The 56916-nt window shown below is 67.9% G+C and carries 54 protein-coding genes (2 of these 54 only partly in view); 23 read left to right on the forward strand and 31 right to left on the reverse strand.

Annotation, left to right across the window (positions count from 1 at the left end):
* The 4 genes from G6N46_RS11725 to G6N46_RS11740 form a co-directional block, all read right to left on the reverse strand.
* A protein-coding gene (locus G6N46_RS11725) for a sensor histidine kinase (protein ID WP_163692726.1) crosses the window boundary here: on the reverse strand, positions 1-770 show its start. 835 nt of this gene lie to the left of the window's left edge; the window shows 770 of its 1605 coding nt (coding positions 1-770); it begins with the start codon at positions 768-770; the stop codon falls past the left edge of the window.
* A complete protein-coding gene (locus G6N46_RS11730; RefSeq protein WP_138249587.1) occupies positions 748-1452 on the reverse strand; it encodes a response regulator transcription factor in 705 nt (234 codons plus the stop codon). The genes G6N46_RS11725 and G6N46_RS11730 overlap by 23 nt, the downstream gene beginning before the upstream one ends.
* Before the next feature lie 118 nt (positions 1453-1570).
* On the reverse strand, positions 1571-1819 hold the full coding sequence (locus tag G6N46_RS11735) for a hypothetical protein (RefSeq protein ID WP_138249536.1): 249 nt from the start codon (positions 1817-1819) through the stop codon (positions 1571-1573).
* Positions 1820-2087: 268 nt separating this feature from the next.
* Positions 2088-2333, reverse strand: a complete 246-nt coding sequence (locus tag G6N46_RS11740; protein ID WP_061002612.1) for a hypothetical protein — start codon at positions 2331-2333, stop codon at positions 2088-2090.
* A gap of 224 nt (positions 2334-2557) precedes the next feature.
* Between G6N46_RS11740 and G6N46_RS11745 the strand changes: the two genes are divergently transcribed.
* Genes G6N46_RS11745 through G6N46_RS11760 form a run of 4 tightly spaced genes read left to right on the forward strand, consistent with a single transcriptional unit; the run spans position 2558 to position 7942 of the window.
* Positions 2558-3532 (forward strand): oligopeptide ABC transporter permease OppB, encoded by a 975-nt coding sequence (locus tag G6N46_RS11745; protein ID WP_138249537.1) that lies wholly within the window; start codon positions 2558-2560, stop codon positions 3530-3532.
* Positions 3529-4434 (forward strand): oligopeptide ABC transporter permease OppC, encoded by a 906-nt coding sequence (locus G6N46_RS11750; protein WP_061002607.1) that lies wholly within the window; start codon positions 3529-3531, stop codon positions 4432-4434. The genes G6N46_RS11745 and G6N46_RS11750 overlap by 4 nt, the downstream gene beginning before the upstream one ends.
* Positions 4431-6266, forward strand: coding sequence for an oligopeptide ABC transporter ATP-binding protein OppD (locus G6N46_RS11755; RefSeq protein ID WP_061002605.1), 1836 nt, complete (start codon positions 4431-4433; stop codon positions 6264-6266). The genes G6N46_RS11750 and G6N46_RS11755 overlap by 4 nt, the downstream gene beginning before the upstream one ends.
* Complete coding sequence (locus G6N46_RS11760; protein WP_061009689.1) at positions 6266-7942, forward strand: oligopeptide ABC transporter substrate-binding protein OppA; 1677 nt, start codon at positions 6266-6268, stop codon at positions 7940-7942. Before G6N46_RS11755 ends, G6N46_RS11760 begins: the two co-directional genes overlap by 1 nt.
* Positions 7943-7960: 18 nt before the next feature.
* Here G6N46_RS11760 and G6N46_RS11765 read toward each other — a convergent pair whose 3' ends face one another.
* Entirely contained in the window at positions 7961-9217 is a 1257-nt protein-coding gene (locus G6N46_RS11765; protein WP_138249538.1) for an alpha/beta fold hydrolase, read from the reverse strand.
* A 78-nt stretch (positions 9218-9295) separates the two neighbouring features.
* On the opposite strand from G6N46_RS11765, the gene G6N46_RS11770 reads away from it, so the two are divergent.
* A complete protein-coding gene (locus tag G6N46_RS11770; RefSeq protein ID WP_138249539.1) occupies positions 9296-10498 on the forward strand; it encodes an acyl-CoA dehydrogenase family protein in 1203 nt (400 codons plus the stop codon).
* Between the two features lie 2 nt (positions 10499-10500).
* Here G6N46_RS11770 and G6N46_RS11775 read toward each other — a convergent pair whose 3' ends face one another.
* Genes G6N46_RS11775 through G6N46_RS11785 form a run of 3 tightly spaced genes read right to left on the reverse strand, consistent with a single transcriptional unit; the run spans position 10501 to position 15804 of the window.
* Positions 10501-12006, reverse strand: a complete 1506-nt coding sequence (locus G6N46_RS11775) for a GMC family oxidoreductase (protein WP_138249540.1) — start codon at positions 12004-12006, stop codon at positions 10501-10503.
* A gap of 37 nt (positions 12007-12043) precedes the next feature.
* Positions 12044-14668, reverse strand: coding sequence for an AAA family ATPase (locus G6N46_RS11780; protein WP_138249541.1), 2625 nt, complete (start codon positions 14666-14668; stop codon positions 12044-12046).
* The gene (locus tag G6N46_RS11785) at positions 14665-15804 is read right to left on the reverse strand and encodes a metallophosphoesterase family protein (RefSeq protein ID WP_138249542.1); all 1140 of its coding nucleotides are present in this window, start codon (positions 15802-15804) and stop codon (positions 14665-14667) included. The genes G6N46_RS11780 and G6N46_RS11785 overlap by 4 nt, the downstream gene beginning before the upstream one ends.
* A 52-nt stretch (positions 15805-15856) precedes the next feature.
* Between G6N46_RS11785 and G6N46_RS11790 the strand changes: the two genes are divergently transcribed.
* A complete protein-coding gene (locus tag G6N46_RS11790; RefSeq protein WP_138249543.1) occupies positions 15857-16360 on the forward strand; it encodes a SixA phosphatase family protein in 504 nt (167 codons plus the stop codon).
* On the opposite strand, the gene G6N46_RS11795 is transcribed toward G6N46_RS11790, so the two are convergent.
* Together G6N46_RS11795 and G6N46_RS11800 are read right to left on the reverse strand one after the other, a co-directional pair.
* On the reverse strand, positions 16357-16896 hold the full coding sequence (locus G6N46_RS11795) for a DUF3558 domain-containing protein (RefSeq protein WP_061002649.1): 540 nt from the start codon (positions 16894-16896) through the stop codon (positions 16357-16359). The genes G6N46_RS11790 and G6N46_RS11795 overlap by 4 nt on opposite strands.
* A complete protein-coding gene (locus G6N46_RS11800; protein WP_061002656.1) occupies positions 16893-17405 on the reverse strand; it encodes a DUF3558 domain-containing protein in 513 nt (170 codons plus the stop codon). Before G6N46_RS11800 ends, G6N46_RS11795 begins: the two co-directional genes overlap by 4 nt.
* 147 nt (positions 17406-17552) lie before the next feature.
* On the opposite strand from G6N46_RS11800, the gene G6N46_RS11805 reads away from it, so the two are divergent.
* Together G6N46_RS11805 and G6N46_RS11810 are read left to right on the forward strand one after the other, a co-directional pair.
* The gene (locus G6N46_RS11805) at positions 17553-19286 is read left to right on the forward strand and encodes an ABC transporter ATP-binding protein (RefSeq protein ID WP_061002655.1); all 1734 of its coding nucleotides are present in this window, start codon (positions 17553-17555) and stop codon (positions 19284-19286) included.
* 20 nt (positions 19287-19306) lie between these two features.
* Positions 19307-21178, forward strand: a complete 1872-nt coding sequence (locus G6N46_RS11810) for an ABC transporter ATP-binding protein (protein WP_138249589.1) — start codon at positions 19307-19309, stop codon at positions 21176-21178.
* A 156-nt stretch (positions 21179-21334) separates the two neighbouring features.
* Here the strand turns inward: G6N46_RS11810 and G6N46_RS11815 are convergent, their stop codons facing one another.
* The 5 genes from G6N46_RS11815 to G6N46_RS11835 all read right to left on the reverse strand — a co-directional run bounded on the left by G6N46_RS11815 (position 21335) and on the right by G6N46_RS11835 (position 24817).
* Positions 21335-22573, reverse strand: coding sequence for an HNH endonuclease (locus tag G6N46_RS11815; protein WP_138249544.1), 1239 nt, complete (start codon positions 22571-22573; stop codon positions 21335-21337).
* 342 nt (positions 22574-22915) lie between these two features.
* A complete protein-coding gene (locus G6N46_RS11820) occupies positions 22916-23368 on the reverse strand; it encodes a methyltransferase family protein (protein ID WP_197746722.1) in 453 nt (150 codons plus the stop codon).
* A 66-nt stretch (positions 23369-23434) separates the two neighbouring features.
* Positions 23435-23908: a glucose-6-phosphate dehydrogenase gene (locus G6N46_RS11825; RefSeq protein ID WP_138249545.1), complete on the reverse strand. Its 474-nt coding sequence runs from the start codon at positions 23906-23908 to the stop codon at positions 23435-23437.
* A 65-nt stretch (positions 23909-23973) separates the two neighbouring features.
* Positions 23974-24525, reverse strand: a complete 552-nt coding sequence (locus G6N46_RS11830; protein ID WP_064858939.1) for an ATP-binding transcription factor AbmR — start codon at positions 24523-24525, stop codon at positions 23974-23976.
* 79 nt (positions 24526-24604) lie between these two features.
* Positions 24605-24817, reverse strand: a complete 213-nt coding sequence (locus G6N46_RS11835; RefSeq protein ID WP_138249546.1) for a hypothetical protein — start codon at positions 24815-24817, stop codon at positions 24605-24607.
* Between the two features lie 98 nt (positions 24818-24915).
* Here G6N46_RS11835 and G6N46_RS11840 point away from each other — a divergent pair, with 98 nt between their 5' ends.
* Together G6N46_RS11840 and G6N46_RS11845 are read left to right on the forward strand one after the other, a co-directional pair.
* Positions 24916-25119, forward strand: a complete 204-nt coding sequence (locus G6N46_RS11840) for a cation transporter (RefSeq protein ID WP_061002753.1) — start codon at positions 24916-24918, stop codon at positions 25117-25119.
* A gap of 31 nt (positions 25120-25150) precedes the next feature.
* Positions 25151-27262: a heavy metal translocating P-type ATPase gene (locus tag G6N46_RS11845; RefSeq protein WP_138249547.1), complete on the forward strand. Its 2112-nt coding sequence runs from the start codon at positions 25151-25153 to the stop codon at positions 27260-27262.
* Here G6N46_RS11845 and G6N46_RS11850 read toward each other — a convergent pair whose 3' ends face one another.
* Positions 27263-28063: a glycoside hydrolase family 16 protein gene (locus G6N46_RS11850; protein ID WP_064858941.1), complete on the reverse strand. Its 801-nt coding sequence runs from the start codon at positions 28061-28063 to the stop codon at positions 27263-27265. It abuts the gene before it with no gap.
* Positions 28064-28130: 67 nt separating this feature from the next.
* The gene (locus G6N46_RS11855) at positions 28131-29210 is read right to left on the reverse strand and encodes an adenylate/guanylate cyclase domain-containing protein (RefSeq protein ID WP_138249548.1); all 1080 of its coding nucleotides are present in this window, start codon (positions 29208-29210) and stop codon (positions 28131-28133) included.
* A 42-nt stretch (positions 29211-29252) separates the two neighbouring features.
* On the opposite strand from G6N46_RS11855, the gene G6N46_RS11860 reads away from it, so the two are divergent.
* Entirely contained in the window at positions 29253-29741 is a 489-nt protein-coding gene (locus tag G6N46_RS11860) for a DNA-deoxyinosine glycosylase (protein WP_138249549.1), read from the forward strand.
* Between the two features lie 20 nt (positions 29742-29761).
* Here G6N46_RS11860 and G6N46_RS11865 read toward each other — a convergent pair whose 3' ends face one another.
* Together G6N46_RS11865 and G6N46_RS11870 are read right to left on the reverse strand one after the other, a co-directional pair.
* Complete coding sequence (locus G6N46_RS11865) at positions 29762-31138, reverse strand: amidase (RefSeq protein WP_138249550.1); 1377 nt, start codon at positions 31136-31138, stop codon at positions 29762-29764.
* Positions 31139-31155: 17 nt separating this feature from the next.
* The gene (locus G6N46_RS11870; RefSeq protein ID WP_138249551.1) at positions 31156-31983 is read right to left on the reverse strand and encodes an AraC family transcriptional regulator; all 828 of its coding nucleotides are present in this window, start codon (positions 31981-31983) and stop codon (positions 31156-31158) included.
* A gap of 27 nt (positions 31984-32010) precedes the next feature.
* Here G6N46_RS11870 and G6N46_RS11875 point away from each other — a divergent pair, with 27 nt between their 5' ends.
* Genes G6N46_RS11875 through G6N46_RS11885 form a run of 3 tightly spaced genes read left to right on the forward strand, consistent with a single transcriptional unit; the run spans position 32011 to position 33392 of the window.
* On the forward strand, positions 32011-32478 hold the full coding sequence (locus G6N46_RS11875) for a VOC family protein (protein ID WP_138249552.1): 468 nt from the start codon (positions 32011-32013) through the stop codon (positions 32476-32478).
* A gap of 24 nt (positions 32479-32502) precedes the next feature.
* Positions 32503-32949 (forward strand): HIT family protein, encoded by a 447-nt coding sequence (locus G6N46_RS11880; protein ID WP_138249553.1) that lies wholly within the window; start codon positions 32503-32505, stop codon positions 32947-32949.
* Entirely contained in the window at positions 32946-33392 is a 447-nt protein-coding gene (locus tag G6N46_RS11885; protein ID WP_135357945.1) for a nitroreductase family deazaflavin-dependent oxidoreductase, read from the forward strand. Before G6N46_RS11880 ends, G6N46_RS11885 begins: the two co-directional genes overlap by 4 nt.
* Here G6N46_RS11885 and G6N46_RS11890 read toward each other — a convergent pair.
* The 3 genes from G6N46_RS11890 to G6N46_RS11900 are packed head-to-tail and all read right to left on the reverse strand — an operon-like array spanning position 33389 to position 36250.
* Positions 33389-34441: an LLM class flavin-dependent oxidoreductase gene (locus G6N46_RS11890; RefSeq protein ID WP_138249554.1), complete on the reverse strand. Its 1053-nt coding sequence runs from the start codon at positions 34439-34441 to the stop codon at positions 33389-33391. The genes G6N46_RS11885 and G6N46_RS11890 overlap by 4 nt on opposite strands.
* A gap of 3 nt (positions 34442-34444) precedes the next feature.
* Positions 34445-35275: a uracil-DNA glycosylase gene (locus tag G6N46_RS11895; protein WP_138249555.1), complete on the reverse strand. Its 831-nt coding sequence runs from the start codon at positions 35273-35275 to the stop codon at positions 34445-34447.
* 27 nt (positions 35276-35302) lie between these two features.
* Positions 35303-36250 carry an oxygenase MpaB family protein gene (locus G6N46_RS11900; protein WP_167526409.1) on the reverse strand — a complete coding sequence of 316 codons (948 nt, stop codon included), beginning with the start codon at positions 36248-36250 and terminating at the stop codon, positions 35303-35305.
* Positions 36251-36330: 80 nt separating this feature from the next.
* Between G6N46_RS11900 and G6N46_RS11905 the strand changes: the two genes are divergently transcribed.
* Positions 36331-36969 carry a TetR/AcrR family transcriptional regulator gene (locus G6N46_RS11905; RefSeq protein ID WP_226520992.1) on the forward strand — a complete coding sequence of 213 codons (639 nt, stop codon included), beginning with the start codon at positions 36331-36333 and terminating at the stop codon, positions 36967-36969.
* Here the strand turns inward: G6N46_RS11905 and G6N46_RS11910 are convergent.
* Positions 36956-37381, reverse strand: coding sequence for a hypothetical protein (locus tag G6N46_RS11910; protein ID WP_226520991.1), 426 nt, complete (start codon positions 37379-37381; stop codon positions 36956-36958). The genes G6N46_RS11905 and G6N46_RS11910 overlap by 14 nt on opposite strands.
* A 23-nt stretch (positions 37382-37404) precedes the next feature.
* Between G6N46_RS11910 and G6N46_RS11915 the strand changes: the two genes are divergently transcribed.
* Genes G6N46_RS11915 through G6N46_RS11925 form a run of 3 tightly spaced genes read left to right on the forward strand, consistent with a single transcriptional unit; the run spans position 37405 to position 40658 of the window.
* Positions 37405-38769, forward strand: coding sequence for an FAD-binding oxidoreductase (locus G6N46_RS11915; protein WP_138249556.1), 1365 nt, complete (start codon positions 37405-37407; stop codon positions 38767-38769).
* A gap of 54 nt (positions 38770-38823) precedes the next feature.
* Complete coding sequence (locus G6N46_RS11920; protein WP_138249557.1) at positions 38824-40071, forward strand: cytochrome P450; 1248 nt, start codon at positions 38824-38826, stop codon at positions 40069-40071.
* Positions 40071-40658: a TetR/AcrR family transcriptional regulator gene (locus G6N46_RS11925; protein ID WP_138249558.1), complete on the forward strand. Its 588-nt coding sequence runs from the start codon at positions 40071-40073 to the stop codon at positions 40656-40658. The genes G6N46_RS11920 and G6N46_RS11925 overlap by 1 nt, the downstream gene beginning before the upstream one ends.
* On the opposite strand, the gene G6N46_RS11930 is transcribed toward G6N46_RS11925, so the two are convergent.
* Positions 40643-41368, reverse strand: coding sequence for a siderophore-interacting protein (locus G6N46_RS11930; RefSeq protein ID WP_138249559.1), 726 nt, complete (start codon positions 41366-41368; stop codon positions 40643-40645). The genes G6N46_RS11925 and G6N46_RS11930 overlap by 16 nt on opposite strands.
* A gap of 97 nt (positions 41369-41465) precedes the next feature.
* Between G6N46_RS11930 and G6N46_RS11935 the strand changes: the two genes are divergently transcribed.
* Positions 41466-42569: a DUF5685 family protein gene (locus G6N46_RS11935; protein WP_138249560.1), complete on the forward strand. Its 1104-nt coding sequence runs from the start codon at positions 41466-41468 to the stop codon at positions 42567-42569.
* On the opposite strand, the gene G6N46_RS11940 is transcribed toward G6N46_RS11935, so the two are convergent.
* Positions 42566-43666: an acyltransferase family protein gene (locus G6N46_RS11940; RefSeq protein WP_138249561.1), complete on the reverse strand. Its 1101-nt coding sequence runs from the start codon at positions 43664-43666 to the stop codon at positions 42566-42568. The genes G6N46_RS11935 and G6N46_RS11940 overlap by 4 nt on opposite strands.
* Positions 43663-45597 carry a DEAD/DEAH box helicase gene (locus G6N46_RS11945; protein ID WP_138249562.1) on the reverse strand — a complete coding sequence of 645 codons (1935 nt, stop codon included), beginning with the start codon at positions 45595-45597 and terminating at the stop codon, positions 43663-43665. The genes G6N46_RS11940 and G6N46_RS11945 overlap by 4 nt, the downstream gene beginning before the upstream one ends.
* Before the next feature lie 110 nt (positions 45598-45707).
* On the opposite strand from G6N46_RS11945, the gene G6N46_RS11950 reads away from it, so the two are divergent.
* The gene (locus tag G6N46_RS11950; protein WP_174814125.1) at positions 45708-46247 is read left to right on the forward strand and encodes an LppP/LprE family lipoprotein; all 540 of its coding nucleotides are present in this window, start codon (positions 45708-45710) and stop codon (positions 46245-46247) included.
* Here the strand turns inward: G6N46_RS11950 and G6N46_RS11955 are convergent.
* On the reverse strand, positions 46244-46585 hold the full coding sequence (locus G6N46_RS11955) for a DUF2200 domain-containing protein (protein ID WP_138249563.1): 342 nt from the start codon (positions 46583-46585) through the stop codon (positions 46244-46246). The genes G6N46_RS11950 and G6N46_RS11955 overlap by 4 nt on opposite strands.
* Before the next feature lie 48 nt (positions 46586-46633).
* Here G6N46_RS11955 and G6N46_RS11960 point away from each other — a divergent pair, with 48 nt between their 5' ends.
* On the forward strand, positions 46634-50059 hold the full coding sequence (locus G6N46_RS11960) for a TM0106 family RecB-like putative nuclease (protein WP_138249564.1): 3426 nt from the start codon (positions 46634-46636) through the stop codon (positions 50057-50059).
* Positions 50056-51423, forward strand: a complete 1368-nt coding sequence (locus tag G6N46_RS11965; RefSeq protein WP_138249565.1) for an FAD-binding oxidoreductase — start codon at positions 50056-50058, stop codon at positions 51421-51423. The genes G6N46_RS11960 and G6N46_RS11965 overlap by 4 nt, the downstream gene beginning before the upstream one ends.
* Positions 51424-51506: 83 nt before the next feature.
* Here G6N46_RS11965 and G6N46_RS11970 read toward each other — a convergent pair whose 3' ends face one another.
* Together G6N46_RS11970 and G6N46_RS11975 are read right to left on the reverse strand one after the other, a co-directional pair.
* Positions 51507-52208 (reverse strand): hypothetical protein, encoded by a 702-nt coding sequence (locus G6N46_RS11970; RefSeq protein WP_226520987.1) that lies wholly within the window; start codon positions 52206-52208, stop codon positions 51507-51509.
* Between the two features lie 10 nt (positions 52209-52218).
* A complete protein-coding gene (locus tag G6N46_RS11975; protein ID WP_197746723.1) occupies positions 52219-53424 on the reverse strand; it encodes a Tox-REase-5 domain-containing protein in 1206 nt (401 codons plus the stop codon).
* Positions 53425-53707: 283 nt separating this feature from the next.
* Here G6N46_RS11975 and G6N46_RS11980 point away from each other — a divergent pair, with 283 nt between their 5' ends.
* Positions 53708-54319 carry a hypothetical protein gene (locus tag G6N46_RS11980; RefSeq protein WP_138249566.1) on the forward strand — a complete coding sequence of 204 codons (612 nt, stop codon included), beginning with the start codon at positions 53708-53710 and terminating at the stop codon, positions 54317-54319.
* 168 nt (positions 54320-54487) lie between these two features.
* On the opposite strand, the gene G6N46_RS11985 is transcribed toward G6N46_RS11980, so the two are convergent.
* Positions 54488-56233 carry an MFS transporter gene (locus G6N46_RS11985; protein ID WP_138249597.1) on the reverse strand — a complete coding sequence of 582 codons (1746 nt, stop codon included), beginning with the start codon at positions 56231-56233 and terminating at the stop codon, positions 54488-54490.
* A 186-nt stretch (positions 56234-56419) separates the two neighbouring features.
* Positions 56420-56916, reverse strand: partial view of a Bcr/CflA family efflux MFS transporter gene (locus G6N46_RS11990; RefSeq protein WP_407665094.1) — the 3' portion only. It continues 790 nt past the right edge of the window; only the last 497 of its 1287 coding nucleotides appear in the window; its start codon lies beyond the right edge, outside the window; its stop codon occupies positions 56420-56422.

The raw sequence follows: 56916 nt of genomic DNA on the forward strand, positions 1-56916 counted from the left end.
TCCGTCGGCAACTGGACCTCTCCCCGGTCCAGTTCCCGGTCGGCCACGTCACGCGCGGCGGCGGAAACCCTTGACAGCGGGGCGAGTTGGCGGCGGATGATCCACACCCCGACCACCGTCGCCCCGATCAGCGCGAGAGCGCCCACCGCGCAGAACATGCCGAGCACCCACAGCAGGGTGTTGTCGACGTGCCGCGTGGGCAGGCCGGTGACGATGGTCTGCGGACCGCCGTGCCGGGGATGCAGGCCGATGACCCGGTACGTCCCCACCCCGTCGACGTCCATGGTGCGAATCTTGCGATCCGGCGGCACCTGCGCCAATTGTGCTGTGGCCGTGGTGGTCACCGAGTCACGACTGCCCTCGGAGGTGATGACACCGGCGTCGACCTGGCCGCGGAACACCACCGCTCCGATGGTGCCGACGGCCTGACCGGGCGCGTTGAGGAAGCCGGGGCCGGGGCCGGCCTCGGGGTCGAAGCGCATCCGGAAATGTGGGTCCATGGACGGCCGGGGCACCCCACCGGTCAACGGCGGCGCCATGGGCGGCGGGGGCAACTCGAAGATGGCGGCCGAGCGCCGGCCCGCCTCGAGCACCTGGTCGTCCAACTGGTGCAGCAGAAAACGCTGCAGCGCGAACTCGGTGGCCGCGCCGACGCCGACGATGACCAGCGCCAGCAGCAGCACCTGGGTGACCAGCAGCCGGACCCGCAGCGACCAGGTCCGCGGCTGCCAGATCCGCGTACCGGCCTCAGCGGGCAGGTCGGAGGACATATCCGGCGCCACGCAGGGTGTGGATCATGGGCTCGCGGCCACTGTCGATCTTCTTACGCAGGTACGACACGTACAGCTCCACGATGTTGGAGCGGCCACCGAAGTCGTAGCTCCACACCCGGTCGAGAATCTGGGCCTTGCTCAGCACCCGCTTGGAGTTGCGCATCATGTACCGCAGCAGCTCGAACTCGGTCGCGGTCAGCGTGATCTGTTCGCCGGCGCGCGTCACCTCGTGACTGTCCTCGTCGAGCACCAGGTCACCGACGACGATCTGCGCGCCACCGGCTTCGTTGGCCACACCGGTGCGCCGCAGCAGCGCCCGCAGCCGCAGCACCACTTCCTCGATGCTGAACGGTTTGGTGACGTAGTCGTCGCCGCCCGCGGTGAGGCCGGCGATCCGGTCCTCGACCGAGTCCTTGGCGGTCAGCAGGAGCAGGGGCAGGCCGGGGATCTGCTCGCGCAGCTTGCGCAGCACGTCGAGCCCGCTCATGTCGGGCAGCATCACGTCCAGCACCACCACTTCGGGTGGGTTGTCCTTGGCCAGCGCGATCGCGCTCGCACCGTCGCCGGCGGTGGCGATGTCCCAGCCTTCGTAGCGCAGGGCCATCGAGACGAGCTCGGCGAGGACGGGTTCGTCGTCGACCACGAGGACGTTGATCGGCTTGCCGTCGGCGCGGTGCATGACGACGCGCGGGGCTTCACTGTCACGGGCGGTGCTGCTGGGACCTGTCACAGCTCCATTATTCGCATCGTTGTGGGCCGCGACTGTGGCGAATCTATGTGCAGGCTGTGAAAGCCGGCTAACCCTGGGGGTTGGTGTCCGGCGACTGCCCGGCCCACAGCGGCGCCTTGCCGGTGATGGACGGGGCCGCGAAGGTGACCGGGGCCGTCGTGCTCGTCGGCGTGATCAACGTGCTGTTGGCCGACGTCGACTCCGACGGGGCCGCGAGCACGCCCGCACAGACCGCCAGGGCACCCACCGCAGCGCTCCCGCCGATGATGCCGATCGCCCACTTCAAGGTGATGCCGGAAGTCTCTGGTCGACTCATGATTTGCCTCCCGTGTAGTCGGGACCGCTTCGCCGCGCCGTCGGGGCGCGGCTGGTCAGATATTTCGAGTCAAGCGCGCCACTCTGACAGCGCGCTGAACTGGTTCTGCCAGTTCGCCAACGCCGCAATTGCCCACCTGAGAGGCCGCTGGACCGGCTCTGGAAGATTGGGACCACGGGGCACGCAAAGCCAGGAAAAACTGTTACCGGCCAACCAGTTGCAGGAAAGTTGGGCCGGGACTATGAATGCGCCGCCGCCGCGAAACTCATCAGCCCGGGTCCTGCCCCGGGTACAGCGGAGCGGGTCCGGTGATGGCCGGCGCGGCGCTGATGATCGGCCCGACCGTCGTGGCGCTGACGACCGAACTGACCGAGGTGCCGTTGGCCGATGTCGTTTGCAGGGACTGTGCCTGCGCTCCGACAAGCACCACGGTCGTGACGCCGACGACCACGCTCCCGGCGATAACGCCGATGGCCCACTTGTTGTTTGCTTCAGAATTCTTGGTTCGACTCATCGCGGGTCTCCCACCTAGACGCGATCCGCCACGATTTCGCCACACCGTTGGGGCACGCGGCCGGTCATACGTTTTCAGTCGCCTCGACCGTCAGGTATTCCGGCCAATCAGAATTGGCACGTCACGGGCTCACACCGAAGCGGCCGCAGCCAGTGGGCGCCAATCCCGCACTAGTGCGCCGGGATCTCCTAACCTGTCCAGATGCGGATTCCAGCGAGCGGCCCATGACGCGGTTCCTGATCCGCCGATTGTTCAACTACGCGATCCTGTTGACGCTGGCGACGTTCCTGACCTTCGCGCTGACGTCGGTCACCTTCCACCCGCTGGACAACCTGTTGCAGCGCAACCCGCGGCCACCGCAATCCGTCATCGACGCCAAGGCCCACGACCTCGGGCTCGACAGGCCGCTGCTGCCCCGCTACGCCAACTGGGTGTCCGGCGCGGTGCACGGGGACTTCGGGAAAACCGTTACCGGACAACCGGTTTCCGAAGAACTGGGACGACGGGTGTGGACCAGCCTGCGGCTGGTGGCCATCGGGTCGATCCTGGGTTCCATCATCGGCGTCATCATCGGGGCCTGGGGCGCCATCCGGCAGTACCGTCTGTCCGACCGGACCATCACCGTGCTGGCGCTCCTGATTCTCAGCGCCCCGACGTTCGTCATCGCGAACCTGCTGATTCTCGGCGCGCTCGGCGTCAACGAGGTGCTGGGCTTCCAGCTGTTCCAGTACACCGGTGAGACGTCGCCGTATGCCGCGGGCGGCTGGCACGGTTTCGTCGACCGGGTACAGCATCTGGTGCTGCCGACGACGACCCTGGCGCTCGGCGCCATCGCCGGCTACAGCCGCTATCAGCGCAATGCGATGCTCGATGTGCTCGGCCAGGACTTCATCCGGACCGCCCGCGCGAAGGGCCTGACGAGGCGCCAGGCGCTCTTCAAGCACGGCCTGCGCACCGCGCTGATCCCGATGGCAACGCTGTTCGCCTACGGCGTCGCGGGCTTGGTCACCGGCGCGGTGTTCGTCGAGAAGATCTTCGGCTGGCACGGCATGGGTGAGTGGATGGTGCAGGGCATCAACGGCCAGGACGCCAACATCGTCGCCGCGTTCACGCTGTTCTCCGGGACGACGATCCTGATCGGCGGTCTGCTCTCGGACATCGTCTACGCCGCCCTCGATCCCCGGGTGCGGGTCTCATGAGTGTCCAGTTCGGGCTGCCGCGTGCCCGGTTCGCCTCGCGCCGCACGCTGGTGGCGCGGCGCTTCGTCCGCAACCGGCCCGCCGTCGTGTCGCTGGTGCTGCTGGTGGTGCTCTTCGTCGGCTGCTACGCCCTGCCGCCGCTGCTGCCCTACTCGCACACCGACATGGACTTCGGTGCGCTGCTGCAACCTCCGGATGGCCGGCACCTGTTCGGCACCAATGCGCTCGGGCAGGACGTCTTTGCGCAGACGTTGCGGGGCATGCAGAAGTCGATGCTGATCGGCGTGTGCGTGGCCGTGATCTCGACGGTCATCGCCGCGACGGTCGGCTCGGTGGCGGGCTACTTCGGGGGCTGGCGCGACCGGGTGTTGATGTGGATCGTGGATCTGCTGCTGGTGATCCCGGGTTTCATCCTCATCGCGATCGTGACGCCCCGCATCCGGCATCAGAGCACGGTGCTGTGGCTGGTGATCCTGCTGGCGGCGTTCTCGTGGATGATCAGCTCACGCATGGTGCGCGGCCTGACCATGAGCCTGCGCGAACGCGAGTTCGTCACGGCCGCACGGTATATGGGTGTCAGCCATGCCCGCATCATCGCCCGCCACATCGTGCCGAACGTGGCGTCCATCCTGATCATCGACACCACACTCAACGTGGGCATGGCGATCCTGGCCGAAACCGGTTTGAGTTACCTGGGTTTCGGCGTGCAGCCGCCCGACGTTTCCCTGGGCACATTGATCGCCGACGGCACCCCGTCAGTCACTACGTTCCCCTGGGTGTTCCTGTTCCCGGCCAGTGTTCTGGTGCTGATCGTGCTGTGCGCCAACCTGATCGGCGACGGCCTGCGCGACGCGCTCGATCCCTCGGCCCGGCCCCGTCGGCGGCGGGTGGTGAAGCGATGAGCGCACCGTTGCTCGAGGTGCGCGACCTGACGGTCACCTTCCAGACGTCCGACGAGGACGTCTCGGCGGTGCGCGGCATGAACTTCCACATCGCCCCCGGCGAGGTGCTGGCACTGGTCGGTGAATCCGGCGCCGGTAAATCGGCGACCGCCATGGCGGTGGTGGGCCTGCTGCCCGAGCACGCCCAGGTGACGGGTTCGGTGACACTGCAGGGCAAGCAGCTCGTCGGGCTCGACGACGACGCGATGTCCCAGGTACGCGGCCGGGTGATCGGCACGGTGTTCCAGGACCCGATGTCGGCGCTCACCCCGGTGTACACCGTCGGCGACCAGATCGCCGAAGCCCTTCGCGTGCATGACCGTTCGATGGACCGGCGGGCCGCGCGAGCCCGGGCGGTGGAACTGCTGGAGCTGGTCGGCATCAAGCAGCCGGCGGCCCGGGCGCGCGCGTTCCCGCATGAGCTGTCCGGCGGTGAGCGCCAGCGCGTCGTCATCGCCACCGCGATCGCGAACGACCCGGACCTCATCATCTGCGACGAACCCACCACGGCGCTCGACGTCACGGTGCAGGCGCAAATCCTCGACGTGCTGCGCACCGCGCGCGACGTCACCGGCGCCGGGGTGCTGATGATCACGCACGATCTGGGTGTGGTCGCCGAATTCGCCGACCGGGCAATGGTGATGTACGCCGGCCGGGCCGTGGAGAAGGCTCCGGTGGCGAATCTGTACCGCGACCGGGTGATGCCGTACACCGTCGGCCTGCTGGGCTCGGTGCCACGGCTCGACGCGCCGCAAGGCTCGCGGTTGGTGCCGATCCCCGGCGCACCGCCGTCGATGGCGGCACTGCCGCCGGGTTGCCCGTTCGCGCCGCGCTGCCCGCTGGCCGACGACGACTGCCGCGCGGCCGAGCCCGCGCTGCTGGAGGTCGCACCCGGGCACGCCGCCGCCTGCATTCACACCGACCAGGTGACGGGCCGCAGCGCGGCCGAAATCTACGGGGTGGCAACCGAACCCGAGGCCGTGGCGCATGACGACGCCGACCGGCCGGTGGTGCTGGCGGTCAGCGACCTGGTGAAGACCTTCAAGCTCAGCGGCGGGATGCTGCGGCGCAAGGTCGGCGAGCTGCGTGCCGTCGACGGCGTCAGCCTGCAGCTGCAGCAGGGCCGGACCCTGGGCATCGTCGGCGAGTCCGGTTCCGGCAAGACCACGACGCTGCATCAGATTCTGAATCTGACCGCGCCGCAATCGGGTTCGATCACGGTGCTCGGACACGACGTGGCCGGCCTGACCCGCGACACGCGCCGCGAACTGCGCGGCGACCTGCAGGTGGTGTTCCAGGATCCCGTGGCAGCGCTGGATCCGCGGCTGCCGGTGTTCGACGTGCTGTCCGAGCCGTTGCGGGTCGGCGGCTTCGACAAGGACCGCATCGACGACCGCGTCACCGAACTGCTGGGCATCGTCGGCCTCCGGCACGAGGACGCCGCCCGCTACCCCGCCGAGTTCTCCGGTGGCCAGAAGCAGCGCATCGGCATCGCCCGGGCGCTGGCGCGTCAGCCCAAGATTCTGGCGCTCGACGAACCGGTGTCGGCGCTGGACGTCTCGATCCAGGCGGGCATCATCAACCTGCTGCTGGACCTGCAACAGCGTTTCGACCTCTCGTATCTGTTTGTCTCACACGACCTTTCGGTGGTCCGTCATCTCGCCCACACCGTGGCGGTGATGTACAAGGGCGCCGTCGTCGAACAGGGCGATGCCGCACAGGTTTTCGGCGCCCCGCAGGACCCGTACACCCAGCGGCTGCTCGATGCCGTGCCGCAGCCGGGAGGTGAGTGATGGCTTCACATCGCAGTCAACTGGTGGTCGCCATCCTCGCCCTCGTCGCGCTGGTGGCCGGCTGCTCGAGTGAGTACCGCGGATCCAGTGCCGGGGCACCGAAACTCGGTGCGGCCAACGACCTCAACCCGCGAGACCCGTCGACCCTGAAGGACGGTGGCAATCTGCGGCTGGCGCTGACGGCGTTTCCGGACAACTTCAACACCCTGAACATCGACGGCAACACCGTCGACACCGCCTCGCTCATGCGACCCACGCTGCCGCGGGCCTTCATCGTCGGACCCGACGGTTCGACCACCGTCAACCACGACTACTTCACCGACATCCAGCTGACCGGCACCAACCCGCAGGTCGTCACCTACACGATCAACCCCAAGGCCGTGTGGAGCGACGGCGCCCCCATCACGTGGGAGGACATCGCCGCGCAGGTCACCGCGACGACGGGCAAGGACCCCCGGTTCCAGATCGCCAGCCCCAACGGCAGCGAGCGGGTGGCGTCCGTGACCCGCGGCGTCGACGACCGGCAGGCCATCATGACCTTCTCCCGGCCCTACGCCGACTGGCGCGGCATGTTCGCCGGCAACGGCATGCTGCTGCCCAAGGTCTCGACGACCGACCCCGAGGTCTTCAACAAGGGGCAGCTGACCAAGCCCGGGCCGTCGGCCGGTCCGTTCGTCATCTCGAACGTCGACCGCGGCGCGCAGCGAATCACGTTGACCCGCAATCCGAAATGGTGGGGCGCCCGGCCACTACTGGACAGCATCACGTTCCTCGTGCTCGACGATGCGGCGCGCATCCCGGCACTGCAGAACAACGCCATCGACGCCACCGGACTGGGTTCCATCGATGACATGGTGCTGGCCCGGCGGACCAAGGGCGTCGACATCCGCACCGCCCCCGGACCCACGTGGTCGCACCTGACGTTCAACGGTGCGCCCGGTTCGATCCTCGCCGACCCGGCACTGCGCCATGCGGTCGCCATGGGTATCGACCGGCAGACCATCGTCACCGTCCTGCAGCACGGACTGGTGGAGAACCCGGTGCCGCTCAACAGCCACATCTACGTCGCCGGGCAGGAGGGCTACCAGAACAACAGCGGTGGGACGCCTTTCGACCCCGCAGGAGCCCGCCGGGAACTCGACGCGCTCGGCTGGAAGCTGCCCACGGGACGGTCGATCCGGGAGCGCGACGGCCACCCGTTGACCGTCCGCCTCGTCTTCTATGACGCCCCCGGCAGCCGGCAGATCGGTCAGATCGCGCAGAAGACCCTTGCCGACATCGGCATCCGGCTCGATCTGGTGGTGTCATCAGGTGCAGACCTGTTCAGCCGGTACATCATTCCCGGCAACTTCGACATCGCCGCGTTCGCCTGGCAGGGCGACGCCTTCCCGCTGAGCGGACTGACCCAGATCTACGCCTCGGATGGCGAGAGCAACTTCGGCAAGATCGGCACCCCCGAGATCGACGCCAAGATCGAGCAGACCCTCGACGAGCTCGATCCCGTCAAAGCACAGGCCCTGGCCAACCAGCTGGACCGCATGCTCTGGGCCGAGACATTCAGCCTGCCGCTGGCGCAGTCACCCGGAAACGTCGCGGTCAGAAGCACTTTGGCCAATTTCGGCGCGGCAGGCCTGGGAGATCTGAACTACATGACGATCGGCTTCACCAAGCCCTGAAGTATACGAGGCCCGGATCTACCAGGTCCGGAGCTGCCTGATGGCGCGCGGCAGCCCGGCCGGCACAAGCGACTCGGCGGCCGCGGCTGTCGCGATGCCCTTGACCATCAGGCGCACCGTGAAGTCCGGCGGCACATTGTCCAATTCCGTTGCCCGGTCCGGTAATCCCGCGTACTCACCGGCGCACACCGCGGCGGCGATGGTCAGCGCCGCGCTCTCACGCATGTCGAGCACACTGTGTCCGGCGCTGGGCAGTTCCAGCAGCTCGGCGTCCGGAATCAGCCCCGCAACCCGTTGAGCGATGGCCGGCGGTGTGATCAAATCCCGGCCACCGGAGATCACCACGGTGGGCCAGCCGAATCCTGGCATCGCGGCCACCAGGTCGAACGGTTCCGCAACGAAATCCGGGTCGCCGGTTGCGGATTCGCGGTACGCCAACGCCGGATCGAGCGGCAGACCGTCGGGTTCCGGCGCGTAGTTGAGCTCCTGGTAGCCGATGTGCTCGACCAGGTCGGGTTCGTGCCGGTACGGCGTCTTGCTCTCGAACAACAGCTTGGTGCTGTGCCCGATGGCGCCCCACAGCAGGCCCCGGCCGGTGAGCAGCAGCTCGAGCTGCTGCTCCAGCACTTCCGGGCCGACCAGGCCGTACAGTCCCGTCGCCAGTTGCACCACCCAGGGCGTCAGCTGCCCGTCGGCGGCCAGGCCCCGCACCCTTTTGGCGAGCCCCTCCGTCGCCGGGGCGGTGCCGTCCCACAGCACGGCCCGGGTGGCTTCGCGCACCGCGTCGATGTCGTCGGCGCACAGCAGCGGCGAGTCCAGCACCATGGCATGCACCCGGTCCGGATGGCGCACGCCGACACCTGCCGCCAGGTAGCTGCCGTACGACGTGCCGTAGATCACCGCAGACTCGACGCCGGCGTCGTCCAGAACCGCCGCGATGTCGTCGACCGCGGCCTCGATGGTCAGCGCCTCCGCGGGCAGGTCGGCGCCGGCGTCGTCGTGCCGGGACATGCCGACGCCGCGGTGCTCCACCATGATGACGTCCAGGCCGGCGGCCGTCGCATGACGCCGCAGATTGCGATAGTGCCCGATGGACGCCGCACCCGGCCCACCCGGGATGATCACCAGCGGATGGTCGCCGGGCGGCCCGGTCCGCACATAGAAAAGATCGAATTCCTCAGCGCCACTTGACCGGACCGGTCGCCGCACCGAGCGCACCCCCGGCAGCGCAGCGAGCTTGTCGTGCGCCTTGCGGCGTTTGGCGTTCATGGTCATCGTCACTCATTGTGCCGCGTTAGGTTCGGCGCGATCGTAAGCCGTGCCTGTGACTGTGCTGGTACGTAGAACTGGGTCATGACGATCCTCGACCTCCCCGACACAACCACGTGGACCGACCTGCTGGCCGATATCGCCGCGGGCGCCAAAGACCGCGATCTGGACGACGTGAACCCCTTCGACCAGGTGGCCGCGCTCAAACGGGCCGGATTCGGCACCCTGCGCCTGCCCACCGAACTTGGCGGCGCCGGCGTCACGGTGCCGCAGCTGTTTTCCGCCGTGATCGACGTCGCCCGGGCCGATCCGGTGGTGGCGCACATCTTCCGCACGCACTTCTGGTTCGTCGAGGAGCGACTGCGCACCCTGGACCAGCCCGGATCGCGGACCTGGCTGCAGAAGGTCGCCGACGGCAAGGTGTTCGGCAATGCGTTCAGCGAGAAGGGCTCCCACGCGGTGGGCAGCCTCGTGTTCAACACCCGCTTGGCGCCCGGCCACGACGGCGGATTCACCTTGACCGGCGAGAAGTTCTACAGCACCGGGACCCTGTTCTCGGACTATCTGACCGTGACGGCGACGACCGATCATGATTCGGTGGCGATCGTCATCGTCCCGGCCGACCGCGCGGGCGTGACGATCATCGACGACTGGGACGGCTTCGGCCAGCGCCGCACCGGAACCGGCACCACGCGGTTCCAGGACGTGACGGTGCTGCCCGACGAGGTGCTCTCGGACACGCCGTATGACGCGGAGCCCGTGCCCTCGGTGCAGTACACGCTGTTGCAGCTGTACATCCACGCCGTGGTGGCCGGAATCCTCGAGAACATCGTGGACGACGGGATCGCGCTGCTGCGGTCCCGCGAGCGCAGTTTCAGCCATGCCTCCGCAGCGTCGCCGACCGACGACCCGCTGCTGCAGCGCCAGCTCGGCGAACTGGCCAGCTCCGCTTACATCGCGCGGGCCGCGGTGCTGGACGCGGCGGCAGCCATCGCGGCGGCCATCGACTCGACCGGCCCGGACGGGGTGCCCGACGCCGAGCTGACCGCCCAGGCCCAACTGCAGGCCGCCAAGGTGAAGGTGCACCTGGACGACATCGCGCCGCGCGCCGCCACCAAGCTGCTGGAGCTCGGCGGCGCCAGCGCGGCCAGCCGGCAACGCAACCTCGACCGGCACTGGCGCAACATCCGCACCATCACGCTGCACAACCCCGTCGGTTACAAGGCCCGGGTGGTCGGACAGAACCTGCTGCACGGCACCGCGATTCCCGCGAACGCCTACTTCTGACCTCAGGCGGTGATGAGGTCGGCGGCCTTTTCACCGATCAGCACGCTCGGGGCGTGGGTGTGGCCCCGGATGATGGTCGGCATCACCGAAGCGTCGGCGACCCGCAGCCCCGCGACACCACGGACGCGGAGCTGCGGGTCGACCACGCTGGCCTCGTCGCTGCCCATCCGGCACGTGGTGGTCGGGTGATACAGCGTGTGCGACGTGGTGGCCAGCGCCAGCTCCAGCGTCCGGTCGTCGAGATCGTGCGCGCCCACCGGGCGGGCGATGTCGCCGAGCAGTCCCTTCAGCGCCGGGGCCTGTGTCATGTCCGCCAGCATTCGCAGGCCCGTAAGCAGTGCCTTGCGGTCGGCTCCCTCGGGATCGGACAGGTAGCGCGGATCGATGATCGGCTTGGCCAGCGGGTCGGCCGACGCCAGCCGGATGGTGCCGGTGCTCTTGGGCTTCACCAGGATCGGCCCCATCGCGACCGCGTCGCGCGGATACGGGTCGCCGATGCCCTCGTCGTAGAACGGCGCGGGGGCGAAGATCAGCTCGACGTCGGGCTGAGCCAGATCAGGATCGCTGCGGACAAAGCCATACGCCTCACCGACATTCGAGGTGAGCATGCCGCGGCGGCGGGTCAGGTAGTTGAGCAGCTGCAGCGGTTTCTCCGCACTGATCAGGGTGTCGCAGTTGGCCTCGAACCCGAGCAGCACCACCAGGTGATCGAGCAGATTCGAGCCGACGCCCGGCGCATCGTGGACGACCTCGATGCCGTGCTCGGCCAGATGCTCGCGCGGACCGACACCGGACAGCATCAGCAGCTGCGGGCTGTTGATCGCCCCGCCGCACAGGATCACCTCGCGGCGCGCCCGGACGACCTGGCGACGACCGTCCGCCTCGTACTCGACGCCGACCGCCCGGCCGTCCTCGATCAGCACCCGGGTGGCCGTGGCACCGGTGCGCAGATGCAGGTTCGACCTGCGCAGCGCCGGCCGCAGATACGCATCGGCGGTGCTCCAGCGGGCGCCGCGGCGCTGACAGACCCTGGTCTCGACGAAGCCCTCGTGACCCGACTGCTCGGCGGCCTCCAGCCACGCGGCGGTGATGCCGCGGGGGCTGCGTTGCGGGCTGAGCACCAGCGGCCCGGCCTCGATCCGGTCGAAGTACTTCTTCACGGCCGCGTACGACCACTCTTCGCCGGCGAGCTCACCCCACTCGTCGTAGTCCGCGGGCAGGCCGCGGACCCACATCATGGCGTTCATGGACGACGAACCGCCGAGGGTCTTGCCGCGCGGCCAGTAGATGCGGCGGTCGGCGAGTTCGGGCTGCGGTTCTGTCGAGTAATCCCAATCGAACTCGCCGCGGAACAGCTTCGAGAAGGCCGCGGGGATGTGGATGAACTGGTTCTTGTCGACGGCCCCGGCCTCCAGCACCACCACCTGCGCGGCGCCGTCAGCGCTCAGTCGATCAGCCAGCACCGCACCGGCCGAGCCGGTACCCACGACGACGAAGTCAGCGATCACGGGCGAAGTCTGTCACGAAACGCGCCCCGCCAACGGCCTAAGCGGTGAGCTCGATGCGCGTCGCGTCACCGACGCTGGCATAACGCTCGGGGCTGCAGGTCAGCACGATCACCTGACCGTCGCCGCCGACCGCGTCGAACACCTCACCCATCCGGGTCAACCGGCCCGCGTCGGTGAACCCCAGCGCGTCGTCGATGATCACCGGGACGGTGTCCTCCTTGGCCACCAACGCCGCTCCGGCCAGTCGGGCGACGATCCCCAACTGTTCCTTGGCCCCACCGGACAGGCTCTCGTACGGCACGGTGGTGCCCGCCACGGTGCGACTGCAAATCCGCAGATCACTGTCGACCTCGACGGCGAAACTGTCACCGAACACGATGCGCCCCAGCCGTTCCACCTCGGTGCGGAACGGTGCCACGTACCGCTGCCGGGCCTGCTCACGATGCCGGCCCATCACCGTGCGCAGCAATTCAGCGGCCCGGGCGCGCCGGCCGACGGCGGCGTGCTCGGACTCGGCGTGCCGCAGCGCGACCTCGGCCACATCGAGCTGACTCTGCCGGCCCTGCGTCCCGTACACCTTCAATTGCGCTGCCACGTCCCGCAATTGGTCATCGAGTTTGCGGCGGCGGGTAGTGAGCCGGGCCGAATCCGCGGTGGCCGCAGCCAGTTCCGCGTCGACGGTCTCGGGTGCGGCAGCAGCCAGCGCGGCGGCCAGTTCCTGTTCGCGCGCGGCGGCAGCGGCCGCCTGCTCCGCCAGCACCGCGACGCGCTGGGTCAATGCTGCGTCGTCTTCGAGTTCACGCTGCCGGGTCAGTCGCGCGGTGGCCTCGGCGAGCGCGGTCGTCGCCGCCGTCACCTTCTCGCGGGCGACCGTCGCCGCGGTCAGCGCGGCCGCCACCGCAGCAGCCGCGGCAGTGGCAGTGTCGCGGCACTGCTCGTAATCGGTTGCCGCCCGGCGCTGTTCGGCATCGGCGGCCTCCAGCTCGGCCCGCGCGGCCCCGACGTCGATAGGATCGGTGTCGCCGAGTTGCTCCCGCAGCCCGGCCAGCCGGGCCGCGAGGGCCTCGACCGTGTCGGCGCCCAGCAGGGTCTGCCGGGTGACGGTCAGCCGATCACGGTCCGCCTCGAGTTCGCGCCGCCTGGTGTCCAGCGCCCGAGCGGCCTCGACATCGGCGGCCCCGTGCGGCTGGAGCGCAGCCGCCAGCGCATTGCGCGCGGCATCCAGAATCGCACTGGTGTCCGCCGCCGGGGTGCCGGGCAGCACCCGCACCGTCAGCAGCCCGGGGAGCTCGACATCGGTCCGGCCGCCCGCGCTCGTGGCCCACTCCGCCCCTGCGGACAACGTCACGTCCTGGTCGCCGACCCGCAACTCGACGTCACCGTGTGCCACCAATTCGATTCGCGCCGAGGCGAGTTCAGCGGCCGCGGCAGCCCGGTCCACGGCTGCGTTGGCCGTTTCGATGGCCCGCATGCCCGCTGCGGTCAGCATGATCTTGCCGAGCTGATCGGCAACCGCCGCCAGTTCGTCCGCGGCGGCCCGCACCCGCTCCAGCAGGCCGGCCAGCCGAGCGGCCTCGGCACGCTGTGACAGTTGGTCCACCACGCGCCGCGCCGCATCCAGGCGCACCCGGCCGGCGTCCACCACGGACCGCGCCACCGCCACGGCGGTGTCGGCGGCCTGCTGCAGCTGTGCCGCGGCCACCTGCTGTTGCGCGGCGTGCTCGGCGGCGGCTGTCAGTTCACCGATGCTGCCGGTCTGTTGCTGGACGTCGGCCTGCAGCCGCTGCCGTTCATCGAGAGCGCTCCGTGCTGCCGTCGACGTCGCCACCGCGGCCTGCGCCTGCACGCGTGCCTGGGCGAGGTCGTCGCGGACTCGGGCCACCGCTGTGGCCGCTTCCCGAGCCGCCGCCAGCCGCACCTCAGCGGCGGCCAATTGCTCAGTGGCCGTGGCCAATTCCGCCGTCAGCTCGCCGTGGCGGCGGACCGCCTCGTCCACTTCGGCGACCGCGGCGGTACGCGCCGCGACCTCGGCCTGTGCGGCCTTCAGTCCCTTGATGGCGTCGGCCCACACGCCGGTGGGACGGCCGGTCTGCGTGAAGTACTTCAAGAATTCGGCATCGATCCGGTCGACCAGCAACGGCTCGTTGCCCGACAACGCGCCCTCGAGCGCACCGGCCTGTCCGGCCGCGACATCGAGTGCCCGAGCCAGCGCGTCGCATCCGGCGAGATCGACCGGCACCATGGCGGCAGACTGCAGAATGCGTTGGGCCCGCCAGAGTTCGGTGTCGACCGTCTCCTCGAGCATCCCCCGCACGCGGTCGTGTGCCTCGTCGCCGGTGAGCTGCTCGCGGCGCGGCGCGAGGATGGTCAGCCGCGTCTCGGCCTTCTTGTGGAACCGCTTGTAGTACTCGAACCGGTAAGGGCCGGTGGAGATTTCGGCCGTCACCTCGGCACCCACATCGGCGTGGGTCGGCTTGACCTGCTTGACCTCTTTCTTGGTCGAGCGGTCCTTGGACTCCAGCAGCAGATCGAGCGCCTCGATCATGGAGGACTTGCCGATCTCGTTGGCGCCGGCGACCACCACCACGCCGCGCTCGGGAAAATCGATCTCGCGGTGGGTGATACCGCGGTAATTGGTCAGGACCAGCCGGTGCAACTTCATGCCGCGCTCCCCCGATCGACCAGCCGCAGCAGCAGCGCAAGAGCCGCGCGCGCGTCGTCGGCGTCGTCGCCCGAAGTGCTTGCGGTGCCGACCAGTTCGTCGACCGCCGCCGCGGCGAACCCGCCGATGCCCAGGTCCGAGAATTCACCGTCTGCCGGGACCACGACGAGGTCGGTGTGCCGTTCCCACGTGGTCAGCGCGGCGAACAGCCGTGCGTAGCGATCCAGGCAGACGTCGAGTGCGGCCTTGTCGGAGATGGTCAGAGAGCCGGTCAGCGCCAGACGGACCACCGTGCGTTCCTTGTCCGGGAGGCCATCCAGATTCAGGTGCAGGTCGGCGATGTCGCGATCCGTGTCGACGATCCGGCGCAGCGTGACGAACCGCCACTGGCCAACCCTCCGGGCCTCGACCGTCACCGACTGATCCGCGTCGTCGACGTCGACCACCAGGACGTGGCCCGAATCCGCTTCGATGTCATCGTAATTCGTGACCTCGGGCGCCCCGGAGTACCACACCCGGCCGGTGCTGCCGACCTCGGTGCGAGAGTGCTTGTCCCCCAACGCCACGTAATGGACGGCACCCCGCCGTACAGCGTCCTCGATGGTGTCCAGCCGGATCAGCGCCGGCTTCGTGGGATCGGGATCGAGGACGTCAACCCCGCCGTGGCCCACCACGATTCGGGTGACGCCGTCGGCCGGCAGGTCGGCCACCGCGTCGCCCGTCAGGTCCGTGGTGGGTGCCTTGGAGCGCCACGGCGCACCGATGATCTGCACGCCGGGGCGCAGCTCGTGCACACCGTCGAGCACAGTGACGTTCGGCGGGCATTCGGCGAGGAACAGTGTGCTGGTGTACACCGACGATGGATCGAGCGGATCGTGGTTGCCGGGCAACAGGAACACCGGAATCTTGATGGCGCGCATGGCCTCCAGCGACAGGCTGACCTCACGCGGGTCGAGCTGGTTGTGCTCGAAGACGTCCCCCGCCACGACGACGAATTCCGCACCGACCTCGGCGCACAGCGCACCGAGGCGCGCCACCGCGTCACGGCGTGCGGCCGAGTAGCGCGGCTGCGCCTCACCGCCCAGGAAATGCCGGGTCATACCGAGCTGCCAGTCGGCGGTGTGGACGAAACGCATGCGGCGAGTGTAAAACCCGGCACCGACAACTCCGGGGATCTACGGTGGGCGGGTGACGGGAACCCGAACATTGATCCTGCTGCGGCACGCGAAATCCGACTACCCCGACGGGGTCGCCGACCATGAGCGGCCGCTCGCCAAGCGCGGCATCCGCGAAGCGGCACTGGCCGGAGACTGGATTCGGGAAAATCTCCCGCCCGTCGACGCCGTCCTGTGCTCGACCGCCACCCGGACCCGACAGACGCTCGAGCGCACCGGCATCAGCGCGCCCGTGACATTCGTCGAGCGCCTCTACAACGCCACGGCAGGCATCGCCATCGAGGTCATCAACGGCGCGCCGGAGGCAGCGAACACGCTGCTGGTGATCGGCCACGAACCGGTCATGTCATCGCTCGCGCTGAGTCTGGCGTCGCTCGACGCGAGCGACCCTGACGTCGCCGGTCAGATTGCGATGAAGTACCCGACGTCAGCGATCGCCGTCCTGCACACCGACCGGCACTGGACGCAGGTCGAGCTGCGCAGCGCCACGTTGGACCAGTTCCACATCCCCCGCTAGGAGTTGGTGGCGAGCGTCAGCTCCATCAGCTTGGTGGCCATGCCACAGGTGTCGGCGCCCGGCCCCTGCGGGTTGACCCACCAGCCCACGACACCGGCGGCGTCACTGGCCACGCCGCACGAGCCGTTGGGATCGTTCGGGTGCATGATGATCGACTTCACGCCGGCGATCGCCTTGGTCTCGTACTTGTAGTTCAGGTGCTGGGCGACCTTGGTCTCTTCATCGAGGCTGCCCTGCTCGTACCAGAACCGGGTGATGTCGATGAGGCCCGCCGACTGGTTCAGCGCCTGCCACCGGCACACCGCGCCCACGAAGGTGCTCTGGATGTCCAGCGGGTCCGCGCCGACCGTCTTGGCCAGCACGTCGTTGGTCAGCACGTCGCACTCTTTGAGCAGGTTCGGGTACGAATCCGCCGAGTGCTCGCTGCCGCCGCCGGCGCCTTCCTTCATCGCGGTGCCCTCGACCGAGCGGGCGCAACCCACCAGCGCCAGCGCCGACATCACGGCGACCGCTCCAGCCAGTTTCCGTCGTGTCATTTCGCGTTCGCAATCGATTGCCGGGCCAGTTCCTTGGCGATGTCGCACGGATCAGGGAACGGCTTCTGGGAGAAGCTGATGGACCATTCGATGAAGTCGTCGTCGAACTGGATGCCGACCTCACACAGGCTCTTGCCGATCATCGGGTCCTCGCCGAGTGCGACGAAACCGGAGTGGCCGTTGATGTTGATGTCGTTGACGTCGGCCCGCGTCCGCTCCTCGGTCTTGCGTTCGCGGCCGATTGGGCTGCCCCGGTACCAGGTGAACGAGAAGTGCGGACCGAGGATGCCACCGTTGACCAGCCACTGGCAGCCGACGGAGTTCTTCGCGGTGTTGACGAGGCCCGTGACCTGGGTCAGCTGGGTGACGGTCTGATCGCTGACGCCGCCGCACACCGGGAACATGGGGCCATGCTTGGCCGGACCCGACGCAGCCGGGCCCGACGGGCCGCCCGCCTGGGCGCCGCCGCTGCTGCTGTCGTCCGAGCAGGCGGACATCGCCGGAATCATCGCCGCGGCAAGCACGGTCGCGGCGGCGGTCTTCACCTGTCTGCGGGTCACGCCATGCACTGTAGCGGCAGGTTCTGAGGTCAACCACCGACATGCCGACTGACCTGGTCTTTCTACAAGCATTCTCGGGTGTGCCACAGTAACCGCATGCTCTGGGCACTGCTGCGGCAGTACACGAGGCCGTATCGGCGGCAGCTGACGGTGGTGGCGACGCTGCAACTGATCAGCACGCTGGCCTCGCTGTATCTGCCCACGCTCAACGCCCGCATCATCGACCACGGCGTCGCACGCGGCGACACCGCCGTCATCGGGCGGCTCGGCGCCGTCATGCTCGGCGTCAGCGCGCTGCAGGTGCTGTGCGCCGTCGGCGCCGTCTACTTCGGTTCCCGCGCCGGCATGGGCTTCGGCCGCGACCTGCGCTGGGCAGTCTTCCGCCAGGTGCTCGGCTGGTCCAACGCCGAAGCCGTGCGGTTCGGGGCGCCCACGCTCATGACCCGCACCACCAACGACGTCCAGCAGATCCAGGTCCTGGTGCAGATGACCTGCACCATGCTGATCACCGCGCCGATCATGTGCGTCGGTGGCATCGCGATGGCCGTGCACCAGAACGCCGGCCTGTCGTGGCTGCTGCTGGTCAGCGTGCCGATGATGGCGGTGTGCAATTACCTGATCATCTCCCGGCTGCTGCCGCTGTTCCGCCGGATGCAGCGGCTGATCGACAACATCAATCGCGTGCTGCGCGAGCAGCTCACCGGTATCCGCGTGGTCCGGGCCTTCTCGCGCGAGGACGCCGAACGCGCCCGGTTCGCCGACGCGAATCACGAGCTGACCGACACCACCCTGACCGTCGGCCGGTGGCAGGCCCTGATGCTGCCCGCGACGACGCTCGTGGTGAATCTGTCCAGCGTGGCGGTGATCTGGTTCGGCGGTATCCGCATCGATCACGGCCAGATGCAGGTCGGCTCGCTGATCGCGTTCCTCTCGTACTTCATGCAGATCCTGATGGCCGTGCTGATGGTGACCATCGTGCTGGTGATCCTGCCGCGCGCGTCGGTGTGCGCCGAGCGGATCACCGATGTGCTCGCGACCGAGCCGTCGATCGTGTCACCCGCCGCGCCCCTGGTGCCGGAGGTTCGGTGCGGGAAGGTCCAGGTGACGGCAGCCACCTTCGGGTATCCCGGGGCCGACGACCCTGTGTTGCACGGGGTTTCACTGACTGCTTTACCGGGGACGGTGACGGCCATCGTGGGATCGACCGGCTCCGGCAAGTCGACACTGATGGCACTGCTGTGCCGGATGTATGACGTCACCTCAGGCTCCGTGATGGTCGACGGCGTCGACGTCCGCGACTACGACCCCGAACAGTTGTGGTCGACGATCGGGGTGGTGCCGCAACGCGGGCACGTGTTTTCCGGCACGGTCGCCGACAACCTGCGGTTCGGCAAGGCCGACGCGACCGAAGACGAGATGTGGGCGGCGCTCGGCGTCGCGTCGGCCGACTTCGTGGCAGACCACCCCGAGGGGCTGGGCATGCCCGTCGCACAGGGCGGCACGAATTTCTCCGGTGGCCAGCGCCAGCGCCTCGCCATCGCCCGCGCGGTGGTCCGGCGGCCCGCGGTGTACCTGTTCGATGACGCATTCTCGGCGTTGGATGTCCACACCGACGCCCGGGTGCGGGCCGCGTTGTCCGCGGTGGCCGCCGATGCCACGGTGATCATTGTCGCCCAACGGCTTTCGACGGTCATCACGGCCGATCAGATCGTCGTGCTGGACAGCGGCCGGGTGGTCGGCGCCGGCACGCATGCCGAGCTTCTCGAGTCCTGCGCGGTATATCGCGAGTTCGCCGATTCTCAGGCGATTGTGGCCGGGGGCGTGGCGTGACCCGGCCGCCCTCGGCCGCCATGCTGGCGTCCGGTTCGCGGTCCGAGAACTTCCGTGGCACGGCGCTGCGGCTGGTGAAACAACTGGCGCCGCAACGCAGTCGGGTGATAGTGGTGATGCTGTTGGGCATCGCCGGGATCGCGGTCGGCGTGATCGGGCCCCGCATCCTGGGCCACGCCACCGACCTGTTGTTCAACGGGGTGCTGGGCCGCGGGTTGCCGGCGGGTATCAGCCGTGAGCAGGCGGTCGCTGCGGCGCGGGCGCGCGGCGACAACACCTTTGCCGACCTGCTCGCCGGGTCCGATGTCGTTCCGGGCCAGGGCGTCGACTTCACGGCGATCGGCCACGTGCTGACTCTCGCGCTGCTGCTGTATCTGGTGTCCGCGGTGATGGTGTGGGCCGAGGCACGGCTGCTCAACACCATCGTGCAACGCACCATGTTCACGCTGCGCTCACACGTCGAGGACAAGATTCACCGACTGCCGTTGTCGTACTTCGATTCCCGCCCCCGTGGCGAGATTCTCAGCCGGGTCACCAACGACATCGACAACGTCCAGACGTCGTTGACGATCACCGTCAGCCAGCTCCTGACCTCGGCACTGGCAGTGGTTGCCGTGCTGGCGGCGATGATCTGGATTTCGCCGCTGCTGGCGTTGATCACGGTGCTGACGGTGCCGCTCACCTTGCTGACGACGCGGATCATCACCAAGCGGTCGCGGCAACAGTTCATGGCCCAGTGGCGCAATACCGGCCGGCTCAACGCCCACATCGAAGAGACCTACAGCGGTTTCACCGTCGTCAAGACCTTCGGGCACCGCGCACTGGCCGAGGAGAAGTTCCGCGAACTGAACGACGATGTGTACCAGGCGAGTTTCGGCGCACAGTCGCTTTCCGGGCTGGTCTCCCCGATCACCACGTTCATCGGCAACATCAGCTACGTCGGCGTCGCGGTGGTCGGTGGTATCCAGGTGGCGACCGGGCAGATCAGCCTGGGCAGCATCCAGGCGTTCATCCAGTATGTGCGGCAGTTCAACCAGCCATTGACCCAGATCGCGTCGATGTACAACACCATGCAGTCCGGGATGGCCAGCGCGGAACGGGTTTTCGAGTTCCTGGATGCCGACGAAGAGGCCGTCCTTGAGGCCGGGCCGGGGTCGGGCGCGGGCTCAGCTGCGCCGGACCTCGTCGAGTTCGAGCAAGTCAACTTCTCATACCTGCCCGGAACCCGGGTCATCGAGAACCTGTCGTTCGTCGTCGAACCCGGCACCACCGTGGCCATCGTCGGGCCGACGGGGGCCGGCAAGACCACGCTGGTCAATCTGCTGATGCGGTTCTACGAGCCGGATTCCGGCCGAATCCTGCTGGGCGGCCGTGACATTGCGACGATGAGCCGTGCCGACCTGCGATCACGCATCGGCATGGTGCTGCAGGACACGTGGCTCATCGGCGGCACGATCTACGACAACATCGCCTACGGACGTCCCGGGGCCTCCGAGGCCGAGGTGATCGAGGCTGCCCGCACCGCGCGCGTCGACCATTTCGTGCATACGCTGCCGAACGGGTACCAGACGCGCCTCAACGAGAACGGCGTGAACATCAGTGCCGGCGAGAAGCAGCTGATCACGATTGCCCGAGCGCTGGTCCGGCAACCTCAGCTGCTGATCCTCGACGAGGCCACCAGTTCCGTCGACAGCCGCACCGAGCTGCTGATCGCCCAGGCCACCGCGGAGCTGCGCCGCAATCGGACGAGTTTCATTATCGCGCACCGTCTTTCCACCATCCGCGACGCCGATCTGATCCTCGTGGTCCAGGCCGGGCGGATCGTCGAGCGCGGGTCCCACGACGAGCTGCTCCAGCGACGCGGGGCCTACTGGCAGATGACGCAGGCCTGACGGCTGCGTGCAACGCCCACTGCTGAGCCGGACACCGCGGCGGTGGCAGGTTTCCTGCGTTCAGCCGGTGCGCGGGCCTGCCGCTCCGCCGCCGAAGCGGCAGGCCCGCGATCAATGTTCACTGTTGAGTTGTCAAGGTGCACAATGCTTTAGGTGTTACGCGGCCGTGTCGAGTCGCATGGTGCGGCGGTTGTACGCGGGGATGGGTTTTCGGTCCGGGTCGACGGCCGCGGGTGGGATGAGCCAGGGGTGTTTGTCCATTCCCATGACGACGTCCCAGCCGTCGTGATGCACGTTGGCGTGACACGCCGGGCACAGCAGGCACCCGTTGCCCAGTGATGTTTCGCCGTGGTGGGTCCAGTGCACGATGTGGTGGGCGTGGGTGCGTCCGGGTGGTGCGCCGCATTTGATGCAGCATTGATCGCGCAGATATAGCGCTTTGCGTAGGTGAGGTGGGAACAGGCGTTTCTCGCGGCTCATATCGAGGGGTACGTGTTCGCCGTCGACGATGATCGTGGTGACGGTGGTGTCGCAGGTGAGCCGGTCCAGGGTCATGGTGCTGATCGATCCAATGAATTCCAGCGTGGCCAGGTCCGGGGTGTCGGCGGGCACGGTGATGAGTAGTTGGGTGCGCGGCGCGCTGGCAATATCGCCGCCGCGGGCGGCGATATCCAACACCGCCTCCAGCGCATCAGCGCGCCGCCGCCCCGCGGAACGCACATCTGGGGTTCCGTCGGGTTCGGGCCGCGGTGCCGAGTGCTCCTCCATCGCGGCGATGTATTTGGCGCCGACCTCAGCGTCCAGGTCCGCGCGGACCTGGACCCGCCCATCGGAGGTGATGCGGTGGTCGACGGTGTTGACCGAGCGGTCTTCGGCGGCGGGCAGCCCGCCTTCTGCGGCGGCGTGCCGGTTGCCCAACCGGCGGGCCCGGTTGCCGATGTCGGCCGGGGTGGCTCCGGAGAAGAACTGGCCCAGCAGATCGGTCACCTGCGCGAACCGGGCTTGCTCGTCGACTGGTCCGGGCGCGCGGGCCTGTATGTGGTTGATGCCTTTGACGATCGCATCGACATGCTCACCGGAGATCGCCCCGTCGCCGGCGTGCGCCGCGAGCGTGGGCAGCGCCGGCAGCGCACCGCCGACGCGGATCAGCCGTTCGGCCACCGAGGGTGCACACCCCAACGACATCAGCAGCTCGCGCGGCGATCGGCCCTGCGATGCCGCCACACCACAGCGGTCCAGCACCGCGGTCATTGTCGCGGAGAGATGGTCAACCACGCCCCGGATCAGCAGCAGCAGCCGCGTGACGTTGACGGCATCCTCGCCCGACATGTTCTCAGGGACGACCACGCCGCGCAGGTGGTCGAGGAGTGGGTTGAGATCCGGTGTGATTCCCATAACACACTATATCGAACAAATGTTCGAACCACAAGGGGTGGATGCACGGATTTTCCGGTGTATCACCATTTTCGCGACGGTGCCGAGACATGACGGGCGTATTGAAAATGGTACTTTCGTACCAGACAGGGCCGGCGCCGTCACCGACTCCGGACGCGGCGCCGGAAGCGTCGACGTGGCGGCAGACGCGAAGTGGCGGCAGGCGAGAAATGGCGCCAGACGCGAAGATGCGCCGGGTACGTCGCCATTACGCGGGCGCGTCGACATGGCGTCGGACGCGCCGGCACAGCGGGGGCCTCAAGCAAGAACTTCACCGACGACGCCCGCGTACCCCCAACAAACCTACGGTCGATACGGCATCACCCGCGGCACCCAGGCCGGGACGGACGCACAGTAGCGCCGGTACTCGTCGCCGAATTGCCTCGTCAGCGCAGGCTGCTCATAGAAGTACACGAACGCGCTCGTCGCCAACACGAAAAACACTAAGTACCAAAGGAGTACAGGCTGACCGAGAACCAACGCTTGACCGAGGATGACAGTCGCAACCGCGAGATACATCGGGTTGCGGACGTACCGGTGCGGCCCCGTCACGACCAAGGTCTGCGTCGGCGCCATCGGCAATGGCGTGCCGAGCCCGTCACTGGCGAATTTGTAGATCGCCGCGAGCAGTACCGGAAGCCCCAGAAGAATCAGCACCACGCCGCCCACCCAAATGCCAGGTAGGCCGAACAAGTCCCCAATCCGCCGCCAACCGGTCAGCGAATACGGGATCAGGCCGGCCATGGTGCCCGGCACGACAAGGGTGAAAACTGCACTGCGCACGAGGCTTTGGCGCCGCAGGGACGCCGTAGATCCCATGACTCAGGCCGCGAACGCAGAGGTCAGTTGGACTCGGATGACCGGATCGGACTCGAGGCGGTGCCGCAGTGCACTCTCGAACTGCCAGATGGAGGTGAGGTCGTGCTCCAGTCGGCAGTCCACGGCAGCGGCCGTGCCCGACGGCGGCGGGCTGTCGGCGATGTGGTCGGCAACAGGTTCGAGCAGTGCCCGCGGCGCCGCGAGGTAGTAGCCGGGATTCGGCCCGCCGACCTCGGCCGCATACAGCAGCCCATGCTCGGTGATGACGATGTGCGTGGCCAGCACTCGCACCGGGCCGTGCTGCTCGGCGCTGCCCCATTCCTCGGCCGCCAACCGTCCCTGAATGACGTGCAGTCGCACGTCATCGGTCAAGAATTTCGTGAAGTCACCCGGCCCGAGCACACAGGCTGAAGCGAGGTCGGCATCCAGGCCGCCGCACAGCATCTCGCCGATGTAATTGAACAACCGATCGCTCATGACGCGCTCCCATCGGGCCGGTCCTTTGAGCCTGCACCCGCGCGGCAGCGAACGTCAATGGTTGATCAGAGTTGCGGACCCTCCGCACGAAGATCGTCGACCGCGGTCATGGCATCCCGCAGTTTCGCGAGCCACTCTTCGGCATGCTCACCGACCAACCGAACCGACCACGCCAGCGCATCGGACCGTGACCGGGCCACGCCGGCGTCGACCAGCGTGTCGAGCACCTGACGCTCCGGTTGCTTGAGTCGCGTCATCACGGGAACAGCCAAGTGGGTGAACAGGATTCGTTCCGACTCCCCCACCGACACGCCCCAGGCCACTTTGCGGCCGTAGCGAGCCTCGGCCTCATCGGCGATCCGCATGCGCTCGGACCGGGTCTCTTCCCGGAAGCGCGCCACCCGCCCGGAAGCCCGAGCGGCCGTTTCCGGATTCTCGGGCTCGGGCAGGCGCCCGATGACCACGATCTCCTCGCGGTCCACCGTGACGTCCGGGTCGCCCGCGAACCACTCTTCGGGGAGCCGGCCGGCGAACCAGTCGGCGGCGTCGCCCGCATCGGGCTGCTGCGCTTGTTGCCAGCCGCCGCGGCGGTCCTGGCCAGAATGACGTTGCCTCATGCTTACATAATTACACCGTTACAGCTGCTACAAAACAGCGTTTCACCCGAAGCGAAAGTACAAAGCGAAAAGGGTGTTATCAGCGCTTACGCAGCAGCGCGGAACCGCCGAAGGCGGCCAGCCCAAGCACCACCAACGCCAGGAACACGGCCCAGCCCGTACTGACGAACACGCCGACCAGCACGATGGCGGCGATCACCGGCGACGCCACGAAAAGCAGCATGCCCGGGTGCTCCTTCGCTACCGCGAGGGCACTCTTCGCCCGGACCGGATCAATTTCTTTGCGCGCCATGGAACCAGGATGCCACCCGAAGCGACTAAAAGAGCAGATTCCACAGAGACCCGAATCACAGCGCTACCTATACCCCCTATGGGTATATACTCCAGGGCATGAGTCAGGTACTTGAAGTTCAGGGAATGTCGTGCGGACACTGCGTCGCGTCCATCACCTCTGCTGTCGAGCCGCTGCCCGGCGTGACCGGTGTCGAGGTCGACCTCAAGGCCGGAACCGTACGGGTGGACGGCGAGCCCGACCGCGCCGCCGTTGCCGCCGCCATCGAAGACGCCGGATACGACGTCGTCCAACCGGCATGACGACCAGCGAGAAGCCGGAGGCGGATCGCGCATGACCACGTCGGTCACACTGTCGGTGGGCGGCATGACGTGTTCGTCATGCGCGGCCCGAATTGAGAAGCGGCTCAACCGGATCGACGGTGTTCACGCCAGCGTGAACTTCGCGACCGAGCAGGCGGCCATCACCTATCCCGAGAGTGTGACCACCGACGAGCTGGTCGCGGCCGTCGAGGCCACCGGCTACACCGCAAGCATCGACAAGACCGATACCCCCGCCGAAACGGCCTACCTGCCACGCCTGCTGGTGTCGCTGGCCCCGACGATCCCCGTCATCGCGCTGTCGATGATTCCGGCCCTGCAATTCCCGCACTGGCCCCTGTGGGCGCTGACACTCGCCACCCCTGTGGTGTTCTGGGGCGCCTGGCCGTTGCACCACGCCGCGTGGACGAACCTGCGGCACGGCGCGGCGACCATGGACACGTTGGTGTCGCTGGGCGTTCTCACGTCGTACCTGTGGTCGGCGTGGATGCTCAGCACCGGTAGCGACCACCTCTACCTGGAAGTCGCCGCCACCGTCACGACCCTGATCCTCGCCGGCAAGTTCTTCGAGACCCGCGCCAAGCGACAGTCGGGCGCGGCGCTGCGCGCGCTGCTCGACCTGGGCGCCAAGGACGTCGCGGTGCTTCGCGACGGCCACGAAACCCGGCTGCCCATCGAGGAACTGGTAGTCGGAGACGTCTTCGTGGTCCGGCCCGGCGAGAAGATCGCGACGGACGGTGTGGTGGTGTCCGGAACGTCTGCCGTGGACGCGTCGATGTTGACCGGCGAATCGGTGCCTGTCGAGGTCGGCCCTGGCGACCAGTTGGCCGGCGCGACGGTGAATGCCGGTGGACGCCTTGAAGTTCGGGCCACGCGTGTCGGCGCCGACACCCAACTGGCGCAGATGGCACGGTTGGTGGCCGATGCGCAGAGTGGCAAGGCCGAGGTGCAGCGTCTCGCTGACCGGGTGTCGGCGGTCTTCGTGCCCGTGGTCATCGGGCTGGCACTGTTGACGCTGATCGGCTGGCTGGTCGCGGGTGGCACGGTCAGCGCCGCACTGACGGCCGCGGTTTCGGTGCTGATCATCGCGTGCCCCTGCGCCCTGGGACTGGCCACACCGACGGCGCTGTTGGTCGGCACCGGACGCGGCGCGCAGCTGGGCATCCTGATCAAGGGCCCGCAGGTACTCGAATCGACCCGCAAGGTCGACACCGTCGTACTGGACAAGACCGGCACGGTGACGACCGGGAAGATGACGCTGGCGGCGGTACATGCCGAGTCCGACAACGTCTTACGGCTCGCCGGCGCGTTGGAGCACGCCTCCGAGCACCCCATTGCCCAGGCCATCGCGAGCCGGGCCGCCGCGAACGGACCGCTGCCGGCGGTCACCGACTTCGTCAACCACGACGGTCGCGGCGTCACAGGTGTGGTGGACGGTCACGACGTCGCCGTGGGGCGTCGCAGCTGGCTCACCGCTGAGGCCGCCCCCGAATTGCAGACCGCCGCGCAGAACGCCGAAGCGGAGGGCCGCAGCCCGGTCTGGGTCGCGGTCGACGGCGCGATCGCGGGCGTCATCGTCGTCTCGGACACGGTGAAAGACACTGCCGCCGAAGCGATTACCGAACTCAAGAAGCTGGGACTGACGCCCGTCCTGCTGTCCGGGGACAACGCCCGCGCGGCCGGCGCGGTGGCGGCCGAAGTCGGCATCGACACGGTGATCGCCGAGGTCCTGCCGGCGGACAAGGTCGACGAGATCAAGCGCCTGCAGGATCAGGGCCGCGTCGTGGCCATGGTCGGCGACGGCGTGAATGACGCTGCCGCCCTCGCGCAGGCCGACTTGGGCCTGGCCATGGGCACCGGTACCGATGTGGCGATCGAGGCCTCGGACCTCACCCTGGTCAGTGGGGACCTGCGGGCGGCGGGAGACGCCATCCGGCTGTCCCGAGCGACACTCAAGACCATCAAGGGCAATCTGTTCTGGGCGTTCGCCTACAACGTCGCGGCGATCCCGCTGGCGGCGGCGGGCATGCTCAACCCGATGATCGCCAGCGCGGCAATGGCTTTCAGCTCGCTGTTCGTGGTGAGCAACAGCCTGCGACTGCGCAGCTTCAAGCCCAGCCGGTAGCTACCAGATCTTCACCCAGTCGACCAGCATGTCGGCGGGGTACGTTCCCCCTGAGGGGTCACCGCCCCCAGAACCGGCCACGGCGAGGCCGAGAATCGGGAACAGGGTGTAGCCCGGATCGTTGAAGTGCCAGTTGGGCAACGACTTTGCCGGCACGTTGAAGTACGGCTGCGCGCCGTCGGTGTAATCCAGCCAGAACCGGATGCCGGCGTCGTCCCATTGGCAACGCCAGTTGTGCCACGCGGTGTCAGGCGTGATGTTGTGCGAAACATGTTCGCCGCCATTGAGGTTGACGTGCACCGTGGTGCCGGGCGCCCAGCTCCCGTTGCCGTACCACTCCATGATGTCGACCTCGCCACCGATGCCCGGGGTGTTGTTGGCCAGGTACCAGGCCGGCCAGCAGCCCGGGGTCAGGCAGTTGAGCTTGATCCGGGCTTCGAAGGTGTGGCCGATGCCGGCTTTGAAGGTGCCGAAAATCTTGCCGCTGAAGTAGGTGTTCCCGTCCTTGGCGGCGCGGATCACCAGGTTCGATTTGCCGTCCAGGAACAGGTTCTTGCGGTCGTTGCGGTACTGGCCGACGTGTTCGGGCAGCTCCCAGTAGGTGGGGTTCTCCATCGACTCGCGGGCTGTCGCGATCTCCCATTTCGAGGTGTCGGGCGACGATCCCGCGGGGCCGTCGAAGTTGTCCACGAAGATGAGTTTTCCGGGCGTATCAGCGTGGGCCTCGGCGTTGGGAAGCGTGGCGGCCAACAGGCCCAGCCCCGCCATCGACAGCATGCTGCGACGATCAATGTCTGGCATGCCTACCCATGTAAGCCGCGTCCCGGCGTTCGTGCAAGCCGGTGCACGGCGGGCACAGGTGCCGCGGCTACTGCTCGCCGCGGCGGGCGCGAAACAGTTTCACCTCGTCACGGATACCTTTCAGCCGTCGCGCTCCGGCGAATGACCACTCGAAACCGGGTGCCTCCCCGATCGCCTCCCGTGCCGAATCGGCCAGCAGCACGGCCCCTGGTCGGGCGACTCCGGTCACCCGGCTGGCTTTGTTGACCGCACCGCCGAACCAGTCCCCGGCTCGGCTCACGGCCATTCCCGTCGCCATGCCGGCCTTGAGCCGCGGCAGGGCCTCATCGGCCTCGGCCGCCTCGACGAGATCGAGAATCATGTTCAGCAGCGGCACCGGTTCGGGGCTGACGAGCATGACCTCGTCGCCGATGGTCTTGATGAACCGGACCGGCGGCTCGGCAAGTGTGCGCGCCAGATCAGCCAGCCGCTGAGACAGCCGCTCCAGTCCTTCCGGCGGCAGTTCCTCGCCGAGGCTGGTGAAACCGACGAGATCGGCGAAGGCGATCGATACGAGGCCCGCACCCGGCAACGCCGGCCCCGTCAGCCGCTCGGTGGCGGCGACCTCCTGCTGCAGCAGCGCATGCAGCATCTGCGTACGAAGCATGTCCTGCGCCATCGGCCCCAGCAGCGGCGCAACGTATCCCGTCAGCGCGGCAACAGCCTTGGCGTTCTCCAACTCGGTCGCATCGGTCTGCAGGATCGCCGACAGCGCCGCGAACTGCATGACCTCGACGGTTTTCGCGAAACCGTCCGTCATCACCTGAACCACCGCGACGACCTGCTCGACCGGCAGGCCCAGGCCCAGACACTGCTGCGCGTAGCCGACGAGCTGACTGTCCGCCGTCAGGTACAGCGCGGCAGCCGGGTCATCGGACCGGGGCCGGCCCGCCGCGTGCAGAATCCGTTGCAGCAGATCGATATCCATGTCCCACCGGGTCGCGATGTCCCGCGCCGACAGCCGGACACCGTCGTCACCGAGAGCGCGCCGGGCCGGCAACAGCGTCGGCGCGAAGGACTCGTCGATCTCCTGTTCGCTGAAGCCTTCGGACAGCAGCCAGTCGGTCAGCTCGGCACGGTCAACCGGCTCGGCAGCTTGTTCACTCACCCGGCCAACCTATCGCGCCTGGCAGCCCCGCAGAATGGGCACATGACCGAGCCAGAGATGCCGCTCCGCACGGGGCTGCCGGCGATCGTCGGCGCCAACCCACGTGTGCTGATCCTGGGCTCGTTTCCCAGCGAGAAGTCACTCGACACCGGCGAGTACTACGCCAACACCCGCAACCAGTTCTGGCGGCTGCTCGGCTCCCTCATCGGATTCGACGCGGAACTCCCGTATACCGAGCGCATCGAGGCCGTCACCGCCGCCGGAGTCGCGCTGTGGGACGTCGTGCACAGCTGCCGGCGCGTCGGCAGCCTGGATGCGAACATCGACCGGAAGACATTGGTGCTCAATGATTTCCATAGTTTCCTGACGGAGCACCCGACGATCGAACGGGGCTTCGTCAACGGGTTGACGGCGTACACGCTGTTTCAGCAGGCCGACATCGCGCTGCCCGCCGCCCGGCTGCCGTCGAGCAGTGGCGCGCTGACCATGTCGTTCGCCGACAAACTGGCGGCGTGGCAAGTGGTGCGCTGAACGTTTCACCCCGGCGCGCGCTAACCGACCGGAGGCCGCCGGCTCGCCCAGGGGCGCGCACCCTCGAGCTGCGCACTCAGTGACAGCAGCGTCGCCTCGTCAAAAGGCCTGCCCACCAACTGAATCGACGTCGGGATGCCGGTGGCGTCCAACCCCCATGGCACGACGGCCGCCGGTTGGCCGGTGACGTTGAACATGGCCTGGAATGGCACCCGCGACGCGACCGACGCCAGGGTCGCGACGGCGCCGCGGCGCTGATACTGCCCGATCCGAGAGGGTCCGGTCGCCGCGCCAGGGGTGATCACGACGTCGACATCGTCGAACACCGACTGCACCCGCGCGGTCAACGCGGGTTCGGCGGCACGGATCGCATCGATCCGCCGCTGCGAGATCAGCCCACCGATCCTGGCGAAGGCCCGGGTCCGACGGTCCAGGCGCTCCGGGTGCGGCAGCGCGGAGACGTCGTCGTAGACCCCGCGGAAGTAACGCGGCAGGGCGTGGCCGTACACCGCCCACCGCGGGTAGTCGGGGTCGCGATGGACGACGTCGTGGCCCAGTTCACGCAGCAGCGCGCCCGCCTGCTCCACCGCGGCGCGCTGCTCGGCTCCCACCCATGCAGTCACCAGTGGTGGCACCTTGGTGCTCAACGCAATCCGCAAGCGTCCGGGCGCCCGGCGGGCGGCGTCCACGAAGCCGCCGTCGGTGGTGGCGTCGAGGAACAGGGCCGCGTCTTCGACGGTGCGGGCCAGTGGCCCGTACGCGACCAGACCGCACCACGAATCGTCGTGCGGGCTCATCGGCACCCGGTCACGCTGCGGTTTGATGCCGAACAACCCGCACCAGGTGGCGGGAATCCGGATCGAGCCCATGCCGTCAGACCCCAGCGCCATCGCCGCCAGCCCGGCAGCGACGGCGGTGCCACTGCCCCCGCTGCTGCCGCCCGGCGCATATCCCGGATTCCAGGGGTTCCGCGTCGCGCCGTAGGTCAGCGTCTCGGTGAACGGCCAGATCATCATCTCGGGCACCGTGGTCTTGCCCAGGATCACCGCGCCGGCGGTGCGCAGCCGGCGGATCACCTCGGCGTCCGCGGTGGCGGCCGGCCCGTGCGCGCTGCTGCCGAACGTGGTCAGCTCGCCCGCCACGTCGGTGTCGTCCTTGATCGCGATCGGCACACCGAGCAGCGGCAGCCGCTCCCCGGCGTCCAGCCGGGCCTGTGCGGCTCGCGCCCCAGCTCTGGCATCTGCGGCCAGAACTGTTCGATAACAACGCAATTCGGGATCGATGCGCGCGATCCGGTCCAGGTACAGCTCGACGAGCTCGGGTGCGGTCACCGCACCGGCGGCGAGCCTCCTGGCCTGTTCGGATGCGCCGGCGAACGCCAGCTCACGAGGGTCCATGCGGCGCAGATTACCCATCACCGGCGATGTTTTGTGGCGTACTCCCCCGGCGTGCAGCCGAGCATGGCGCGGAAGTCGTTGATGAAATGCGCCTGGTCGTACCACCCCAATCCGACCGCCAGATCGGCGAAGTCGAGATCCGGCACCGTCTCGATCTGGAGTGCCGCGTGCTGCAGGCGGTAACGGCACAGCACCCATTTCACCGGCACGCCGACGTAGCGGCGGAACACCCGCTGTGTGGTCCGCTCACTCCAAGGCGACAGCGCCATCACCTGTTCGACGCGGTGCAGCTGTTGATCGGCGCGGACCCGGTCGAGCAACGTCAACAGGTCGCGATAGGTGGTGTCCACGGCGGTGTGCTTGCCGATCATGTCGTCCATCACCGCCGCGGTCAGGGCGATGTCGTCAGGGAAAGACGCTGCGGTGCCGGGCAATTCGTCGTCGACAGGGAGCACCCGGCCGGTCAGAGCGCCGGCGTCCCGGCCGAACCGGGCCGCGAAGCCGCCGGGCCAGAACCTGACACCCACCACCGAGCCGGACCCCGTGAGCGTGGTGGTGAACACCCGCTCGACCACGCCATGCACCAGCGTCGCCGGCAAGCGCTGACCGTGCCGGACACCGTCGGTGCCCCATTCGTGCGTCAGGTGCACCGCGGGAAAGGTGATGACGGTGCTGTCGAACGGCTCGGCGCCCCGTAAATCCCAAGTGACGGACCAGAAATTCTCGACCCAGACCGCCGCCGCAGCGGACGGCTGCCACTGCTGCAGGTCGAACACCGAGCCAGTATTGGCACGGCCGACCACGCCCAGCTTCGGAGCCGGTGTCGGGTTTTTCCAAGCCACCACGCCACCGACCCTACGAAACTGGGTGCCATGAGCGTGCAACCAATTCCCCAGGGCTACACCAGCCTCACCCCATTCCTGGTGATCGATGGAGCTGCCGCCGCGATCGACTTCTACGTCGAGGTGTTCGGTGCCCGGCTCGTCGAGAAGATGGACGCGAGTGACGGCACCGTGGCACACGCCGAGCTGGACTTCGGTACCGGCCGGCTGCAACTGTCCGATCCCAATCCCGATTACGAACTGATCGCGCCACCGCGCAGCGGTCCGGTCACGCATTCGGTGGTGCTGTACTGCCCCGATGTCGACGCGGTGGTCGACCGGGCCGAACGCGCCGGCGCGACAATCCGGGAGGCGACACAGACTTTCGTCACCGGTGACCGGTTCGCGTCGATCATCGATCCGTTCGGCCAGCGCTGGGCGGTCATGACGCGGGTCGAAGACGTCGACGCCGCGGAGCGCGACCGCCGGTTGTCTGAGTGGGCGGCATCCAACGTCTGAACCCGGTTGGCCTACCGTGAAGTGATGGCCTGTGCGTTCTGCGACATCATCGCCGGGAAGGCGCCCGCGGTGCGCGTCTACGAAGACGCCGACTACGTGGCGTTCCTGGACATCCGCCCGTTCTCGCGCGGCCACACTCTGGTGGTCCCCAAACAGCACTACGAAAACCTGGTCGACACCCCGCCGGAGGTGGTGGCCGGCATGGCCAAACTCGGTCAGCGCATCGCACAGGCGTCGCGCGAGTCCGGCCTGCATGCCGACGGCAACAACATCGCGATCAACGACGGCAAAGCCGCATTTCAGACCGTGTTCCACATCCATCTGCACGTCGTCCCGCGCAAGTCAGGCGACAAGCTGGCGTTCGCCAAGGGCATGCTGTTGCGCCGCGATCCGGACCGGGAAACCAGCGGAAAGATCCTACTGGAGGCGGTGGCGCGCCTTTCTGATCCGCAGGCAGACTTGAGCACATGAGTATGCCCTTGTGGGAGAAGTACCTCGGCCTCCCGTTGCTGAAGATGCACGACCGGATCTACCAGAAGACCGAAGGCCGGATCGGGCACCAGTTCCCCGGTGTGCCGCCCAGCCTGCTGCTGCACACCGTCGGCGCCAAGACGGGCCTGGCGCGCACCACGTCGCTGACCTACGCGAAAGACGGCGACGCCTACCTGGTGGTCGCGTCCAAGGGCGGCGAGCCGACGGCGCCCGGCTGGTACTTCAACCTGAAGGCCAACCCCGAGATCGAAATCAACGTCGGCACGAAGCGAATCCCGGTCACGGCCCGCGTGGTCGGCAGGGACGACCCCGACTACGGGCGGCTGTGGCAGGTCGTGAACAAGAACAACGCCAACCGGTACGCGGGCTATCAGAAGCGCACCACCCGGCCCATTCCGGTGGTCGCGCTGACGCCCCGCTAGAGCAGCTGCTCGGCAAGCAGCCGTAGCGTCGTTTCGCGGGCCGGGGCGGTGGCTGGATCGCAGCCCCGGCGCGCGGCGGCTACGGGGCTGACCATTACCTCGTCGACCCCGAAATGCGATGCCAGCTGGCGGATTTGCTCCGCGGCCTCTGCGGGCGCCCCGACGACGGCCCGCTCCATTCCGGCGGCGACGATAGCTTGCTGCGTCGGCGTGAGCTGGTTGTGCTCGGAGTCCTCGACCAGGTCCAGCGCCCGCAGCGGCTCACCGGTGCGCAGCCACGCCATCATCTGCAAGTTGGGACGGATGAGCTGTTCGGCTTCGTCGCGCGTCTCCGCGACACAGGCGTTGACGGTCATGAAGGTCGTTGGCGCGTCAGCGAATTCGCTGGGCCGGAACTCTTCGCGGTAGGTGGCCAGGGCTTCCTCGGTGCCCTGCCCGGAGAAGTGGTGGGCGAACACATACGGCAGCCCCTTGGCGGCGGCAAGGTGCGCCGAATACATCGACGAACCCAGCAGCCACAGTTTCGGCGGACTCACCGCCGACGGGGTGGCCTTCAGAATGTAGTTCTTGTCCAACAGGTTTCGTCCCTCGAGCGACACCTTCACACCACCGGGACTCATCAGCGCGACGACGTCGTCGAGGTACTCGGGAAAGCGCTGGATGTCCTCATCCGAGCGCCCGGCCGGGCCGCGCAGCGCGATCGAGGTGACGGGGTCGGTCCCTGGCGCCCGGCCGACTCCGAGGTCGATGCGCCCCGGGGCCGCCGCCTCCAGCAGCGCGAACTGCTCGGCGACCGCCAACGGTGCGTGGTTGGGCAGCATCACGCCGCCCGAGCCCAGCCGGATCTGCGAGGTCTGGGCAGCCAGGTAACCCAGGACGACCGGCGGGCTGGTGGCGGCGACCGCGGGCATGTTGTGGTGCTCGGCCACCCAGTAGCGGGTGTAGCCCAGCTGGTCGGCGGCCTTGGCGAGGCGCACGGTGGCGGCGAAGGCGTCGACGGTGGACTGGTCGCTCCGGACCGGGACGAGATCGAGGACAGACAACTGCACGATCTAATCCAACTCTTCCGGGCGGGATGCGATTCCCTTGGCCGTGATGAACACGTCGTCCAGCATGGCCGGGGTGAGCCTCCCGGTGAACGTGTTCTGCTGGCTGGGGTGGTAGCAGCCGAGGAGGCGCCGGCCGTCGGGAAGCGCGGCCAGCGCGCCGTGACCGAACTTCGGATACGGCCGTCCCGCCCCCGCCAGGTCCAGCGCGGCCTTCCAGGCGAAACCGCCGAGTGCGACGACGACCCGGACATCCTCGCCCGTCAGCCGCCACTCGGCGCTCAGCCACGGCTCGCACGTGTCCCGCTCCTGCGGTGTCGGAGCGTTGTCCGGCGGGGCACATCGGACTGCGGCGACCACGCGAATGTCGTTGAGGGTCAGCCCATCTGCCGCGTCGACGCTCTCCGCGCTGTTGGCCAGGCCGACGCGGTGCAGGGCGGCGAAGAGAAAGTCGCCCGACCGGTCGCCCGTGAACACCCGGCCGGTGCGGTTGGCACCGTGGGCTGCGGGTGCCAGACCCAGCACCCAGATGCGCGGCCGGTCGACGCCGAGACCCGGCGCCGGCCGGCCCCAGTACGGCTCACCGGCGTAGGCCTTGCGCTTGGCCACCGTCCGCGTCGCGACGTCCTCACGCCACGTGACCAGGCGGGGACATGCGCGGCACACCGATACCTGGGCGTCGAGGTCGGCCACCTCGGTGCAGCGGCGGGCCCTGGCCCGAACCTGCGCCGCAGTACGGGCGACGGGGGTCTCGGCGTCGGCCGGGTCCCCGGGCCAGCCCGCGCCGACGGGCACCGGGGACGGGAAGAATTCTCCGGTTCGGGGATGCGGCAGCACCCCCAGATTCTGCCCTCCGCGGTGCGGTCAGGCGGCGAAGCTGTCCAATTGCACGCCGTGGTACGCCGACCGCAACCGCTCGTAGCGGTACCGGTTGTAGGCCAACGGATCAAGGACGACGGCCCGTGGCAGATACCGCCAGGCCAGCTGCGAAGCCTTCAGATACAGCGCATATTCGAGGCGGGTCACGGGGGTCGATCGAATGTCGAGCAGCTCCCGCATCTTCGGGTGGGCGTGACGCTGGCCCAGCACTTTCGGGATGCGCAGCGCGATCGGCGTCAGGGCACTCCATAACGGTGACAGGAGTACCTGCATCTGCTTCGGCACCAGAGCGGGCATCGGCAAGCTGTCGAAGCTGTCGTCGGCATACTGCAGAAAGGCGTTGTCCGCCAGATGCTTTTCGGCGACGCGGTCGTAGTACGCCTCCATGTCGGCCAACGTCTCGGGCAGCTTGGCCCGGGCACTGGGCAGTTCCAGGTAGCTCGTCATCCACCGCACGGTCTGATACACGACCTCGCGCTGCTCGGCATCGAGCTCCGCACCGCGCACCGCGACGTAACCCCGGTAAAACAGGTTGAGGGAGCTGACGGCGATCCAGTTCCACAGTTCGGGGTCGAGCGCGCTGAACCGGGTATCAGCGAACTCTCCATTGCCGGTCCCGCGCACGCCACCGTGCAGCCGCTTGAGTTCCTCGGTGTCCGATCGGCGGTCGGCCTCGTCGCCGAACAGCATCAACATGCCGTAGGCCAGCGACCGGATACCCCGGTCGGTGAAGTTCTGCTGGAACCGACCCGACCAGTCGACGGCGGCCGCGATCGGGCGGTACGCCACCTGGTCGAGGGCCAGGCGCCCGAAGAGCCCGAGGCTCAGCGGTGAGCCAAGCCACCACCGCACGTCGGCCGCCAGCTCCGCATGCGACTGGCTCGGGTGCCACGGCTCCACCTCGGCCCCCACGGGCGATGCAGTCATGGTCATGTGCGCATCCAATCTGTCATCAAGCGTTGATAGATAGGATCAGGCAATCATCTGTCAACACGTGTGTCAAGATTGGTGACGTGAGCGAGCCCAGGCGGTACGGCGGCTTGAGCGGAGCCGACCGCGTCACCGAGCGCCGGCGCCGCTTCGTCGCCGCCGGCCTGGAGTTGATGGGTACCCGGGGCATCGCCGCCACCACCCTGCGCGGCGTGGCAGAGGAAGCCGGGCTTGCGGCCCGCTACTTCGCCGAATCGTTTCCGACCATCGAGGACCTGCACCTCGCAGTGTTCGACACCATCGTGGACGAGGTAGAAGAACGAGGGCTCGCCGCGATCGCCGCCACCGAAGGCGACCAACGCGCCAGGTCACGCGCGGCACTCAGCGTGCTGGCCGACGTCCTCCTGACCGACCAGCGCAAGGGTCGCATCGCGCTGATCGAATCCGTCTCCTCGCCCGCACTCGGCCCGCGCCGCCTCGCCGAGGCCCAGCGATTCGCGGGCATCGTCGCCGGACTGAGCGGTTCGGGCACCGACGCGCGGCCACTCGACCTGCAACTGGCCGCGCAGTTCGTCATCGGCGGGGTCGCCGAGACGCTCACCGCTGTCCTCGTCGGAGCGATCGGCGTCGATCGCGAGCACCTCATCGACCGGCTGAACGACATGTTGTTTGCTTCATTGCGCGGAATCCGCGCGAATGCGAGTGCAGTCAGAACGGGATGACCGACTCGCTGTTGAGATTCAGCCACACTCGACGCACCCAGCGCCGAACCGGACCCGCGGACAGATGGGCGATCAGTTCACGGTCATCGATCAGATAGCCCCCCGGCACCCGCTGCCAAAGGCCCGCCATCCAAAGCTCCAGGGCTGCAACGGTTGTCACAGAGCCCGACGCTATGAGATCGAGCGCCGCGTCGGCCACGAAGGCCGGTCGGCGCGTACGCACGCTATGGCTCACCGCGCGCACGTGGAGCTCTATCGCGGTCGCAGACACATGCGCTCCGCGACGGCTGTCGCGCAGCGCTCCCATCTCGGCCAACAAGGCCTTGCTGTACACATAGCTGACGATACCCGTAACACGGGCGTTACACGGGATTAATACGCACGGCACATGGCGCGAGTCTTCGCTGGTCACCACCTGACTCCTAGACTTGCCCCGTGCACACCGCGCTACCGAGCCTCATCGCCGACCTGCCCGCCGACGCCGTCGTCACCGATCCGGACATCGTCGCGTCATACCGACAGGACCGCGCGCTGGATCCAGACGCCGGCACCCCCATCGCGGTGGTGCGGCCGCGGAGCACCGAGGAAGTACAGACGGTCCTGCGGTGGGCCACCGCACACAGGATCGCGGTCGTGCCGCGCGGCGCCGGCACCAGCTTGTCCGGCGGCGCGACGGCGATCGACGGCGGCATCGTGCTGACCACCGAACGGATGCGCGACATCGTCGTCGACACCGCGACCCGCACCGCCGTCGTGCAGCCCGGCCTGCTCAACGCCGAGGTGAAGAAAGCCGTTGCCGCCCATGGCCTCTGGTACCCACCCGATCCGTCGTCATTCGAAATCTGCAGCATCGGCGGCAACGTCGCGACCAACGCCGGCGGCCTGTGTTGCGTGAAGTACGGCGTCACCACCGACTACATCCTGGGCCTGCAGGTGGTGCTGGCCGACGGCACCGCGGTGCGACTCGGCGGCCCACGCCTGAAAGACGTTGCGGGACTGAGCCTCACCAAACTGTTCGTCGGCAGCGAGGGCACGCTGGGCGTCGTCACCGAGGCGACACTGCGCCTGCTGCCACCACAACATCGCGGGTGCACCGTCGTGGCGAGCTTCGACTCGGTGCGCGCAGCAGCCGATGCCGTCGTGACGATCACCGGCAAGATTCGCCCGTCGATGCTGGAGTTCATGGACGACGTGGCGATCAACGCCGTCGAGGACAAGCTCAAGATGGGCCTGGACCGCAAGGCCAAGGCCATGCTGGTAGCGGCCTCCGACGATCGCGGCGCGGCGGGTGTCGAGGACACCGAGTTCATGGCCCGGGTTTTCACCGAAGCCGGTGCGACAGAGGTGTTTTCGACCGACGATCCCGACGAGGGTGAAGCCTTCGTGGCGGCCCGGCGGTTTGCGATCCCGGCCGTGGAAGCCAAGGGCCCGCTACTCCTGGAGGACGTCGGCGTGCCGCTCCCCGCGTTGGCGGACCTGGTCGACGGCGTGGGAGAGATCGCCCGCAGGCACGACCTGCTGATCTCGGTGATCGCGCATGCCGGGGACGGCAACACCCACCCGCTGATCGTCCACGATCCGAACGATGCCGAGAACACCCGACGGGCCAACATCGCATTCGGCGAGATCATGGACCTGGCCGTGTCACTCGGCGGCACCATCACCGGCGAGCACGGCGTCGGCCGGCTCAAGCGGCCCTGGCTCGCCGGCCAACTCGGGCCGGAGGTCATGGAACTGAATCGCCGGATCAAAGCGGCGCTGGACCCCGACAACATCCTGAATCCGGGTGCCGGAATCTGATTTCGGGCATGGACAGGCATTGACACATCGAGGCCGCCGCCGTACACATAAGACATGACGGCGATTTTGTCTCACGAGACATCGGACTCCCCCATGGCGTTCCAGCTTGCCGATTCGGCCGGGTGGGTCGACCCCTGGCCGATGTACCGGTCGCTGCGCGACCACGATCCCGTCCACCATGTGGTGCCCGCCGACAATCCCGCAGCCGACTACTACGTACTGTCCCGGCACGCCGACATCTGGACGGCGGCGCGCGATCACCAGACCTACTCCTCGGCGCAGGGCCTGACCGTCAACTACGGCGAGCTGGAACTCATTGGCCTGCAGGACAACCCGCCGATGGTGATGACCGACCCGCCCGTACACACCGAGTTCCGCAAGCTGGTGTCACGCGGCTTCACGCCACGCCAGGTCGAGGCCGTCGAGCCCAAGGTGCGCGAGTTCGTCGTGCAGCGGCTGGAGAAGCTGAAGGCCGCCGGCGGCGGTGACATCGTGGCCGAACTGTTCAAGCCGCTGCCATCGATGGTCGTCGCGCACTACCTGGGCGTTCCCGAGGCCGATCGCGACCAGTTCGACGGCTGGACCGAGGCCATCGTCGCCGCCAACACCGCCGAGGGTGGGCTCGGTGGCGCACTCGAGACGCTGGGCAGTGCGCTCGGCGACATGATGGGGTACTTCACCGCGCTGATCGAGCGCCGTCGCAAGGAGCCCGAAGACGACACGGTGTCGCACCTGGTCGCCGCGGGCATCGGCGCTGACGGCGACATCAGCGGCGTGCTGTCGATCCTCGCGTTCACCTTCACCATGGTCACGGGCGGCAACGACACCACCACCGGAATGCTGGGCGGCTCCGTGCAACTGCTGCACCGGCGGCCTGATCAGCGCCGGCTGCTCGTCGAAAACCCCGACCTCATCACCGAATCCGTCGACGAACTGCTGCGGCTCACCTCACCGGTCCAGGGCCTGGCCCGCACCACCACCCGCGACGTGACCATCGGCGAGACCACCATCCCCGCGGGCCGCAAGACCCTGCTGCTCTACGGATCGGGCAACCGCGACGAGCGCCAATACGGCCCCAACGCAGGCGAATTGGACGTGACACGAGCACCGCGCAACATCCTGACGTTCAGCCACGGCGCGCACCACTGCCTGGGCGCGGCCGCCGCACGGATGCAGTCCCGCGTCGCCCTGACCGAACTGCTCTCGCGGATACCGGATTTCACCGTCGATGAAGACAACATCGAGTGGGCCGGTGGCAGCTACGTGCGACGCCCGCTATCGGTGCCGTTTACGATCGGCTGATGGCAAACGACTGGCTGGCCGGCCGACGCACCGAGGTCGCGGCAGAAGCGATCCTGGACGCCGCCGACCGCCTGTTCGCCGAGCAGGACGCCGCAACCGTCGGAATGCTCGAAATCGCCAGGGCGGCAGGCTGTTCCCGCGCCACGCTGTACCGGTACTACGAGAACCGCGACGTGCTCCATTTGGCCTACGTGCACCGCGAGGCATTCCGCGTATTCGCTCACGTCGGCGAGCAGATCGCGGACATCACCGACCCGCGCACGCGGCTGCTCGACGGTGTCGCGATCGCCCTGCGCAGCGTGCGGGAAAGTCCCGCGCTGTCATCGTGGTTCGTCGCGACCCAGCGACCCATCGGTGGTGAGGTCGCCGTGCAGTCCGACGTCATCACCGGACTGGTGGCAGCGTTCCTGTCGGCGTCGTGGCCCGAGCTGGACTCCGAAGCCGCGCACCGTCGGGCCAACTGGCTGGTCCGGATCCTGGTGTCGCTGTTGATGTTCCCCGGTGCCGACGAAGCCGACGAACGCGCGATGCTCGACGAATTCGTGGTGAACCAGCTGGTTCCGGCCGAGGGTCAGGCCTCCCAGTAGGCCCGGGCCTTGATCGACTTCTTCGGGATCTGGTAGTCCTCGCGCAGCACCTTGACCACCGACCGCGTGGTCCGGTTGTCGCACGCCACCCAGCCGAAGTGGTCGGAGGCGTCGAATGCCGAGGCGCGCACGGTCTCGACCAGCGCCTCGCCATTGTTCTTGCGGTCGACCCAGGTGACCGTCAGCCCCGGCGCACCGGTGCCCACCTGGAGGTCACGGTCGTCGTCGTGGCCCGCCTCGAGGTACACCTGGATGGGCGCCTCGCCGATGGCCTGCAGCAGCGTATTGATCGCCGGCAGCGAGGCGGTGTCACCGACGAGGACGTATCCGGCCGGCGCGGGCTCGGGCAGCTCGAAACTGCTGCCGAGCAGCGTCACTTCGAGGGTGTCACCGGGCTTGGCCTCCTGGGCCCACCGGGTGGCCAGGCCGTCGTGGAGCGCGAAGTCGATGTCGGTGGTGCCGGCCGCCGGGTCGGGGTTGACCAGCGTGTATCCGCGCTGATGCGCCTTGTCGCCATCGGGGAACCAGCCGCGAACCCACATGGTGGGGTGCACGGGCCGCTCGGCCAGCAGGTTCCCGGTGGTGAAGTGCAGCCGCAGGTAGTTCGGGGTGATCTGGGTGCGGCCGGTGACGGTCAGCTCGTAGTCGCCGCCCCGCCACAGTTTGACCAGCGCGCCCTGGATTCCACGCGACGGCTTCGACTCGGTCATGTATCACCCTCCGATTGGACTCTTAGGGCAGCATAACCTAATTGATGGTGTTGGTTGATTGCCTGCGATTTGCGCTGGCCACAGCTATCTTCGAGCCGTGTTCGGCATCCTCCGGCCCTGCCGGCATCGGCTCGGTAAGGAACTCGCGGCGGTGTGGACCGCCCAGTTGTGCGGCCTGTGTCTCGCGCTCCGCGATGACTACGGGCAGGGCGGCCGCGTGGCCACCAACTACGACGGGCTCGTGGTGTCCGCCTTGGTGGAGGCACAGTCCGTGTCGACGCCCGGCCGCCGGGAGGCCGGCCGCTGCCCATTGCGGGGCATGCGCAAGGCAGATGTCGCGATAGGTGAATCGGTCCGATTGGCGGCCGTGGTCTCACTGGTGCTCGCCGCGGCACGGGTGCGTGACCACGTCGACGACGGTGACGGCGTGTTCGCCGCGGCCGGTGTCCGGCCCGCGGCCCGACGGATCGCCGACCGGTGGGCGCGTCAAGGTACGGAAGTCGGTACCGCGATGGGCTTCGACACCGGTGTGCTGATGGACGCGATCGGGCGGCAGGCGTCGCTGGAAGCCGCTGCGGCACCTGGTAGTTCACTGCTCGCGGTCACCGAACCCACCGAGACGTCAGTGGCCGCGGCGTTCGCCCACACCGCGGTGCTGGCCGGGCGGCCGGCGAACGTGGAGCCGCTACGCGAGGTCGGCCAGTTGTTCGGGCGCGTCGCGCACCTGCTCGACGCGGTCGAGGATCTGCACGACGACCGGGTGCACGAGAAGTGGAATCCGGTCGCCGCCACCGCAACACCGATCGGCGACGTCCGGACCATGTGCGACGACGCGGTGCTCGGCATCGAACTCGCCTTGGCCGACGTGGAATTCACCGACGGACGGTTGGTGCACCGGCTGCTGACGCGCGAGCTGCAGCGGGCGGTGACCAGGACCTTCAGCGGCGCCGGGTACGAGGCGACGGACGTGCCGGCCGACCCCGGCGCGCCGGTGGCGTCGTCCGGCGAGCTGCCGCTGGACGACGTCGTCGGGATCGAAATTGGCGAGCAGAACCCCGAGGAGAAGGCCCAGCGCAAAGCCGGGTGGTTCGACGGCTGCTTCGCCTGCGACTGCAGCGGCTGTTGCTGCGACTGCGATGGCTGCTGCGAGTGCGACGGCTGCTGTTGTGACGGCTGCTGCGACTGCTGCGACTGTTCCTAGTTGCGCACCCGCGTGAACCGGTGCAACAGCCACGACGCCGGAATGGTGAACAGCATCGTCAGCGTGAACAACGCGAAGGTCGATCCCGTCCAGATGTGCTGATGCATCACCTCGACCATGACGAGTTCCATGATGACCAGATGCACGAGGAAGATCTCGTAGGAGATCTCGCCGAGAAACACCATCAGCCTGCTCCCCAGCAGGCGCGCGTACCAGCCGCGGTTGCCCAGGCCCAGCGGCGCGACGACCAACGTGGCGATCGACGCGTAGAGCACCGCCTTCCACAGGCTCTCGGCCAGCGTCGCCGGCGACGTCGTCGGGGCGCCGGCGATGGGCGTGGAGGCGATGAGGTAGCAGACCAATGCCAGTGGGATACAGAGGAACCCGTAGGCCCGCACACCCATCACGGACAGCACCGCGAGCAGCATGCCGCCGACGAACCAGATCAGGTAGGTGGGTAGCCAGAGCCGGGCACCGTCGGGCAGGAAATCGGTGGTGTGCACCAGCGTCAGCCACGCCAGGCTCGACGCGGCCAGCACGCCCAGAGCACCCAGCAGCACGCCCGGCCGCCACTGCCGCCGGCACAGCACCACCATCAACAGGTAGGCCAACACCGGAAGGGCAACGTAGAAAGCAACTTCCACCGCCAGGCTCCACATCTGGGTGAGGCCCTGATGCAGCCACGAGAACAGGTAGTTGTCGGTGTAGATCTGGGTCAGCGTGAGATTCCGCAACAGTCCCAACCAGGTGTGCCCGGGATTGGGGCCGGCCGTGCGGAAGTGATACAGCGCGTAGGCCGCCAGCACCGTCACCACATAGGCCGGCATGATGCGCCGCACCCGGTGCCAGGCGTAACGCCGCACCGACGGTGCGTCGTAAGGCTTTTCGGCGTCGGCCCGAGCCAGCGCCTTCACCCACGGGGTGAACAACAGGAAGCCCGACAGCACGAAGAAGATCGGCACACCGATCTCGGCGCGCGAGTACATCAGCCCGACATACGTCTGGGTGTACTTGCCGGTCGTGAATGCCGCGTGGGTCAAGACCACCAGCAGTGCGGCGACAGCACGGACCCCGGTGAGCGAATCAACCCGGGTCACTTGTACTTACGCTTGCCCTCGCCTCGACCTTCGCCGTGTCCACCGCGCCGGTCGTCGTCACGACCCCGGCCCTTGTACGGTCCGCGGTCCTGACGGCCACCACGGTCGGAGGACGAACCGCGGTCCGAGCCACGGTCCTGACGGCCACCGCGGTCGGAGTACGAACCCCGGTCGGGGCGTCCGCCACGATCCTCGTAACCACCGGAGCGCCCGCCCTTGTCCAGCTCCAGGTGAATCAGCTGGCCCGAAATGCGGGTGTTCTCAAGCTTTTTGAGCGTGTCCTTGCTCAGCTTGGCGGGCAGCTCGACCAACGAGTGGTCGACACGGATGCTGATGTGCCCGAAGTCGCTGCGGTTCAGGCCACCCTCGTTGGCGATGGCGCCGACGATGGCACCCGGAATCACCTTGTGCCGCTTGCCCACCGCGATGCGGTAGGTGGCCAGGTCATCACGCGTCGACCGGGGCTTGCGCTCGCGCTCGCCACGGTCCCCGCGGTCGTCACGGTCCGGACGCTCGCGCCGCTTCTCCGGCGGCGGCTCCTTCATCAGGAATTCTTCGCCGCCCTGGGTCTGCACCGCCAGCGCCGCCGCGATCTCGGCGAGCGGCACGTTGTTGTCGCGCTCGTAGTCCTCGATCAGGCGGCGGAACAGCTCGATGCCCGGCGCACTGAGCGAGTCGGTGATGGCGTCGCGGAACTTCGCCACGCGCTGCGCGTTGACGTCGTCGACCGACGGCAGCTGGGACTCGATGAGCTTCTTACGCGTGACGCGCTCGATCGAGTTGAGCAGGTGCCGTTCGCGCGGCGTGACGAACAGCAGCGCGGTGCCCGAGCGCCCCGCGCGGCCGGTGCGGCCGATGCGGTGCACGTACGACTCGGGGTCGTGCGGGATGTCGTAGTTCAGCACGTGGGAAATGCGCTCGACGTCCAGGCCGCGGGCCGCGACGTCGGTGGCGATCAGGATGTCGATGGAGCCGTCCTTGAGCGCGTTGATGGTGCGCTCACGGACCGCCTGCGGGATGTCACCATTGATCGCGGCGGCGGAAAAGCCACGGGCCCTGAGCTTTTCGGCAACTTCCTCGGTGGCCTGCTTGGTGCGGACGAAGACGATCATCGCCTCGAACGGCTCGACCTCGAGCAGCCGGGTGATGGCGTCCATCTTCCGGGGGCCGGCCACCTGGATATAGCGCTGCGTGATGTTCTCGGCCGTCTGCGCCTTGGCCTTGATCGTCACCTCGACCGGGTCGTGCAGGTACCGGGCGGTGATCTTCTTGATGGCCGGCGGCATGGTCGCCGAGAACAGCGCGACCTGCTTGTACTCCGGGGTATCGGCCAGGATGCGCTCGACGTCCTCGGCGAAGCCCATCTGCAGCATCTCATCGGCCTCGTCGAGCACCAGGTAGTCCAGGTGCGAGAGGTCCAGGCTGCCCTTCGACAGGTGGTCGATGACGCGGCCCGGGGTGCCGACCACGACCTGCGCGCCGCGCTTGAGACCGGCCAGCTGCGGCGTGTAGGACGAGCCGCCGTAGATCGGCAGCACGTTGATGTTGAGGTGCGCGCCGTACTTGCCGAACGCCTCGGCCACCTGCAGCGCCAGCTCGCGCGTCGGCGCCAGCACCAGACACTGCGTGTTGCGGCTGGTCGGGTCGATCTTGGACAGCACCGGGACCGCGAACGCGGCGGTCTTGCCGGTACCGGTCTGGGCGAGGCCGACGACGTCGGAGCCGTTCAGGATCGCGGGAATGGTGGCCGCCTGGATGGGCGACGGTGATTCGTATCCGACGTCGGTCAGTGCCCGCAGCACCTCCGGCCGGATGTTCAGGTCGGCGAACGTGACCTCGGCGCCGGTGTCGGCGGAGGTTTCTGCAGCGGGATCAGCGGTGGTGGTGGGGCCGCCCGAATCCGGGTCGGCCTCGGGTGAAGACGTCGTCATTATGCAAGGAGTCTAGAGGGTTATCAGGCCAGGTACGGCCAGCATGGCTGACCGGACTCCCCTGCTCCGCCTTATAGGGTGGCCGGGTGCGCTGCACCGAACCGAAACTGATGACGATCGCGGTGGCCGCATTCGCAGCGGCAAGCCTGTCCGCCTGTGGGTCGGGTGACTCCACCGCCTCCAAGACTCCCGATCCGACCGCGCCCGCCGCCGCCAAGAAATCCGCCGCGCCGACCGTCGTCGCAGGTCCGAAGACCACTGCCGCCCCGGCCGACCCCTGCGCCGTCAGCCTCACGGCGCCCGACATCGCCAAGGCGGTGTCCACGCTGCCGGCCGATCCGCGCAGCAAGCAGGGCTGGAGCCCCGAGCCGCTGGCCGGCAACTACAACCAGTGCGCGCCACTGTCGGTGGTGATTGTGAAAGCGAACACCAACGCCGAGCAGCCGAACACCCGCGCCGTGATGTTCCACCTGGGCCAGCTGATCCCCACGGGGGTGCCCGACACGTACGGATTCAACGGCATCGACCTGGCCCAGACCACCGGCGACACCGTCGCCCTGAGCTACACCAACCCGGGCACCGGGCTCAAGAGCATCGTGCGGTTCCACTGGAACGGCAACGGTGTCGAGCTGATCGGCAACACACACTAGGTGCGCAGCACCTTCTCCATGGCCTTGCCCTTGGCCAGTTCGTCGACCAACTTGTCCAGGTAGCGGATTTTCCGCATCAGCGGGTCTTCGACGTTCTCGACGCGGACGCCGCACACCAGCCCCGTGATCAGCGCGGCGTTCGGGTTCAGCGTCGCCGCGGCGAAGAAGTCCTCGAACGTCGTCTCCGCTTTCAGGTGCTCGGCCAGCGTGGCCTGATCGAAACCGGTGAGCCAGCAGATGACCTCGTCGAGTTCGGCGGTGGTGCGCCCTTTCTTCTCGACCTTGTTGACGTAGTGGGGGTAGACCGACGCGACGCTCGTGGTGAAAATCCGGCTCACTCCGCCAAGGTAATCCGGTCTGTCGGCGGCCTGCCATATGGTGGCGACGTGTTCCTCAGTCCAACCGATCACGCTGCGCCGGTCATCTACAGCGCATCGGATCTCGCGGCGGCGGCGCGCTGCGAATACGCGCTGCTGCGCCGGTTCGACGGGCTGCTGGGCTGGGGACCGAAGGCCGTCGTCGACGACGACCTGCTGGCCCGCACCGCCGAGCTGGGCGACGCGCATGAGCAGCGGCACCTGGAGCAGCTGCGGGAGGCGTCCGGGGACAACGTCACGATGATCGGCCGGCCGCGGCCGTACACCGTGGCCGGGCTGATCGGCGCCGCCGAGGCCACCCGGGCCGCCGTCGACCGCCGTGCGCCGGTGATCTATCAGGCCGCGATGTTCGACGGCCGCTTCCTGGGTTTCGCCGACTTCCTGATCCTGGAGGACGGCCGCTACCGCCTGCGGGACACGAAGCTGGCCCGCTCGGTAAAAGTCGAGGCGCTCCTGCAGTTGGCGGCCTACGCCGACGCCCTGGAACAGGCCGGCGTGCCGGTCGCGCCCGAGGTGGACCTGGTCCTCGGCGACGGCACCATCGCCAGTTATCCGGTGGCCGAGCTGCTCCCGGTGTACCTGCCGCGGCGCGCGGCGCTGCAGCGACTGCTCGACGAGCACCGGGCCGGCGGCGCGCCCGTGTCCTGGGAGACCCCGACGCTGCGGGCCTGCCACCAATGCGAGGACTGCGAAGTCGAGGTCCGCGAGCGCGATGACCTGCTGCTGGTGGCCGGGATGCGGGTCAGCCAGCGGGCCCGGCTGCTCGACGCGGGGATCACCACCATGCACCAACTGGCCGCGTACAGCGGCGCGGTGCCGGGGCTCTCGTCGCGCATCGTGGCGAATCTCGTCGGCCAGGCACGGCTGCAGGTCGCGCCCCCGATCGACGACAAGCCGCAGTTCGAGGTCATCGATGCACAGCCGCTCACCGGGCTGCCCGAACCCGACCGCGGCGACTTGTTCTTCGACTACGAGGGCGACCCGCTGTGGACCGAGAACGGCCGGGACTGGGGCCTGGAGTACCTGTGGGGCACCCTGACCGCGACCGGGGAGTTCCATCCGATCTGGGCGCACGACCGCGCCAGTGAGCGCAAGGCGCTCGTCGACTTCCTCGCACTCGTCCGCAAGCAACGCAAGCGCTACCCGAACATGCACATCTACCACTACGCGGCCTACGAGAAGAGCACGCTGTTGCGGCTGTCCGGGCGTTACGGTGTCGGCGAGGCCGAGGTGGACGAGCTGCTGCGCAGCGGTGTGCTGGTCGACCTGCTGCCGTTGGTGCGCAAGAGCATTCGGGTCGGCACCGAGAGCTACAGCATCAAGTACCTGGAGCCGCTGTACATGGGCGGCGAGTTGCGTGTCGGCGAGGTCACCAAGGCCACCGACTCCATCACGCAGTACGCGCGCTACACCGAGCTCGAGGCGGCCGGCGAACACGAGGAAGCCGCAACGGTTCTCAAGGAGATCGAGGACTACAACCATTACGACTGCCGCTCGACGCTGCGGCTGCGCGAGTGGCTGCTCGGGGTGGCGTGGGCCGCCGGCATCGCGCCACGCGCACAGCCCCGCGGCGGCTTGACGCAACCCGAGACCGCGGCACTGGCCGACGACGCGACACAGCGCGCGCTGGCGAAGTTCGCGGGCGACGGCACCGCGGCACGCTCGGACAAGCAGCAAGCCGTCGCCATGATCGCGGCGGCCCGCGGGTACCACCAGCGCGAGGAAAAGCCCTTCTGGTGGGAACATTTCGACCGGATCAACAATCCGGTGGACGAATGGGCCGACTGCACAGACGTTTTCGTGGCCACGACCACCCCGCACATCGCCGTGGACTGGAACACCCCGCCCAAGGCCCGCAAGCCGCAGCGGCAGGTGCTGCTGCGCGGTGAGATCGCCGCCGGCTCGGTCCCGCCGGGCGCCGAGGTGTTCGCACTTTACGAACCACCTTCTCCGCCCGGTCTTTCCGACGATCCCGACGTGCGTGCCGCCGGAACCGCGAAGGTACTGGAGTGCAACGAGGACGGCACCGAGGTGCTGATCATGCACCGCACCGGCAAGGACGGCGACCAGTTCCCGCAGCTGCCCTTCGCCCTGACGCCGGGTCCGCCGCCGAACACCAAACCGCTGCGGAATTCGATCGAGACCACGGCTGCCGACGTCGCCGCCGGCCTGCCGTCGTTGCCGCCCGATGCGGCGCTCGACATCCTGCTGCGGTCCGCCCCACGCACGGCGTCCACGGGGCCACTCCCCCGCACCGGCGATACGGCCCGGGATATCGTTGCCGCGCTGCGGGATTTGGACTCGTCGTACCTTGCGGTGCACGGCCCGCCGGGGACCGGCAAGACCTATACCGCATCAAAGGTAATTGCCGACCTCGTCAGCCGCGACCACTGGCGCATCGGCGTGGTGGCGCAGTCACACGCCGTCGTGGAGAACGTACTCAGCAGCGTGGTCAGGGCGGGGGTCGACGGCCGCGCGGTCGGCAAGAAGCGCGCCCCCGAGGACGCGCCGTTCACCGACGTGCCGGACAACCAGTACGCGCGCTTCATCGCGGACAGCAACGGCTGCGTGATCGGCGGCACCGCTTGGGATTTCGCCAACGACGGCCGGGTCCCGCGCGGCTGCCTGGATCTGCTCGTCATCGAGGAGGCCGGCCAGTTCAGCCTGGCCAACACCATCGCCGTCGCCCCGGCAGCGAGGAATCTGCTGCTGCTCGGCGACCCGCAGCAGCTGCCGCAGGTCAGTCAGGGCACCCACCCCGAGCCGGTGGACGAATCAGCTCTGAGCTGGTTGGTCGAAGGGCGTCACACGCTGCCCGCCGAACGCGGCTATTTCCTCGACGTGTCGTACCGGATGCACCCGGCGGTGTGCGCTCCGGTGTCGGCACTGTCCTACGACAACCGGCTACTGTCCGCCGAAAGTGTCAGCGGCGCACGGCGGTTGGCCGGCATCCAACCCGGCGTGCACCTCATGACCGTCGACCACGAGGGCAACGCGACCGACAGCCGCGAGGAGGCCGAGGCGATCATCGCTGCCATCGGCGGCCTGGTCGGCCGGGAGTGGAGCGACGAGGACGGCACCAAAAACCTTGGGCCCGAAGATGTTCTGATCGTGGCGCCGTACAACGCGCAAGTGGTACTGCTGCGCGAGCGGATGGACGCCGCCGGCTACGGCGACGTCCAGGTGGGCACCGTCGACAAGTTCCAGGGGCGGCAGGCGCCCGTGGTGTTCGTCTCGATGACGGCGTCGTCCATCGCTGAAGTCCCCCGCGGCATGGCTTTTCTGCTGAACCGCAACCGGCTCAACGTGGCGATCAGCCGTGCCAAATACGCCGCCTACGTGGTGCGTTCGACGTTCTTGACCGACTACCTGCCCTCGACCCCGGACGGGATGATCGACCTCGGTGCGTTCCTGTCCGTGACCGGCGCACCATGACGCTGCTCGCCCAGTTGGCCGCCATCGTCGGAGCGGGCCACGTCACCAGCGATCCCGACGTGCTCGCCGGCCGCGTCGTCGACCACACCGGCCGCTACCGCGGTCGCGCGCACTCGTTGGTCCGCCCGGGCGACGACGCTGAAGTCGCGGCAGTCCTGCGCGCGTGCCGCGACGCCGGCGCCTACGTCACGGTGCAGGGCGGACGCACCTCACTGGTGGCCGGCACCGTGCCCGAGCGCGACGACATCCTGCTGTCCACGGAACGGTTGTCGACGGTCGGCGCCGTGGACGCCGCGGAACGCCGCATCCGGGTCGGGGCCGGGGCGACCTGCGCCGCGGTGCAGCACGCCGCGGCCGCCGCGGGCCTGGTGTTCGGCGTCGACCTCGCGTCCCGCGATTCGGCCACCATCGGCGGTATGGCGTCGACCAATGCGGGCGGCCTGCGCACTGTGCGTTACGGCAACATGCGCGAACAGATTCTGGGTCTCGAGGTGGCGCTGCCCGACGGCTCGCTGGTGCGCCGGCACAGCCAGGTGCGCAGCGACAACACCGGCTATGACCTGACCTCGCTGTTCGTCGGTGCCGAAGGCACGCTCGGGGTCATCACCGGACTCGATCTCCGGCTGTATCCGGCGCCGGCGCACCGGGTTACGGCGGTGGCGGGGTTCGACAATCTGGACGCATTGATCGCTACCGGACGTCGATTCCGCGATATGGACGGCATTGCCGCACTCGAGCTCGTCGACGCGCGTGGCAGTGCGCTGACCGCCGAGCATCTCGGGGTCGCCGCCCCAGTGGCGGGCGCCTGGCAGCTGCTGATCGAGATGGCCGGCGACACCGATCAGACCGAGCTGCTCGCCGCGGCGCTGGAGGACGCCGAGCTGGTCGGTGAACCCGCCGTGGGCATGGACGTCAGCGCATCGCAGCGACTGTGGCAGGTGCGCGAGTCGATCGGTGAAATCCTGGGCTGGTACGGGCCGCCACTGAAATTCGATGTGTCACTGCCGCTTTCGAATATCAGCGAGTTCACCGACCGGGCCGTCGCCCTGGTGACCGAGCACGCACCCGAGGCCATCCCCGTCCTGTTCGGCCACATCGGCGAGGGCAACCTGCATCTGAACCTGGTGCGCTGCAACGTCTCCGGCGAAACCGAACGCACGCTCTACACCGCGATGATGGCGCTGATCGCCGACTGCGGCGGCAACGTCAGCTCCGAACACGGCGTCGGCACCCGCAAGCGCGACTACCTGACCATGTCGCGCACCGACGCCGACATCGCGGCGATGCGCACGGTGAAGGCGGCGTTCGACCCGGCGGGGTACCTCAACCCCGCGGTGCTCCTGAATCGGACAGGGGAAGTTTGACCATCCCGGTTGTTTGACCAACCGAGGGGGTCCTGACCGCCGTCTAACAGGTACCCACGCCGTGCTTTACGTCGATCAAGCTCCTAGACGTTCGGATAGCCAAGCGCGGTACGGACCTGGCGAACATGGTCAATGCTCGGGTTGTCCGCATTGGCACCAGGAAGGTAGATGTAGGTTCCACCGTCAGCGTTGGTGGTAGAGATCCGGTCGTCAAAAGCGGTGACATCCAGTGGCGTGCCGGATCGCACATACGTCACTAAACCGACGACGACTTGGGGAGGCTTGTGCCCCTGTGCGCGTTGCGTCTTACGGCTCGCGATAGCAATGTGGTCCGGCTCCCAAGCGATGACCAGTGCGCTCAGATAGCGGGTGAGCACTGCTTCATCGGTGCCGTCCGCGAGCTGAAACAGCAGGTGATTGAACGGTTCCGGAGCGTCGACAAAGCCCGCACGGACCGAGTAGTCGAAACAGTGTCGATCTGTCGACTCGAGATCACCAATACCTTCTCGAACGAACTGGATGTGTTGCCCTGGCAATGTCGGCGGACCCGCGTTGACTCGTTCGGTGCTCGCCGAAATCGCGCGCTTGACCGCTTCTACGTCGTCCGTATCGACTGGCACGAGATCGTTGTATGGGGATTCGACGCTCTGGGGTTGCCACACCCCCCACGCGCCGTAAACGGCCGATTCGTTAGGCATAAATTCGAGCGAGCGCTGCAGACGCTCAGCGCAGGATTGTAGGTCGTCACTGCGATTTCCCCAGCCTCCGATGAGCCTCAAGGCCACAAGTTTCCCCTTACGCTGGCGGCACCACTACGACGTGAATTCGGCTGCCGTATCCGGCATCGTCGATCAGGTTCGCTATCGCTTCTGCGGTTTTCGGCTCTGCTACGCGCCACTCGATGGGAATGCCCGTTTGCAGCGACACCTGGTACTGACGCAGTAGTTCATCAGAAATGTCTTGTGCGCCCTTGATGTTCGGCTTGAACTCACCATCGTCTCCGACCATCCACTCATAGCCCGTGCCTTTCGCCTCTACGAGCAGACCGTTTGGCCCCACGTCAGGTTCGAATCCATCAAAGGCAACAGGAGGGCCACCATCACGAGGGACATCGTATTCCATCCCAGCCGGATAGCCGGTGACTTGCTGTTCGTAGTCGCGCCACGGGCCGTCGCGGCGTGACTTCGTCGCCCATTCGCCGGGTCCCCTAACCAAGCCGTGCGGAATGACCGCCCGTTTCGCAATCAGCGGCGGTGGAACCATCGGATGCCCGACAGTGGTGAGAGCTGCTTCGATCCGGGTGTAGTACTCGTTGCCAGCCTTTTTTGCCCGGCTCAACAACCGGTTGTACGCGGCATTGGCGTCCAGTACATCCGACGGCGACCCGAACCGTCGCTGGTTCTCGATATTCTGCCGCGCATCCTTAAACTCTGATGGACTAGGGGTATCGCGGCAGGCGTAGTCGTAAGCGGCAGCAGCTGATTCGGCGGCTTTCGACAATCGCTCACCCCACGAGGCCGCGTTATGCATCCATCGTCCGTGGTCGCGTATGTTGCTCGCGGCATTGCTCGAATTATCCGGCCAGTGCTCGTCGACGAGATCGCCCACGTGTGACGTGCGGTCGCCGACGTAGACGATGTCGTCGCTGGCTCTGCGCCAGTGCGCCGAAAAATCGCGGACGCGGCCGGCGCCCCGACCCGAGTGGAGTGCCTCGGCGAATTCTTCTGGCCCCATGGATTGCGGAAGTACGTCAGGGATCCGCGCCCGTGGAGGCTGCTTCGGTTGCGGCGGGAGTACCGGCATCGCCGCGGCAGCGGCGCTCACCGGCCGTGGGCGGTGGCCCACGGCGACCCGACTGATCTGCAGGGCAGCATGGGCATCGGCCACCTCGAACATGACACCAGCCGCTGTCACCACGGCACCACCATGTTCGCGCACCATCCTCGCGTATTGAAGTTCCTCGCAAAGGTTTTCATCATGGCCGGTAAACGCGAACGCCATACTGGACGACACTGGATCGCCAGCCGGAGCAGGACAATCCTCCTTGGCGGGTACGTCGCCCAGCGCAGCCAGGGCACGTCCATCCGCCTGCAATGAGTCGGCATCAACCCGAAGTATCCCCGCCACCGAATCTGTTGCCCCCAAACAGTATCCCGGCTGTGTCAGTGGTCTGACGGTATCGCAGTCACCCCGCACTTGCTCGCCTCCGCGCTGGGCGGTGAGACCTCATGGGTCGCGCGTCAACGGTCTCCGGTAATCCGCACGTGGCGGTAGCGTCAATAGGATGCGCCGACACGCCCTGGTTGTTGCCACGCTCCCCGTGCTCGCTCTCACCGCGGTGATCGCGCCGGACAGCCACGCCGCCCCGGCCTGCGGCACCGCCGATCCGAACCGCGCGCCCGCCGTCATCACCGGATTCGACGGCTACACCGCCGTGAACCTCTGCGACTACGCCGGCCCCAAGCACTACGGCTGGTCGTCGTACCGATTCAAGGCCGCCGAGGGCGTGCACTGCGAGCTGTACGACGGACCGAACTCGTGGCAGTACTACTCCAGCATCACGTGCTGGGGGAAGCTGCCGGGCGTGCCCGCGGGCGTGACGCAGGTGGAAGTCGCGGCCGGCAGCGTGGCGAGTTACGGCCAGGCGGACGTGAAGCAGAAGGAAACCCAGGACGGCAACGTGCCCGTCGACCCGGCCAGTTATCGGGAGCTCGCCCCTGGCCAGAAGATCGTCGTCCCCGGCGCCAAGGGGTCCGTCGACGAGAACGACGAAGTGTGCGCAACCGCGGGCGACGGATCCCTCACGTGCGAAATCCAGAACCCCGGCGAGGCCTGGGGCCAGGACCGGAAGACCCATGGTTTCGTGCTGTCGGCGCAGGGCAGCCGCGTCTACTGAGCCGCGCAGCGCTGCCGCGAACGCAACGCCACGGCGGAAAATCTGGCCGCAAACCGCCCTGTGGTTGCGCTCGCGAACGGATGTCCGGGCTTGCGCAGCGAGCGTGCATGCAGTGCGCCAGCCGAGCGATTTTCGCGATCTGACGGCACGCTCGCGACCGATCCCGCGCTACATCGAGTGCAGGCCGTAGACCCCCGGGTCCTCGGCCTCGTCTTCGCGATAGTGCCGGCCGCGACGGGACGTCGCCGACGCCTCGAAGGAACCAGAATCGTAGGTCGGCGAGTCCCGCCCGTCGTCGACGCGGTGCCAGTGCTCGTCGGCCGCCGGCTCGACGTGCAGCGGGATCGGTGAGGTCCGCGGCTCGTCGGGCTCGTCCGGCACGTCGTGCCAGTCCCACGGCTCGGGGTCGTCCACGGCGTCGAACGCGGCGCGGTCGACGGTGTACTCGACGTACTCGTCGTCATCGGGAAAGTAATTGGGCTCGGGCGGCTCCAGAACCGAGGTCCGGGGCCGAACCAACGGCGCGGCCGTCGCCTGGCCGCGCAGGAACAGCGCGGCGACGACGCCGAACAACGCGACGAACGCCGGCAACAGCAGCGACTGCGACATCGCGGTCGCAAACGGCTCGTGCAGGAACGGCGGCAGGGTCACCGGCGCGCCCTCGCCGGCGACAGGCCGGCCGCCCGTCGGCATCTCGGCGGTGATCCGGGACGTCATGTAGGCGGCCATGCCGGCGCTGCCGAGCACCGAACCGACCTGCCGTGTGGCGTTGTAGACGCCGGAGCCGGCGCCGGCCAGCCGCGGCGGCAGGTTGCGGGTGGCGGTCGCCGCCAGCGGCGACCAGATGAACGCCATGCCGACACCCATGGCGACGAACGGCAGCACCAGCTGCCACAGCGGGGTGTCCGGAGTCAGTCCGAACGACAACCACGTCAGCCCGATCGCCAGCGCCGAAAATCCCGACCCGACGATCGGTTGCGGTGGATACCGGTCGATCAGCTTGCCGACCAGCGGTGCCAGCATCCCGGACACCACCGCCATGGGCGCGGTGAGCAGTGCCGATTCCGTCGCGCTCAAGCCGAGGACGGCCTGCGCGTGGAACATCACCGGCAGGATCATGGCGGTGACGCAGAAGCCGATGGTGGCCACGGCCACATTGGACAGGCAGAAGTCGTTGTCGTGGAACACCGTCAGGGGGATCAGCGGCTCTTCCGGGTTGACCGACTGCCAGTAGACGAAGGCGGCCATGAAGCCCAGGCCGCCGAGGATCACCAGCCAGATCCACCAGGCCCAGTCGTGCGTCTGCCCCTCCTGCAGACCGAACACGATGCCGAACATGCCGACACCCGACAGCACCACACCGAGGACGTCGAACCGGTGCCGCTCGGTGGGAAGTTCCGGCACCAGTACCCAGGCCAGCGCCAGGCCGACGATGCCGATCGGCACGTTGACGAAGAAGATCCACTGCCAACCGAGGTGGTCGACGAGCACGCCGCCGGCCAGCGGACCGACCAGCGTCGCCACTCCGGCGGTGGCACCCCACACACTCATGGCCGCGCCGCGGCGCTCCGGCGGAAAGATCCGGGTGATCGTGGACAGGGTCTGCGGCGTCAACAGCGCCGCGCCCAGGCCCTGCACGACGCGCGCGGCGATCAGCATCCCGATGCTGCCGGACAAGCCGCACCACAACGACGCCAACGTGAACACCGCCAGGCCGGCCAGGTACAGATTGCGTGGCCCGAAGCGGTCACCGAGCCGGCCCGCGACGAGCAGCGGTACCGCATACGCCAGCAGGTATGCGCTGGTCACCCAGATGACACCGTCGTAGTCGGTGCCGAGCTTCTGCATGATGACGACGTTGGCGACTGCGACGATCGTGGAGTCCACCAGGATCATGAAGAAACCGAACATCATGGCCCAGAGGGCGTTCCACGGTCGACTGACCTGCGCAGTGCTCACCGGCGAACCCCGGCGGAAATCAACGTATGCATGCAGTGGGTATCAAGTTCGGGTGGCCGGCCGATGTGCCGGTCTCGACTTCGACGCTACGGACAGTCTCGAATCCGAACAAGTCAGCAGTTCGGCGCCGTCGGCACGGACCTAATGCCGATGACGTTCGTGTCCCGACTCGCCCTTGTCCCCCACGGCCAGCAGCGCGAACAGCGCGACCACAACGCCCGTAGTCATCACGCCAGCGAGCGCCAACTCACCGTTGCCCAGCGCGCCGACGAGTGGGGCCACCGCCGCGCCGAGCCCGAATTGGGCCGCGCCGAGCGCCGCTGCCGCGGTACCGGCGGCGTCAGGGTGTCGCGCCAGCGCGACGGCCGGTGTGTTCGGAATCACGAGACCCATCGCGGCCAGCATCGCCCAGACCGGGATCAGGAAACCGGCCAGGCCGCCCACATGGAACGCCGCCAGCGCGACGAACGCGAAGCCGAACACCGACGCGGCCACCAGCGCGACCAGCGCGATCTTCTGCGGCTCGTACCGGCGCAGCAGCACGACGTTGAACTGCGTGGCGCCGATGAGCGCGATCGCCCCGGCGGCGAACACCAACGCAAAGGTCTGCTGGTCGAGGCCGTACCGCCCCTGCAGGA

The organism is Mycolicibacterium phocaicum (assembly GCF_010731115.1).
GTDB lineage: Bacteria > Actinomycetota > Actinomycetes > Mycobacteriales > Mycobacteriaceae > Mycobacterium > Mycobacterium phocaicum.

What these genes read in the sequence shown, in the direction of transcription:
- G6N46_RS11880 (WP_138249553.1), top strand. Translation starts at nt 32,503, where the DNA reads ATGGCCTGTGCGTTCTGCGACATCATCGCCGGGAAGGCGCCCGCGGTG.
- G6N46_RS11930 (WP_138249559.1), bottom strand. Translation starts at nt 41,368, where the DNA reads ATGACCGAGTCGAAGCCGTCGCGTGGAATCCAGGGCGCGCTGGTCAAA.
- G6N46_RS11825 (WP_138249545.1), bottom strand. Translation starts at nt 23,908, where the DNA reads ATGAGCGATCGGTTGTTCAATTACATCGGCGAGATGCTGTGCGGCGGC.
- G6N46_RS11840 (WP_061002753.1), top strand. Translation starts at nt 24,916, where the DNA reads ATGAGTCAGGTACTTGAAGTTCAGGGAATGTCGTGCGGACACTGCGTC.
- G6N46_RS11950 (WP_174814125.1), top strand. Translation starts at nt 45,708, where the DNA reads ATGACGATCGCGGTGGCCGCATTCGCAGCGGCAAGCCTGTCCGCCTGT.
- G6N46_RS11755 (WP_061002605.1), top strand. Translation starts at nt 4,431, where the DNA reads ATGAGCGCACCGTTGCTCGAGGTGCGCGACCTGACGGTCACCTTCCAG.
- G6N46_RS11765 (WP_138249538.1), bottom strand. Translation starts at nt 9,217, where the DNA reads ATGACCATGAACGCCAAACGCCGCAAGGCGCACGACAAGCTCGCTGCG.
- G6N46_RS11985 (WP_138249597.1), bottom strand. Translation starts at nt 56,233, where the DNA reads ATGATGTTCGGTTTCTTCATGATCCTGGTGGACTCCACGATCGTCGCA.
- G6N46_RS11785 (WP_138249542.1), bottom strand. Translation starts at nt 15,804, where the DNA reads ATGCGTTTCGTCCACACCGCCGACTGGCAGCTCGGTATGACCCGGCAT.
- G6N46_RS11780 (WP_138249541.1), bottom strand. Translation starts at nt 14,668, where the DNA reads ATGAAGTTGCACCGGCTGGTCCTGACCAATTACCGCGGTATCACCCAC.
- G6N46_RS11805 (WP_061002655.1), top strand. Translation starts at nt 17,553, where the DNA reads ATGCTCTGGGCACTGCTGCGGCAGTACACGAGGCCGTATCGGCGGCAG.
- G6N46_RS11980 (WP_138249566.1), top strand. Translation starts at nt 53,708, where the DNA reads ATGCGCCGACACGCCCTGGTTGTTGCCACGCTCCCCGTGCTCGCTCTC.
- G6N46_RS11735 (WP_138249536.1), bottom strand. Translation starts at nt 1,819, where the DNA reads ATGAGTCGACCAGAGACTTCCGGCATCACCTTGAAGTGGGCGATCGGC.
- G6N46_RS11760 (WP_061009689.1), top strand. Translation starts at nt 6,266, where the DNA reads ATGGCTTCACATCGCAGTCAACTGGTGGTCGCCATCCTCGCCCTCGTC.
- G6N46_RS11965 (WP_138249565.1), top strand. Translation starts at nt 50,056, where the DNA reads ATGACGCTGCTCGCCCAGTTGGCCGCCATCGTCGGAGCGGGCCACGTC.
- G6N46_RS11860 (WP_138249549.1), top strand. Translation starts at nt 29,253, where the DNA reads ATGACCGAGCCAGAGATGCCGCTCCGCACGGGGCTGCCGGCGATCGTC.
- G6N46_RS11865 (WP_138249550.1), bottom strand. Translation starts at nt 31,138, where the DNA reads ATGGACCCTCGTGAGCTGGCGTTCGCCGGCGCATCCGAACAGGCCAGG.
- G6N46_RS11920 (WP_138249557.1), top strand. Translation starts at nt 38,824, where the DNA reads ATGACGGCGATTTTGTCTCACGAGACATCGGACTCCCCCATGGCGTTC.
- G6N46_RS11830 (WP_064858939.1), bottom strand. Translation starts at nt 24,525, where the DNA reads ATGAGGCAACGTCATTCTGGCCAGGACCGCCGCGGCGGCTGGCAACAA.
- G6N46_RS11800 (WP_061002656.1), bottom strand. Translation starts at nt 17,405, where the DNA reads ATGATTCCGGCGATGTCCGCCTGCTCGGACGACAGCAGCAGCGGCGGC.
- G6N46_RS11750 (WP_061002607.1), top strand. Translation starts at nt 3,529, where the DNA reads ATGAGTGTCCAGTTCGGGCTGCCGCGTGCCCGGTTCGCCTCGCGCCGC.
- G6N46_RS11835 (WP_138249546.1), bottom strand. Translation starts at nt 24,817, where the DNA reads ATGGCGCGCAAAGAAATTGATCCGGTCCGGGCGAAGAGTGCCCTCGCG.
- G6N46_RS11975 (WP_197746723.1), bottom strand. Translation starts at nt 53,424, where the DNA reads ATGGCGTTCGCGTTTACCGGCCATGATGAAAACCTTTGCGAGGAACTT.
- G6N46_RS11795 (WP_061002649.1), bottom strand. Translation starts at nt 16,896, where the DNA reads ATGACACGACGGAAACTGGCTGGAGCGGTCGCCGTGATGTCGGCGCTG.
- G6N46_RS11740 (WP_061002612.1), bottom strand. Translation starts at nt 2,333, where the DNA reads ATGAGTCGAACCAAGAATTCTGAAGCAAACAACAAGTGGGCCATCGGC.
- G6N46_RS11815 (WP_138249544.1), bottom strand. Translation starts at nt 22,573, where the DNA reads ATGGGAATCACACCGGATCTCAACCCACTCCTCGACCACCTGCGCGGC.
- G6N46_RS11730 (WP_138249587.1), bottom strand. Translation starts at nt 1,452, where the DNA reads ATGCACCGCGCCGACGGCAAGCCGATCAACGTCCTCGTGGTCGACGAC.
- G6N46_RS11900 (WP_167526409.1), bottom strand. Translation starts at nt 36,250, where the DNA reads ATGACCATGACTGCATCGCCCGTGGGGGCCGAGGTGGAGCCGTGGCAC.
- G6N46_RS11850 (WP_064858941.1), bottom strand. Translation starts at nt 28,063, where the DNA reads ATGCCAGACATTGATCGTCGCAGCATGCTGTCGATGGCGGGGCTGGGC.
- G6N46_RS11885 (WP_135357945.1), top strand. Translation starts at nt 32,946, where the DNA reads ATGAGTATGCCCTTGTGGGAGAAGTACCTCGGCCTCCCGTTGCTGAAG.
- G6N46_RS11875 (WP_138249552.1), top strand. Translation starts at nt 32,011, where the DNA reads ATGAGCGTGCAACCAATTCCCCAGGGCTACACCAGCCTCACCCCATTC.
- G6N46_RS11770 (WP_138249539.1), top strand. Translation starts at nt 9,296, where the DNA reads ATGACGATCCTCGACCTCCCCGACACAACCACGTGGACCGACCTGCTG.
- G6N46_RS11810 (WP_138249589.1), top strand. Translation starts at nt 19,307, where the DNA reads ATGCTGGCGTCCGGTTCGCGGTCCGAGAACTTCCGTGGCACGGCGCTG.
- G6N46_RS11745 (WP_138249537.1), top strand. Translation starts at nt 2,558, where the DNA reads ATGACGCGGTTCCTGATCCGCCGATTGTTCAACTACGCGATCCTGTTG.
- G6N46_RS11945 (WP_138249562.1), bottom strand. Translation starts at nt 45,597, where the DNA reads ATGACGACGTCTTCACCCGAGGCCGACCCGGATTCGGGCGGCCCCACC.
- G6N46_RS11845 (WP_138249547.1), top strand. Translation starts at nt 25,151, where the DNA reads ATGACCACGTCGGTCACACTGTCGGTGGGCGGCATGACGTGTTCGTCA.
- G6N46_RS11925 (WP_138249558.1), top strand. Translation starts at nt 40,071, where the DNA reads ATGGCAAACGACTGGCTGGCCGGCCGACGCACCGAGGTCGCGGCAGAA.